The following is a 54995-nucleotide window of genomic DNA, read 5'->3' on the forward strand; positions in this document are numbered from 1 at the left end:
TGTCGGCGACCTTCTTTTTTCGCTCCTCCGGCGCGCCCAGCGTCAGGATGGTCAGAGAGCTGAACTCCATCGTCTCGGGGTCCAGCGTCTCCTTGGTCACGCGCGAGGCGATGGCGAGACGATCCTGAAGCTGCTCCTCGGCGGTCTCGATGGCGTGTTTGCGATCTTCGGTCGCGATCAGCAGCGTCCACGACGACGGGGCGCTCTTGCGGACATAGACTTCGTAATGGATCGGACCCGCCATGGGGCGATCCTGCATCCCAAGCCTTTAAGGCGAGGTTTTCGAAGGCGGAATGTTTCTGCCGCGCCGGAGGAAGGCGGTGCGCGCGTTGAAATGAGGCGGCGCCGTGACCATCTGACTGTCACCGAACCGCTTTCGGGTTGCAGGCGATTTTCATTCGGCCCGAAACGCTCTAGCCCTAATGTGACCGAGATCGAACGGTTACGCTTGCTGTGCGTTCTCGCTCGCGGGAACGTAAAGTTCAGGAGAAGACACCCTTGGCCAACATCACTCTGGTCGATGACGACGAGAACATCGTGGCGTCCGTTTCGCTGGCGCTGGAAAGCCATGGCCACAAGATCACCGCCTATCACGACGGGGCCTCGGGCCTGGCCGCGCTGGAATTCTCGCCGCCCGATCTGGCGATCCTGGACGTCAAGATGCCGCGCATGGACGGGATGGAGGTGCTGCGTCGCCTGCGCCAGACCTCCCAGATTCCGGTCATCATGTTGACGTCCAAGGACGAGGAGATCGACGAGATCCTGGGCTTCAACCTGGGCGCCGACGACTATATCCACAAACCGTTCAGCCAGCGTCTGCTGATCGAGCGGGTCAAGGCGCTGTTGCGCCGCACGGGCGCCGACGGCGGCGAGCCTGAAGCCGCCGCCGAGGTGTCGGGCCGGGCGATCAAGCGCGGCAAGCTGTCGATGGACCCGGCGCGCCACGAGTCGACCTGGGACGGCAAGCCCGTCAAGCTGACGGTGACCGAGTTCCTGCTGCTGCAGGCCCTGGCCCAGCGTCCCGGCTTCGTAAAAAGCCGCGACAACCTGATGGACGCCGCCTACGACGATCAGGTCTATGTCGACGACCGCACCATCGACAGCCACGTGAAGCGGATGCGCAAGAAGTTCCGCGCTGTGGACAATGAGTTCGACGCTATCGAGACCCTGTATGGCGTCGGCTACCGCTACCGCGAGAGCTGAGCCGGGCGGGCGCGAGCCCGACGAAGAGCCCCAGCGCCGGCCGTTGTTCCGCTTCGGCGGATCGCGGCTGGGCGGCTTCATCCTCGTGCTCAATCTGCTCAGCCTGCTGATCCTGTTCGGCGGAGCGCTGGCGATCAATGAATGGCGTCCGGGACTGATCGAGGCGCGTCAGGAATCGCTGACGGTCCAGGCCGAGTTGCTGGCCAATGTGTTGCGCGAAGAAGGCGTGACGCGGGGCGAGCCGACGCCCGAACTGGACCCCATCCGCGCGTCGATCTGGCTGACCGATCGGTTCATCCCGGCGGGCCAGCGGGTGCGGCTGTATGATGTGAACGGCCTGTTGCTGGTCGACAGCTATCAGGTGACCGAGGCCATCGGCGGGCGGCCCCTGCCCGACGCGCAACCGGCGGGGACGGCGACCGAGGACGCCGCCAAGGCCAATCTGCTGTCCGAGCGCCGGGTCGCCCGCGCCGACAGCGAACTGGCGGCCGAGGTGGCGGCGGCGCTGGACGGCTCGCCCCAATCGACCCTGCGTCGCAACGAATCCGGCGACCGCGTCGTCTCCGTCTCCATTCCGGTGCGCCATGTGCGTCAGGTGCTGGGCGTGCTGACCGTCGAATCCGGGGACGTGGACGAAATCTTGGGCGCTCAGCGGCAGGCGCTGTTCCCGTTCGCCCTTGTGGCGCTCGGGGTCAATCTGCTGGGATCGCTGCTGCTGCATCTGTTCGTGGCGCGGCCGATCATGCGGCTGTCGGCGGCGGCGGATCAGGTGAAGCTGCAACGCGCGCGGGCCATCTCCCTGCCGGATCTGGAGGATCGCAAGGACGAGATCGGCGATCTGGCGCGGTCGCTGGAATCGATGACCGACACCCTGTCGACGCGGATGGACGCCATCGAACGGTTCGCGGCCGATGTGTCGCACGAGATCAAGAACCCCCTGACCTCGATCCGTTCGGCGCTGGAGACCCTGCCGCTGGTCAAGACCGATGCGCACCGCGAGAAGCTGACGGCGCTGTTGCAGCAGGACGTGCGTCGGCTGGACCGGCTGATCACCGACATCTCCAACGCCTCGCGGCTGGATGCGGAGTTGTCGCGGGATCGACCGCGGCCAGTCGATCTGAACCGTCTGCTGGTCGATATCGTCGGCGTCTATGAGACGACGGCCAAGCCGGGCGACATTCCGGTCATGCTCACGGCGCCCGAACAGGCCCTGAGGGTCATGGGCCGCGATGGGCCGCTGGGACAAGTGTTCCGCAACCTGATCGACAACGCCCGCTCGTTCAGTCCCACAGGCGGCGTGGTGCGGGTGACGCTGGAGGACATCGGGGACGATCTGCCGATCCGGGTCCGGGTCGAGGACCAGGGGCCGGGCATTCCGGCCGAGAACCTGGAGACGGTGTTCGAGCGGTTCTACACTTCGCGGCCAAAGGGGGCGGTGTTCGGCTCCAACTCGGGCCTGGGCCTGTCCATCGTGCGTCAGATCGTCGAGGCGCACGGCGGCCGCGTCCACGCCGAAAACAAGTCCGAAGGCGGGGCGCGGTTCGAGATCGTCTTCCCGGCGGTCGGCCGCTGGTCGTGACCCCGGGCCAGCCAGTCCACGCCACCACCGTCGCCGTTCGCCGGCGCGGGGCCTGGCAGGGGGTGATGATCCTGGGACCATCGGGCGCGGGCAAGAGCGATCTGGCGCTGCGGCTGATCGCGCGCGGCTGGCGGTTGGTCAGTGACGACTACACCCAGGTCTGGGCTTCGGACGGAGCCGTTCATGCATCGGCGCCGGCCTCCATCGCGGGTCGGATCGAGGTGCGCGGCCTCGGAATCGTGGCCGCCAGAACACGGCCGGTCTGTCGCGTGGCGCTGGCCGTGGCCTGTATCGCGGAAGGTGTCGAACGGCTTCCGGAGCCGCAGACACGGGCTTTCGCGGGGGTCGATATGCCCCTACTGGCGCTCGATCCCCGACCTGCCTCGGCCGTCGATGTGGTCGCAGCGGCGTTGGAGACGCTTTGAAACCCCGAAAGACGGGTCTATGACACGCCCCTTGCGGTCCATAGAGGGCGGCGTCCGGCCTCCCTTGCCGGGCGGGGGAATGCCTGGGACGGTTCGGGGCGGGATGCGAGTGAAGTCCTCATGATCGGTCTGGTGATCGTCACCCACGGCGGGTTGGCGTCCGAGTTTCTCTCAGCCATGGAGCATGTGGTCGGCCCGCAGCGCGGCGTCGCGGCCATCTGCATCGGGCCCGACGACGACATGGAGCGTCGGCGTCGCGACATCGTGGACGCGGCCGCGGCCGTGGACGACGGCGAAGGGGTCATCCTGCTGACCGACATGTTCGGCGGCACGCCGTCGAATCTGGCGATTTCGGTGATGGAACAGACGCGCGCCGAGGTCATCGCCGGGCTGAACTTGCCCATGCTGATCAAATTGGCCAGCGTGCGTGGGCGCGAGACGCTGGAATCCTGCGTGGCCCATGCGCAGGACGCCGGGCGCAAATACATCTCCGTCGCGTCCTGGGTGCTCGCAGGCGAAAAATGACCGTCACCGCGACCTTGAACATCTGCAACACGCGCGGCCTGCACGCCCGCGCCTCGGCCAAGTTCGTCAAACTGGCCTCCAGCTTCGAAAGCGAGATCCACGTCACCCGCGACGGCGTGACGGTGGACGCCCGCTCGATCATGGGCCTGCTGATGCTGGGCGCCGGCATCGGCTGCAGCATCGACGTGTCGGCTGAGGGGCCTGACGCCGAAGAGGCAATGGAGGCCCTGACCGACCTGGTCGCGCGCAAGTTCGACGAGGATCAGTAGGGCGTCGTCAGCCCCGGACCTGGAACCGCTTCGATTTTGAAAGGTCCATCGCCGCGCGCGTGATTTGAAAACGCACCTACGAGACGGCGGGGATACGGATCTCGATACGGGATCCCAGGCGAGCGCCGGTCAAGTAACGCGCCGATCCGCCGTGGGCCTCGGCGATTGCGCGGACCGCGGCCAAGCCCAGGCCGGTCCCGCCATTCTCGCCTGAACCGTGTTTGAAGGCGGTGAAAACGGATCGGGTCATGGCGTCGGGTAGGCCTGGACCACTATCCTCCACGGCGATGACCGCGAAGCGTTCATCGGCCCTCAAGCTGACCGAGACAGGGCCGGGATCGGCGTGGCGGCGCACGTTGTCGAGCAAAGCCAGGACAGCCTGCTGAATGCGGTCGCCGTCGCAAACGATCACGGTGGCCGGCGTCGCCCAGGCGATCGGGTAGCCCTCCGCCTCGGCTTCAGCGTCGACCAGGGCGCGGACATCCTCCAATCGCTTACCCAGGTCCTGGGGCGTCAGGCGCAGTTGCAAACGGCCGCTATCGGCCAGACTGACGACGCGCAGATCCTCGATCAGGCGGCCCAGGGCGTCGACCGGCTTGAGCAAAGTCAGGATCATCTCGCGGTCCAGCGGCAGGACGCCGTCGGCGGCCGCTTGCAGACGGCCTTTGACGATCGTGACGGGCGTTCGCAGTTCGTGCGCGATCGAGGCGTTCCAAGTCGTCATGTCGGCGGCGAGCGTCTCAAGCCGCGCAGCCATCAGGTTGAAGTCGTCCACCAGGTCGGCGGTCTCGGAAAAAGACCGATCGCCAGTCATGGCGCGCGCCGACAGGTCGCCATCGGCGATCGCACGCGCGGCGCCGGACAAGGAGGTGAGAGGCATGACAAGGCGGCGGGCCAACTGCAGCCCGGCCACGGTCGCGCCGATCAGGGCCACGACGGCGGCTGACGCCAGAGCGACATAATCCACCGACTGCGGTCGCCAGGCCTGGGGCGAGGCCACCGCATCGGGATAATTTTCGAAGACCCAGCCGTACAGGGCGAATGCGCCGGCGGCGCTAAGTCCAAGCACCCCCATGATGACCAGAGCCGTACGCACGGCGATGCGACGGCCGAGCGCGCGGGCGGCGGTCACGTCAGGACCTCGAGGCGATAACCCACGCCACGAACGCCGACGAGGACGCCGTCGGCGCCTGCGTTTCGTAGCTTGAGCCGCAGCTTGCTGAGGTGGCTGTCCACCGTGCGATCGAGCACCTCATCGCCTTTCAAACAGGCGTCGGCCAATTCGGCGCGAGAAAAGACCCGCATCGGATAGCGCGCCATGTGGGCCAGCATGCGGAACTCGGTCAGGGTCAGGGGTAGGCGCTGCGGTTTGTCCAGTCCGCACCACTGGACAATGTGCGCCTCCAGATCGATCTCGAGCGGACCCAGGCGGATTACGCCGCCTTGGCCCGAGCCGCCGCTGCGTCGCAGTATGGCGTGGGCGCGCGCCACGACCTCGACCGGATTGAACGGTTTGACGACATAGTCGTCCGCGCCGATGCGCAACGCCTGAAGCTTGTCGATGTCCTGATCCAGCGCAGTGAGCATGATGACGGGCGTCTCGCCCCTACGCCTGAGTTCGCCCAGCACGCTCCAGCCATCGACACGCGGCATGCGCACGTCCAGCAGGACCAGATCGGGCCGAAGGGCGGCGTGCAGGTCCAGCGCGATCTGACCATCCATGGCGCGGACGGTGCGAAACCCCTCGCGCACGAGATAGGCGTCAAGCACGGCGGCGATCTCGGGTTCGTCTTCGGCGATGATGACCAAGGCGCTCATTGGATCTCCACGACATCGCCCAGCGATGGACGGCGATCCAGACCAGATGGGGTGCCTCCACGATTTCTCCACCAAGTCCACACCCAGGCCCCACGGCCCCGTGCGAAGCGGCCCCAAACCGAAACCGCCTCCGAGATCCAATGAAGTTCAGCGCCCACCAGATCTTCGTCGCCGCCATGACCGCCGTGAACGTCGCCGTGCTGGCCGCCTGTGGCGTGTTCATCGTGGCGATGCTGTGAAGCGCAGGGATCGGCATTGGGCGCGGGTTACGGCGGCCGCAAGCCTGATCGCGCTTATTGCGGGGTGCGCCAAGCCGGTCGAACCGCCTGCGCCGCCCCCGCCTCCGCCACCTTCGATTCAGCTGGACGACAGTGTGGCGCAGACGGCGTCGGTCTATCTGGTCTTCATGCGGGATGTCGCCACATTCGAGGGCGGCTTCGTCGATGCGGAGGCGGTGCAGGCGGCATTGCAGCGCGGAGCGACTTCCAACGCCGAGCAGTTGGCGCGGGGTCTGGTGGCCTATGGAGCGGTGCTGGCGATGCAGTCGCCGGATTTTGTTGCGGGGGTGCGAGCCTATGCGGCCGATCCAGCGCAGCGACGCGAAATCCTGGATCGTCTGACGGCCGACCCCGCCTATGCCGTGACCTTGCCTGGCGCAGACGTGGCGGCCGGGCTGATCGCCGAGGTCATGGAGGAGGGCGCCGCAGCCGTCGAGGCCGCAGCGGATCGGGTGGAGGCGGATGCCTATACGATCCAGGCGCGTAGCGATCCGCGCCGTCGATGGGCGGGCCAGCCCGTCGCGGACCGACAGGGGCGGCTGGAGCGTGCGAAGGCCGCGTCCGCCGCAATGCAGCTGGCGTCGGACGTCGAGAGCGAGACGCTGCTGAAGGTTGCCCACGCCGAACCCTCTCGGATCCCGACGTCGCCTCTGGCGGCTCGCTATAAGCCGGCGGTGGCCCGATCCTTGTCCGTCGCCGCGCGGGCGCTTCTGGGCGAAAGCGTCAAGGACGATGGAAATGACGGTGTCCTGCAGGATCCGAACGCCACCTTCTGTCTGCAGATGTCCAAGCTGAACCTGTTCCAGTGTCTGGCCGCCGCCAAGCCCAGCTATGAAGACATGTTCTGCATCGGCCGACACGTCGTCAGGGACATGGCCGACTGCACCCGCACGGCGTTGAATGCCGCAGGGTCCTGATGAAAGAGACGTGATCGAGGGCGACCGCCGCCGAGGGGCCGCTAAAGCCCCAGCGCCCGTCGAATGTCGCGCCAGTCGACGTATTTGAAGTTCTGGGTGCCGACGTCGTTGACGTCGTCCTGGATGACGACGAGGCCGTCGGGGAAGGGGCCGACCTGACCGCGGGCGGCCGCCAGGCCGTCGGTGCCGGTGACGCCGTCAACCGAGCCGTCCACGATCTTGAACCGGCCCTTGTATTCGGGCGCCGGGCCGTCGATGCGCCAGACGGGGAAGGTGGAATCGCCCTGGCTGGAGGCGATCAGGTAGCGGCCCGACGCGTCGGTGATGGTGGTCAGGCCTTCGGCGTCGGCGACCAGGATGTCCTTGGCGATGGGTTGGATCAGGGTGCGAGCCGCGCCCGAGGCCGGGTTCAGGCTATAGCGCCACAGGCCGACGTTCTCCTCGTTGATATAGAGGGCGTCGGTGGCTTCGTCGGCGGCGCAGCCTTCGGAGATGGTTCCGATCTCGGCGGTGCGGACCAGGCGCGCCGTGGGCTGGCCGGCGGCGTCCACGCCCAGGACGAACTGGCGAAGCTCGCCCTCGTGCCCGACCAGGATGGCGTGGACCTCGGCGCCGCGCCGCGCAAAGCAGAAGCCGTAGGGTTCGACCACGTCGGTGGCGACCGCGCCCCAATAGCGCACGCCATTCTGGCCGGTCCCGGCCGGGTCGAAGGTGTAGAGGGAGATACCGGTCTTGCCCGGCGTGCGGTCGCTGGCGCCCAGCACCACCTGCGGACGGCCGCCGACCGATAGGCCCTCGACCACATCGACATTGTTCAGCAGGCCCTCAGGCAGGAACTGCAGAATCTGGCCGTCGAAGCCGTAGATGTAGAGGCCGGACTTCTTGTCCGTGCCGGCGACGAAGCCGGAGGTCTGTTGACCCATGATCGTGACCGGCGACGCGCTGGCCCATACGGCGGGGTCGTCGGCGGCGTCCTGGCCCGCCGTGCCGACCGACGGGGTTTCCAGCACGGCCATAACCGGGGCGCCCGGACCGACCAGGCCCGCGCCCTCGCCCTGATAATCGACCTCCGTCGTGGCGCAGGCCGCGAGCAGAGCGAAGACGGAAGCGGCGGCGGTGAAGCGGGAGGCGCGTCGGATCGGTGAAGTCATGGCAGGTTCCCGGATACAATTTCGTCACGTGATTTCGTTGGGGCCCCAGATCAAGGCTGACCACCGACAGGTCAACGGACTTATGGTGACGGTTTGAATGCGGTTCGATGACGCATGTTCTGTATGGGGATGGGTCGTCGCGCAAATGTCCCGAAAACGCGAAGCGAGCGTCTTCAAAACGTCGCTTCCACGTCGCCAGCCGCCGCTAAGCGGGCCGCCCATCGGCAGAGGTGAAACGTCGCTTGCCGCAGGGGGATCATAGAGATGAAAATCAAACTGCTCATGGGCGCTGCCCTGGCGCCGCTGGCGTTCGCCGCGCCCGCCTTCGCGGCGGATACGCCCGCGCCGCAACAAACCGATACGGCGCCGATCACGGCGCTGGAAGAAGTTGTCGTGACCGGCGAGCCGGCCATGCGCAACCGCACCGACGACGTGGTGCCGACCCTTTCCTATGACCTAGACTATTTCCAGCGCTTCGAGCCGCTGACCGCCGGCGACGCCCTGAAGCGGGTGCCCTCGGTCACCTTCCTGTCGGACGTGCTGGAATCGGACGGCGTGCGTATGCGCGGTCTGGATTCGGCCTATACGCAGATCCTGATCAACGGCGAGCGCGTACCCGGCGCCGGCCTGGACCGCTCCTTCTTCGTCGACCGCATTCCCGCCGAACTGATCGAGCGGGTCGAAGTCGTTCGCTCTTCCTCGGCCAACCGTTCGGGCGACGCGGTCGCCGGCGCTATCAATATCGTGCTGCGCGACGCCCTGTCGCTGGACGGCGGCTATGTCCGTCTGGGAGCGCTGCACTGGGAAGATAGCGAATATGGCCAATGGGGCGGCGCCTACGGCGCGGTCTGGGGCGGTCAGGTCGGACCAGGCCGTCTGCTGATCGGGGGCAATGTCCAGGACCGCCGAAATCCGAAAGAAAAGTTCTCGGAACGTTATTCAGAGCCGGGCGGCGAACTGACGGACACTGAGGCCCAGACCGACACCCGCGACGGCACCGACTATTCGGCCAACCTGTCCTATGAGATGCCGGTCGCCGGCGGGAACCTGGAACTGAGCGGCGTCTTCGTTCGCACCGACCGCGTCCAGGACGAAAGCTCGATCGAATACGACGAAGGCGACATCGCCGACGTCGCCAAGATCAACGCCAACCCGCTGGACATCCTGACCGACAACTGGTCGGTCAGCAGCCGCTACGAGCGCGAGATGCTGGGCGGAGAGACCACCTTCAAGCTGGGCTACGCCACCATCGATGACGAACAGTTCGAGCAGGAAGAGGAGCTGGATGTCGGCGACGAGGTGATTGAGGGCGAACGCACCCGCACCAACGTCACGGACGAGGAAATTCAGGCCGCCGTCGAGCACAAAATCAAGCTGGGCGGCGAGCTGGAGATGGAGTTCGGCGTTCAGTATTCGAAGAAGGACCGCGACACCTCGGTCTTCTCGGCCGAGGCCGAGATCGAGGATGAGCCGGCCTTCCGCCCCCTGCTGGACAGCGAGTACGGCGATTTCGAACCCGTCGATGGCGGCATCAACTCGATCGAAGAGACCCGGATCGACCCCTACATCATGCTGGCGGGCGAGAACGGCCCGGCCATGTGGGAAGCCGGCCTGCGTTACGAGACCACCGATTTCTCGATCACAGACGAGACGATGGGCGCCGCCGACCGCACCAACGACAAGGATTATGGCATCTTGCTGCCGTCCGCGAGCGTGCGCTTCAAACTGTCGGACGCCGACCGGATCACCGCCTCGGTGGCCCGCACCGTGCGCCGGCCGAGCTTCGACTTCCTGTCGCCGGCCCTGCTGGACGGCGAATACGGCGACAACGATTTCATCGGCAATCCCGAACTGGAGCCGGAAACGGCCTGGGGCGCGGACTTGGGCTTCGAGCGTCGCCTGGGCCGTCGCGGCGTGATCGGCGTCAACGCCTTCTACCGCGACATCACCGACCTGATCGAACTGACCAACACCGGCGACTATTCCGAGCAGGCGCTGGACGACTATGACGACGCGATCGACGACGGCGCGACGCCGGAAGAGGCGGCCGAGGAACTGGTGTCATACGTCCTGACGGCCGAGAACGTCGGCGACGGCCAGGTCTGGGGTATCGAGTTCGACCTGTCCACGCCGCTGGACTTCATCGGCATGGAGCACACGGGCGTATTTCTGAACTACTCGTGGCTGGACAGTTCTATCGACGACTTCCTGGGCGAGCGCCGCTTCAACTCGCAGTCGGACTATGTCTTCAACGTCGGTTTCACCCAGGACATCCCGACCTGGAGCGCGGCCTTCGGCGCCACCTATCGCAAACAGGGCGACGCGAAGGGCCGGATCGTCGGCGAAGAGGTCGTCACCTCCTACGGCGGCGATCTGGAGATTTTCGTCGAGAAACAGGTCGCCTCGAACGTGGTGATCCGCTTCACCGGTTCGAACCTGCTCGATTCGTCCAAGGACGAGGTGTTCGACAAGTTCAAAACCATCGGCGACCAGATCGATCGCGACTACGACGAGTTCGAGATCGAGTCCGAGAACGCCGGCCCGGTGTTCCAGCTGGTGGCGCGGATGGCCTTCTGAGGCTTCGCCTTTTCGGACGACGAAGGGGCCGGATGGCGACGTCCGGCCCATTTGCGTGGCGGCGCCCTCCAAAGGTCGCGATCGCGCCCCCATATGCCGGCGGGGCGGTTGACCCCGGCGGGGCGTCTGCCTACAGCCCCGAGAGCCTGTATTCGCGGGGCCTCTCCTCCCGCGTGGAACGATCAGAGGACACCATGGCCGAAGCTTCCTACGACGTCGTCATCATCGGCGGAGGCCCTGGCGGCTATAACGCCGCGATCCGGGCGGGCCAGCTGGGCCTGAAGGTCGCCTGCGTGGAGATGCGTTCGACGCTGGGCGGAACCTGCCTGAACGTCGGCTGCATGCCGTCCAAGGCCCTGCTGCACGCCTCGGAACTGTGGAACGCCGCTAATACCGAGTTCGCGAAGATCGGCATCGAGGTCCAGCCCAAGCTGCACCTGGACCAGATGCACAAGGCCAAGGACGACAGCGTCACGGCTCTGACCAAGGGCATCGAGTTCCTGTTCAAGAAGAACAAGGCCGACTGGGTCAAGGGCAAGGGCAAGATCGTCGGCAAGGGCAAGGTGGAAGTCACCGCCGCCGACGGTTCGGTCCAGACGCTGGACGCCAAGAACATCGTCATCGCCACCGGCTCGGAGCCGACCCCTCTGCCCGGCGTCGCTTTCGAGGATGGCAAGGTCATCGATTCCACCGGCGCCCTGTCGCTGCCGGCCGTGCCCAAGAAGCTGATCGTGGTCGGCGCCGGCATCATCGGCCTGGAGCTGGGTTCGGTCTGGCGTCGTCTGGGCGCCGAGGTCACGGTGGTCGAGTTCCTGGACCGGATCACGCCCGGCATGGACACCGAGGTCGCCACCGCCTTCCAGCGCACCCTGACCAAACAGGGCATGAGCTTCAAACTGGGCGCCAAGGTCACCGGCGCCAAGTCGGGCAAGGACGGGGTGGAATTGACCGTCGAGCCGTCGGCCGGCGGCGCCGCCGAGACGATCAAGGGCGATGTAGTGCTGGTCGCCATCGGCCGTCGTCCGTACACGGATGGTCTGGGTCTGGAGAGCGTCGGCGTGACGCCTGACAAGCGCGGCTTCATCGACCATGACCATTTCAAGGTGGCGGATGGCGTCTGGGTGATCGGCGACGTGACCCACGGTCCGATGTTGGCGCACAAGGCGGAAGAAGACGCGGTCGCCGTGATCGACACCATCGCCGGCAAGTATGGCCACGTCGACTATGCCCTGGTGCCCAGCGTCGTCTACACCTTCCCCGAAGTGGCCTGGGTCGGTCAGACCGAGGACCAGCTCACGGCGGCCGGCGTTCAGTACAAGAAGGGCAAATTCCCCTTCACCGCCAACAGCCGCGCCAAGATCAATCACGAGACCGACGGCTTCGTGAAGGTTCTGGCCGACGCCGCGACCGACAAGGTGCTGGGCGTCCACATCATGGGTCCGCAGGCCGGCGAGATGATCCACGAGGCGGCCATCACCATGAGCTTCGGCGGCGCGTCGGAAGACATCGCCCGCACCTGCCACGCCCACCCGACCCGTTCGGAAGCCGTCCGTCAGGCGGCCATGGATGTCGAAGGCTGGATGATGCAGGCCTGATCCGAAACGGATCGAGACTCCAAGCAAGGCCCGGACGGCGACGTCCGGGCCTTTGTCACATCAGGCCAGACCCTTCAGCCGATAAAGCGCCTCCAGCGCCTCGCGCGGGGTCAGGTCGTCGGGGTCGACGTCGCGAAGCGCCAGTTCCACGGGGGAGGGGCCGCGCATCGGTTCCGGCTCGGCGACGGCGAACAGGGGCAGGTCGTCCAGTCGGGCGGCGGCGGCCTTTTCGCCCTCCAGCCGGTTGAGCACCGAGCGGGCGCGGGCGACGACGGAGGCGGGGACGCCGGCCAGTTTCGCCACCTGGACGCCGTAGGAGCGGTCGGCCGCGCCGGGCGCCGCCTCGTGCAGGAAGACCAGTTCGCCGTTCCACTCGCGCGCGACCATGGACAGGTTGCAGACGTGGTCCAGCCGCGTCTCCAGCTGGGCCAGCTCGTGATAGTGGGTGGCGAACAGGGTGCGGGCGCGATTGGTCTCGTGCAGGGCCTCGGCCGTGGCCCAGGCGATGGCCAGACCATCATAGGTGGCGGTGCCGCGCCCGATCTCATCCAGAACGACGAAGCTGTGCGGCGTGGCCTGGGTCAGGATGGCGGCGGTCTCGACCATCTCCATCATGAAGGTGGAGCGGCCGCGCGCCAGGTCATCGCCGGCGCCGACGCGGCTGAACAGCCGGTCCACCACGCCCAGCCGCATCGAGCGGGCAGGCACGAAGGCGCCGGCCTGGGCCAGGATCACCAGAAGCGCATTCTGGCGCAGGAAGGTCGATTTACCCGCCATGTTCGGGCCGGTGACGATGGCCAGGCGCGATCCGTCCTGGCCCGACCCGTCCAGCCGGGCGTTGTTGGGGGTGTAGGGATCCCCGCCCGCCTTGACCGCAGCCTCCACGACGGGGTGGCGGCCGGCCTCGACGCAGAAGGTCAGGGTGTCGTCCACGATCGGGCGGGTCGCGCCGACCTCCTGCGCCCATTCGGACAGGGCGGCGTGTGCGTCCAGTTCGGCGAGCGCCTCGGCGACGGCCTGCAGCGGCTGGGCCAGGCGGGCGGCCTCACGTCGCCAGCCCTCGAAGGTTTCGCCTTCAATGGCGAGAGCCCGGTGGCCGGCCTGGCTGATCTTGGCGTCCAGCTCCGACAGTTCGATAGTGGTGAAGCGGACTTGGTTCGCCAGGGTCTGGCGGTGGATGAAGGGACTGTCGGGCCCGGCGCGGAGCAAGGCTTCGGCGGCCTTGGCGCTGGTTTCGAGGAAATAGCCCAGCACGGCGTTGTGCTTGATCTTGAACGGCACGCCGGACTCGGCGACCGCGCGGGCCTCCAGATCGGCGACGACGCGGCGGCTGTCGTCGCGCAGGGTGCGGGCGGCGTCCAGTTCGGGGCGATAGTCGGGGCGCACATAGCCGCCGTCGCGCGCCAGGTGGGACGGCTCGTCGACCAGGCCGTCGATCAGGCCGGCCTTCAGCCGCGAGACGTCGGGCGACAGGGTCAGGCGGTCCAGCGCCGAGGCGATGCGGCGCGGCTGGCCGGTCAGGGGATCGACCTGTCCGACGAACAGACCGGCGACGCCCTCCGCGATCGACAGGCCGGTGCGCACGGCGGCCAAGTCGCGCGGACCGCCCCGACCCAGCGCCAATCGTCCGACGGCGCGGGCGATGTCGGAGGAGGCCTTCAGCGCGTCACGCAGGTCGCGGCGCAGGTCGCGGCGCTCCAAGAGCCATTCGACGGCGTCGAGCTGTTCGTTGATGGCCAAGGGATCGCGCAGGGGCCGCGCGATGCGTTCGGCCAGGGCCCGGGCGCCGCCCGAGGTGACGGTGCGGTCGATGCAGGCCAGCAGGCTGCCCTCACGCTCGCCGCGCTGGGTGCGATCGATCTCAAGGCTGGCACGGGTCGCCGGGTCGATGGCCAGAAAGCCGCTTTCGCCCAGACGGCGGGGCGGGGCCAGGGCGGGAACCTTGCCGGCCTGGGTCGTCTCCAGATAGGCGGCGATCAGACCCAGCGCCGAGACCTCGGCCTCTTCGAAGGCGCCGAAGCCGTCGAGCGCCGAGACGCCGTACAGGCGTTCGACGCGGGCGCGCGCAGCCTGGGGTTCGGCGATGGCCGACGCCAGCGCCTGGACCACGCCGCCCGAGCCGTCCAGGGCGTCGCGCGTCGTCTCGTCCGAATACATCCGGTCGGTGACCAGGACTTCGGACGGGCGGAAGGCGGCCAGGGCAGCGCCCAGGTCTTCGATAGAACAGGCGACGCTGTCGACCGCGCCGGACGACAGTTCGACCACGGCGACGGCCGCCCGACCTTTACGCACCGCGACCGCCGCCAGACGGTTGGCGCCGCGCGCGTCCAGCAGGCTGTCTTCGGTCAGGGTGCCGGGGGTGACGACCCGGACCACGCCGCGATGCACCACGGCCTTGCCGCCGCGCTTCTTGGCCTCGGCGGGGTCTTCCAGCTGTTCGCAGATGGCGACCTTGTGGCCGATGCGGATCAGGCGGGCGAGATAGCCCTCCATCGCATGGACCGGCACGCCGGCCATAGGGATGTCCTCGCCCTGATGCTTGCCGCGCTTGGTCAGGGTGATGCCGAGCGCCGCCGCCGCGACCTCGGCGTCCTTGAAGAACAGCTCGTAGAAATCGCCCATGCGGAAGAACAGGATGGCGTCCGGCTGGCCCGCCTTGGCCGTCAGATATTGCGCCATGAACGGCGTCGCGCCTTCCAGCGAGGCGGCGATTTCCGGGGGATGGGAGACGGGGGCGTTCATGTGGCCACAGGGTGACGGATCGCGCCCGGCGGCTCAAGGCCGTTGACCGGCTCTTGCACAGGCTTGTCGGCCCTGCGATAGGCCACGTCAGGCGGTTAAGGGAACACGGTGTGACGCCGTGGCTGTGCCCGCAACTGTAGGCGGCGAGAGCGTCGTCCGTCCGGGGTTTCGATCCCGGCGCCACTGGGAAACTGGGAAGGCGAGGACGGCGGTTTACGACCCGCAAGCCAGGAGACCTGGCCGCCGACGTCGCTCGCTCCTGTCCGGGACCAGACAGCAGCGCGGTTTCTCCGTGGAAGCGACCCGACCTTGCGCCGTCCAGACCCATAAGCGGTCTGGCGGGTCGGTTCGCTCATGACGGTCTCTCGCGCGCATTCGCGGGACCGAACACGGGGGTATCGCTCAATGAAGCGTTCCATTCTTCTTTCGACGGCGGCGATCACGGCCGCCTTCGCCGCGCCTGCCTTTGCCGAAGACGCGACCCAGCTGGACGAGGTCATCGTCACCGCCACCCGCATCCCGGCCATCGTCGCCGACACGCCCGGCGCCCGCGTCATCGACGGCAAGACCATCGAGCAGCGCGGCGCGATCTTCGCCGCCGACATCCTGGCCGATGTGCCGGGTCTGTCGGTGACGCGTTCGGGCGCCTTTGGCGGTGTCGCACAGGTGCGGATGCGCGGCGCGACGCCGGGTAAGACCCTGGTCCTGGTCGACGGCGCGCCGGTCAACGATGCGGCCGAGCCGAACGGAGCCTATGACTTCTCCAGCTTCGAACTGGCCGATATCGCGCGGATCGAAGTGCTCAGCGGGCCGCAGTCGTCGCTGTGGGGATCCGACGCCATCGGCGGCGTGATTTCTTTCACGACGCAAGAGATCGACGGCCTGCGCGCCGAGGCTGAGGCCGGCAGCTTCGACACCGTGCGGGGTCGGGTGTCGGCCGGGGTCGCGAACGAGACCTACGCCTTCAGCGCCTATGCCTCGCGGTTCGACACTGACGGGATTTCGGCGGCGGACGAGGCGGACGGCAACACCGAGGCCGACGGCTTCCGCAGCACGACGCTCGGCGCCAAGGGCCGCTATGTCCTGTCCGATGCGGTCAAGGTGGATGGATCGCTGCGCTGGAATAAATCCAAGGCCGATATCGACGGCTTCCCGGCGCCGAACTTTACTCTGGCCGACACCGACGACACCCAGGAAAGCGAGCAATGGTCGGGCTTTGGCCGGGTGACGGCCAAGGCGTTCGGCCTGACGCATCAGTTCAGCGTTTCAGCCTCTGATCTGGACCGCAGCTCGGTCAGCGGCGGCTTCGGCTCGACCTTCACCGGCGACCGTCAGGCCTATCGCTGGCAGGCGAACGGCCAGGCGCAGGACATCGACTATGCGTTCGGCGTGGAGCGGAACGAGGCCTCGGCGGCCCTGTCGTCGGGCCTGTCGCGCGACCTGTCGATCACTTCGGTGTTCGGCGTGGCCCAGTACGATGTCGGCGCGCTGAACCTAACTGGCGGGCTGCGGTATGACGACACCGACGATTTCGGCTCCAAGACAACGGGGCGGGTGTCGGCCGCGTACGACCTAGCCGGCGGCTTCATCCTGTCGGGCGCCTACGGCACGGGCTTCAAGTCGCCGACGGTCAGCCAGGCGGTCTGCGACTTCTGCTTTGCGCCGCGGCCCTATCCCGAGCTGAAGCCGGAAACGGCCGACAGCGTCGAGATCGCACTGGGCTGGGCGTCGGCCGACGGTCGGTTCGATGGGCGGGCGACCCTTTATCGCCTGAACGTCGAGGATCAGATCACCTATTCGGCCGGTCGCTACATCAACGTCGCCAAGACGCGTTCGGACGGGTTCGAGCTGGAAGGCCGCGCCCTGCTGGGCGGCGGGTTCGACCTGACGCTGGCCTATGCCTGGACCGACGCGACGGATCGCACGACGGGCGCGCGCCTGCTGCGCGTGCCGGAACACGCCGGTTCGGCGACCCTGGGCTGGACGGGCGACCGTCTGTCCGGCGCCCTGACGGTGCGGGCGGAAGGCGATCAGGACGATTCGGGCGGCTTCTCGACCGTGGCGCGCGACGGCTTCGTCACCGCCAATCTGAACGCGGCCTATGAACTGACTGATCAGGTCACCCTGACGGCGCGTATCGAGAACCTGGGCGATGAACACTATCAGCAGGTGTTCGGATATGGCGAGCCGGGACGGTCCGGCTATGTCGGGATCAGGCTGCGCTACTGATCCGGGCGCAGGCGTCGGCGGTGAAGGCCGCCGGCGCCTCGAGCGCCAAGGCCGCCCAGTCCAGATTGGGGCAGGGCGCGTGGGCGGCGGCCAGGATGGCGCGCAGTTCGGCGGCGGAGGCGACGCTGGCCACGACCTTGTCGACGCCAGGCAGGGCCAGGGCGTAGCCCAGAGCCGCCTGCATCGGATCGCAGCGCTGTTCCGCCAGACGCCGGCGCGTGCGCGACAGGGCCTGGGCGTGACTGGCCAGTTCGGCGGGCAGATCGTCGCCGCCCGCGAACAGCAGGCCGCCGGCGAAGACCGAAGACAGATGGACCGAGGCGCCCGTGTCGGCGATGGCCTCGAGCATGCCGTCTTGGGCCGCGCGCTGGTCCAATAGGCTGCAGGGCACCTGGACCACATCGGCTTCCAGACGGCGGGCCAGAAGCGCGGGGCCGTCCTCGATCGTGGCGCAGAAACCGATGCGGCGGAACAGGCCGCGATCCTTCAGGCTGCGGGCGCGATCCCACAGGGCGCGGCCTTCGGCGCCGGCCAGATCGGCGGCGTTGGAAATCAGCAGAACATCGCCGCGCGGCAGGCCCATCCGTTCCAGCGAACGGCGAGCGCGGGCCTCGACCCGGTCCAGACCTTCGTTGAGCGCAACGGTGCGGACCGTGACCTGGAAAGGCGAGGGGAAGGGCCAGGCCTGGCCCAACAGGCGTTCGCCGTCGCCCTCGGGCCGGGTGGCGATCAGCTTGACCCCGGCGTCGGCTCCGGTTTGCAGCAGAAAACGCATGGCTTCTTCGCGGGCGCCGGAGGGCGCGCTCATGAAGGCGCCGGGCGCGCGCTCGGGCTCGGTCACCACGGCGAGGGCCAGGCGATGGATGGGCGACGACGCCGAAGGTGTGGCGGGGGAATACGACACGCCCGACACTATGATCGCCAATGCTTAAGGGACGCTGAGCGAGACCTTAAGCGAACCCTACTTATCCACCGCTGATATGCGCACTGAGGCGAAAATCAGGCGTCGGCGTCAGGTTGCAAGTCCGGGTGGGCCGAGGCGAAGGCGGGGTGGGCCAAGGCGGTGTGTTCGACCGCCAGCAGACGCGGCCAGGGCGACAGGTCCATGTTGAAGCGCCGCGCCGAATACATCTGCGGAATCAAATAACAATCGACCAGGGTCGGGGCGTCGCCGAAGCTCCAGCCGGCGCCGTGGCGGGCGACCAAAGCCTCCAGCGCGTCGAAGCCCGGTGCGATCCACCGGGCCGCCCAAGTGTCCACGGCGGCCTGATCGGCGTTGAATTCAGACCGGATGGCTTTCAACACGCGCAGATTGTTGAGCGGATGAATGTCGCAGCCGATCAGCGCGGCCATGGCGCGCACGGTCGCCCGCTCGTTTGCCTCCTTTGGCAGCAGAGCCGGGTCGGGGTGGGTTTCCTCCAGCCATTCTAGAATGGCCGGGCTCTGGGTCAGGACCATATCGCCGTCCTGGAGGGCGGGGACCATGCCCTGCGGGTTCAGCGCCACATAGTCGGGCCTCTTCTGTTCGCCCTTGCGCAGGTCGTGCGCGGCGTTGTCGTAGGTGATCCCCTTCAGATTCAAGGCGATGCGAACCCGGTAGCTGGCGCCCGAGCGCCAGTAGCCGTGCAGGATCATGACTGCACCTCGAAGCTGAGCGTCTCCAGACCGTCGATGGTGACAACGACACGGTCGCCCGGCTTGACCGGGCCGACGCCGGACGGGGTGCCGGTGAAGATCAGGTCCCCGGGCTGCAGCGACCACAGAGCGGCGGCGGCCTCGACGATCCGGTCGGGGTTCAGGATCATGTCGTTCAGGACGCTGTCCTGTTTGGTTTCGCCATTGACGCTCAGGCGGATGGCGCCGTCAGGCGAAGGCAGGTCGCCCAAGGTGATGGGCCCGCAGGGCGCGGACTGATCGAACCCCTTGGCGGCGTCCCAGGGGCGACCGGCCTTCTTGGCCTCGGCCTGAAGATCGCGGCGGGTCAGGTCGCAGCCGACGGCCCAGCCGACGATAGCGACGCCGCCATCCTTGCCCGGCCCGATCGCGGCGACCAGCTCGGCCTCGTAGTGCAGGTTTGCGGTCGCAGACGGATAGGATGGGTTTGCGCCGTCCGAGACGATGGCGTCGCCCGGCTTGGTGAAGAAGAAAGGCGTCTGCTTGTCAGGGTCCGACCCCATTTCGCGCGCATGGGCGGCGTAGTTCTGGCCCACGCACAGAATGCGGCGAACGGGGAACCGCTGGTCCGATCCGACGATCGGCAAGGACGGGGCGGGGCGGGGCGCGAACAGCCATTGGGTCATGGCGTCCGTTCTAGTGCGGCGAAAAGCCCGTGGCGAGAGGCGCACGCTCGACCCACCTAAAGGAACCTCGTTGCACATGTGGCGTTGCAACACGGGGTTCTCTATTCTACCGCCAAGCTTTCAACGGAGCGCGCACCATGGCCACCACCAAGGCTCGAGAAGATATCAAGGCCGACCTGAAGACCCTCAAGGAGGATCTGAAGACCGGCGCCCGCGAAGAGACCCAACGCCTGCGCGACAAGGCCGCCGAGGCCGAAGCCAAGCTGCGCGCCAAGAGCGACGAAGTCCGCGAGCAGGCCCGCAGCTATTACGACGAGGCCCGCGTGAAGGGTCGCGAATATTATGACGACGCGGCCGAACGCTTCGATGAGGCGCAACGCTATGTCGTCGAGCGCGTGCAGGAGCGTCCGCTGCAATCGACCGCCGTGGCGCTCGGCGTCGGCGTCATCCTCGGCATGCTGCTGGCCGGCCGCCGTCGCTGATGTTCAAGGGCATCGTCAAAAAACTGGTGGCGACGGCTGTCGTCGCCGCCAGTGCGTTCCTGGCCGTCGTCTTCCTGGGCGTGGCCATCTTCTATGCGCTCAGCCTGACGCTGACGCCGCTCGGCGCGGCGGCCGTGACCTTTGGTCTGTTCGCCCTGGTCGCCCTGATCGTGGCGCTGGTCTTCCTGAAGGGCGACAAGCACGACGACGCCGAAGAGGAAGATGAGCCTGAGGGCCTGCTGGGCAAGGTGATCCACATCGTTCGCGAGCGGCCGATCGTCGGCGCCGTGGGCGGTCTGGGCGCCGCCTTCCTGCTGCTACGCAACCCGGCTCTGGCGGCGATCGTCGCCAGCATGGTCGCGGATCGCAAGATGGATCAGGGCGGCTATTCGCGTCGTCGCCGTCGATAGGCGATGGAACGGCCAGGCGACCCTGGCGTTGATGATGCAGACCGACGAACGGCTCCCGGGTCGCCGACGGCAACATCAACTCAGGAGAGCTAAACCCATGATGCGCTGGGCAATTATCTTCCTCGTCGTGGCCCTCGTCGCGGCCGTTCTCGGCTTCGGCGGCATTGCGAACTTCTCGTTCGAGATCGCGAAGTTCGTCGCCGTCGTGGCCATTATCCTGTTCGTCATCGCCCTGGTGGCCGGCGGACTGCGTGGACGCGGCGCGCCACGACTTTAGGCTAAATACATAAAGTCGAACGAGGGGCGGAGCCGAAGGCTTCGCCCCTTTTTTATGCGCAGCGCGGGCCGATAAGAAAGAACTTTACAACACAAAGCAAATGAGCGATGCTGTCTCAACGGTTCGAGGAGGAGAGCATCATGACCCGCGAGACCCAAGCCATTCAGGACGACATCGCCTATATGCGTAGCTTGGCGCACGAGGGGCGGCATGCCCCCCTTCTGGCCGGGCCGATACTTGTAGCCGCGGCCGTGGTTTTCGGTGGCGCTAGTCTCGGGCAGTGGGCGATTCAATCGGGCGCCGTTCAAGTGAATCCGTGGGCTCAGTTGTGGTTGTGGATCGGCGCAGGCGTCGTCTTCGCAGTCGCCCTGAGTCTCTTGATCGGGCGTATGAAGGGAAAGCCCGGCATCAACTCAGCGGGAAACAAGGCAGTGGGAGCAGCTTGGTCCGGCGTAGGCTACGGAATCTTCGTAACCTGGCTGGCGCTGGTTGCCCTGTCCGTAAAGACCGGAAACTGGTCGTGGATGGCCGTGATGTTGACGACGGTGCTGGTTGCCTATGGCTCGGCCTGGATGATTGGCGCAGCGATGACCAAAACGCGCTGGATGTCGTTCACGGCCCTTGCGGCCTATGCCGGCGCGGTTGCCGTGGCTTGGTTCATCGACAGCCCCATGATCTATCTGGTCTTCACGATTGTCCTCGTCGCCATCGCGCTGATCCCAGGGATCATCCTGATGCGTCAGGAACCGTCGGAGGTGGTCTGAGCATGGCCGACGACTTCGACATCAGCCGGATCGACGACGTCATTCACGGGCGCATCCGGCTGGGAATTATGGCCTATCTGTCCGGGGCCGGGTCGGCCGACTTCACCACTCTGAAGACCCGGTTGCAGACCACGGACGGCAATCTGTCGGTCCACTTGCGAAAGCTTGAAGAGGCGGGGTTTGTCTCCGTCTCCAAGAGTTTCAACGGTCGCAAGCCGCTGACGGAGGCCAGCCTGACCGATCAGGGACGCGACGCCTTCGTCGCCTATCTGGATGCGATGGCGGGCCTGCTGCCAGAGCGGTGAACATAGGCTAGAAGCGCGGTCATGACAGACCGCCTTCACGCCTTCGAGGCCATCGACAACTTTCGGGACTATGGCGACTACGCCACGGCGGCCGGGCGGCGCGTGAAGCCCGGCCGTCTGCTGCGTTCGGCCCACCACGCTCGCGCCAGCGAGGCGGATCTTGAGCGGCTGATGGCGCTGGACATCGGGGCCGTGGTCGATCTGCGCCGACCCGGCGAGCGCCGCGATCAGCCGTCGCGTCGGCCTGAAGGCTTCAGCGGGGAGGTCATCGAAGGCGGCGTGGACGACGGCGCGGAGGCGCCGCACATCACCTTTCTAAAGACCGCCGACCTAACGCCGGACTCCGGGCGGCGCTTCATGACGCAGACCTATCGCGCCCTGCCGTTCGACGCATCGCATCAGGACGTGTTCGGCCGCTATTTCCAGGCCCTGGCGGATCAGGACCGGACGGTGGTGATCCATTGCGCGGCGGGCAAGGACCGGACGGGTTTTCTCGCCGCCCTGACCCACCATCTGCTGGGCGTGTCGCGCGACGATATGGTCGAGGACTATCTGCTGACCAACACCGCCGTCGATCTGGCGGGCCGGGCGCCCGGCATCGCCAAACAACTGCACAAGATGACGGGTCGGGTGGCCTCGGACGACGCGATCGTGGCCTTTCTGGGGGTCGAGGCCGCCTATCTGGAAGCCGCCCTCGCCGAGGTCGAGGCGTGGCATGGATCGGTGGATGCCTATCTGAAGGAGGCGCTGGGCGTCGATGCGGCGCGCCGTGATCGGATCCTCGAGCGGCTGACCGCGTGAGCGAGGTTTTCAGCCACACCGTCATGCGCGACGCGCCTTGGGTCGATCCGGTCGCGGTGGGGGCCGGTCTCGGCGGCGGCGACGGCGCGCTGGCCCTGCTGTCGGACGGCGGGCCGGGCGGCCGCTGGTCCCACGTCGCTCAGGCGCCGGACGTCGTGCGGGTCGGCCCGGTGGATGACGCCGCGCCGTTCGAGGCGCTGCGGGATCCGCTGTTCGCCGCCGGCGCCGTCGGTCTGGCCGCCTATGACGCGGGCGCCCGGCCGGCCACCGGACGGCGCGGGACGGTCTGGCCCGACCTGATGCTGGCCCGCTATCCCGCCATGCTGAGTTTCGATCATCTTGAGCGCTCAGTGTGCGCCACGGGAAGAGGCGCGACGGCGGAGAAGGCGACGGCGGCGGCCGAGCGGGCCCTGACCTGGCTGGCGACGGCCGCGCGGGTCGTGACCCCCTCCGCGCCGGCTGACCGGTTCGAGGCCGAGGCGACGGCAAGCGCCTACCGCGACGCGGTCGCGGATGTGGTGGAACGCATCGGGGCGGGGGAGCTGTTCCAGGCCAATATCGCCCGGGCCTGGTCCGGGGAGCTGAGCCCCGGCCGCGATCCGTTCGAGGTCTTCCTGCGGCTGCAAAAGGAGCGGGCATCGCCATTTGGGGCCTATTGGCGGCTCGGGGATCGGGCGCTGGTGTCGAACTCCCCCGAACTGTTCCTCGCCTTCGATCCCGCCAGTCGCCGCATCGAGGCGCGTCCGATCAAGGGCACGCGCGCGCGGGCGGAAGATTTCGATCAGGACCAGGCCCTGGCGAGCGAGCTTCGGGCCAGCCTGAAGGATCGGGCGGAAAATCTGATGATCGTGGACCTGATGCGCAACGATCTCGCGCGCGTGTCACGGCCCGGATCGGTCCAGGTGGAGACGCTGTTCGAGGTCGAGCGCCATCCGACGGTGCATCATCTGGTCTCGACCGTGACGGGTGAGGCCCAGCCCGCAGTGGGTCCAGCCGACCTGCTGGAAGCGACCTTTCCGCCCGGCTCGATCACCGGCGCGCCTAAACATCAGGCGATGAAGGTGATCGCCGCGCACGAGCCGCCGCGCGGACCCTGGTGCGGGTCGTTGTTCCTGATCGCGGACGGCGGCGCCGTGACCGCATCGGTCTTGATCCGGACCGCCGGTTTCGAACTGAACGACGGCGTCTGGAACTATCGCACCCTCGCCGGCGCCGGCATCGTCGCGGACAGCGATCCGGCCGCCGAGGAGGCTGAGACGGACGTCAAGATGTCAGCGATGCGACAGGCGTTGGTCGGGATGTAAGGGTCAGCAACCGCTGCAGGGGATCATTTCAACGGTGCGCGGTCGCAGATAGGCCATGCGGCTGAACTTGGTCACATAGGGCGCGACCCGGTCGAATGGTGATTTGTAATCATAAAAGGCTTCAGCAACGATCACTGACTCGCCATTGGCGAGCATGTCTGAAGGGACCTTGGCCTGCGCGACCGTCAGTTTCGACGAGATGCCTTTTCCAACGCTCCAGTCCACCTTGTAGGTCGTCGCGTTTACACGCGTGACGCTGCTGACGCGTTGGGTCAGTGAGGACGAAGCAAACGGCGCCATGATCAAGTCGCCGATCGCAAACACATCTGTCAGGTCGGTTTTGCTTGTGCTGTCGCTCTGGGACACCAGGTCCGCCACCATCGCGGCGACGTGACCAGTTCGTTTCAGCGCCATATAGCCCTGACAGAACTCCACCATGCTGAAGTAGAACAAGATCAGGATTGGTGCGAGAAATGCGAATTCGACTGCGGCGATGCCGCGGGTGTCGCGCCCGTATGATCGAACGAATGGGGGCATGCGAAAGCGCGTCATTGCCACGGTTCATTGCGAAAGGCGGTCGTCGCGCTAAGTAAGACCTTGCCTGTTCCGACTCGAGATACTGCCTGACTTAGAAGAGGTGTGGCGAGAGGGTGTACATACCAAATGCGAACTAAAATAAGGTCGCCGGCCTTGCCGCCATTATAGATTGTCTTTTTGTCGTCTATAGCGCTGTCTGTGATCGGATCTTCGACGCCCGGCGTACTGAACTTGGGAATGACCCTTACGTCCACGGTCATTCGACTGTCGCAGTCGGATTTGAAAACAACCATCCTTGAGCAGACCTGAGTCTTGAATTTGGTCTTGTCGAAACCCTGCGCATGGGCCTGCCCTGTACGAATAAGACGGCCGCTATCCATGGCCGCCGTCTCAAGCACCGAGTCCAGGACGAATACGATGCCCAATTCCAGGATCGAGAAGATCATCAGGAAGAAGGGGATGGCGACCATGGCGAACTCGACCGCAGCCGACCCGTCTCGCCTCCGCCTGTCGGGGCTCGAACGCGACTTCAATGATCTCCGAGCGCGCATGGTTGAAGTCAGGGCGCTGTGGGCGCAGCAGATGCCGAGGGGGACCGGACGCTGGGTGTGCACGAGGCGCCGCAGGCCATCTCCGTCGCCTGGGCGCCCCGCCAAACCCGAACCGAACCGGTAGAGCCGCCTGTGACGACGATCTCACGCTGGAAGAGGGTGCGGCCTACACCGTCAACGGCGACGACTTCAGTGACGCCATAGCCCTTGCCGACAATAAACATGGTGTTGGCGTCGACCAGCGACACATCGGCGATTTGGGGGTTTCCGACGATGATGGAAGCGGCGGCGCCGCGAAGCTGAACGCGCGCCGAACGATCGATCTCGACGTTCAGCGCGCCGTCTTGGGCGCTGGCGACGACGGGGACGGCAAAGAGGGCGGCGGCGAGCAGGAGGGACGAGATGCGAGACATCGGCGGCTCTTGATAGTGGCGCGTGTGAACGCGGACGCGCGCATGATGCAGCCGTGATCCTCAACAAAGGCTGAAGCGCCGTTATGAGAATTTTCTTTGGTGAATCCGCGCGTAACCAAACCTTGTGACTCAGATTTAACGGGCCTCGTGCATTTTGATCCTGCGTTTGGGGGTCAAGCGGGCTACCGGCTCCCCCCGCCAAGTTGCTCGCTAGACCATTTGAAAAAGGAACTACCCATGACCAAGTTCATCTCGCGCTTCGCCAAAGACGAATCGGGCGCCACCGCCATCGAATATGGCCTGATTGCTGCTCTGATCGCCGTCGCTCTGATCACCGTGCTTGGCACAATGAGCACCAGCCTGAAGGCCACCTTCACGAAGGTTAAGACTGAGCTGGATACGGCGAACGCCGGCTAATCGCCAGACGTTCAAAGTCCTGAGATTGGGGCCGGGGCTGAAAAGCTCCGGCCCTTTTCTGTGGTCGAAACCCAACATTAAGTCCTGTCACACAACATGCCGGTCATGGATATTCTGCTGCTCACCCTGCTCGGCGTCTTTCCGGCCCTGGTCATCGTCGGCGGTCTGCACGACCTGATCACCATGAAGATCCCGAACTGGATCTCGTTGGCCCTAATCGGCGCCTTTTTCCCCATCGCCTTTCTTATCGGCGCCGCGCCGATGGATGTCGCCATCCATGTCGGCATCGGGTTCGCGGCCTTGCTGGTCGGCATGGGCATGTTCGCCGCCGGCTGGATCGGTGGCGGCGACGCCAAGCTGCTGGCCGCCAGTTGTCTGTGGATGGGGATGAGCGGCGTCGCGCCGTTCTTGATCTACACCGGCATCGCGGGCGGCGCCTTCTGCCTGCTGCTGATGACCGCGCGTCAGTATTTTCCGATGGTCGCCCCGTCGGTGTCGCAAGGCTGGGTCATCAATCTGATGCAGCCCAAGGGCGATATTCCTTACGGCGTCGCCATCGCCATCGGCGCCCTGCTGGCCCTGCCCGAGAGCGGGCTGCTGCTGACCTTCGCCTCGGGTCGCTGACACCCCGTTGACCGGCGTTCGCGGCGCTTAGGAAGCGTTAACCCGCAAGGCCCATGATCGTTAACGGTAGGCGTCGGGGGATGAATCCGAAACACAGCGCCTGCTGGAGACATCCTGGATGAAGCCCGCCCGCATCGTCGTCATCTGCATCGCCGCCGTCTCAGCCATTGGCTTGGCCCTCGTGGTCCGGGCCATGGGGTCGTCTTCGAACGAACCCACGACACCGGCGGCCGCCGCTCCCGTCGAAGTCCGCCCGATGGCCAAGGTGTTGGTCGCCGCGAAGGATCTGGAACCCGGCAAGCGTCTGGTGGAGGCCGACCTCGAATGGAAAGATTGGCCCGTCGATGAGGTCAATCCCGTCTTCATCACCGACGGCTCCACGCCGGTGCCCGCCAAGCCCGCTGCGGAAAGCGCAACGGCGAAGGCGACGGACGCCGTGAACCGCGTCGCCAAGGCGGCGACGGAGCTGGCCACGACCGGCGCCAAATCCGACTATATCGGCTCGGTGGTCCGCGAACCCATTCTGGCCGGAGAGCCCATCGTGTCGCGCAAGATCGTGCGCGCCGGCGACAGCGGCTATCTGGCCGCCTATCTGGAGCCGGGCATGCGGGCGATGGCCATCGCTGTGACGGTGGAATCCGCCGCCGGCGGGTTCATCCTGCCGGGTGACCGCGTCGATGTGGTGCTGACCGCCGAAACCAATCGCGACGGCGCCGTCGAGGGCGCGACCAAGTCCAAGTTCGCCTCGGGCGTCGTGCTGCAGAACATCAAGGTCCTGGCCATCGACCAGGCGACCCGCGTGGGCGACGACGCCCAGGCCGTCGTGGGCGCCACCGCGACCCTGGAAGTCCGACCGCAGGACTCGGTTCTGCTGGCCCAGGCCAAGTCCGAGGGCGAACTATCGCTGTCGCTGCGATCCTATGCCGACACCGCCGGGCCGTCCGGCGCCACGCGCCGCCCCGTTGCAGCCGTTTCCCAACCTCAGGCCGTGCGCATCTATCGCGGCGGCGCGCCCGAAGTGGTGGCCGTGCCATGAGAACTCAACCGATGTGCCGACCCACGATGCGCAAGGCCGCCGCTGCCGCAGCCTGCGCCCTTCTGGCCACTCTGGCCGCAGCGCCTGCCGGCGTCGCCCAGACCCGCGCCGCCGTCTCGACGGGGGCGGCGCAGCGCCTTATCAACCTGCCGCGCGGCACCTCGTTCGCGGTAGATCTGCCCGCCGACGCCCGCGACGTCATCGTCTCCAATCCGCAGGTGGCCGAGGCCATGCTGCACTCGCCGCGGCGCATCACAGTTATCGGCATCGCGCCGGGAGAAACCGACGCCGTCTTCTTGGACGCAGCCGGCCGCACCATCCTGAGTCTGCGGGTTCGGGTGGACGCCGGCACCAGCGCGCTTCAGGACACGTTGAGCCGCATCGCTCCTGGTGGGCAGATTCACGCGGAAGCCGTCAATGACAGCGTCATCCTGACGGGGGTTGCAGATAATCCCGCTCAAGCGGCTCAGGCCGCGCGCGTGGCCGCCGCCTTCGTCTCAGCGCCGGAGAAGGTGATCAACATGATCAGCGTCGCCGGTTCCGACCAGGTGACGCTGCGGGTGCGCGTGGTGGAGGTGCAACGCAACGCGCTGAAACAGCTTGGCTTCAGCTCCGACATCTTGAAGGGCGCGGGCATCCATTCGTATGGCTTCAGCCGACCCAATACCTACGGCGTCAACGGATCGGCGGCCGGCGGAACGGGTCTGTGCTACGGTCAAAATGGCGGCCGGACGACTAACGTGTCGAACTCGAACACCACCACCAGCCAGACCAGTTCCGGCGGGGCGTCGGCAAGCGGTCAACAGGCGACGAGCGGTTCCTTCCCCTCGACCGTCACCGTGACAGATGTTAATGGCAACGTGGTCCAGATTCCTGCGACGGCTATCGGTCAGTCCACTGTGTCATCTGGCTCTAGCAACACGATCACCAGCGCCATCTCCAATATTGCGTCGACCGCCTTCCAGACACTGACGGGCACGAATGCGAGCGGCTGTCTTGAGGCCTTCGAACGCGTGGGATTGGCCCGGACGCTGGCCGAACCCAACCTGACGTCTGTGAATGGCGAAGCGGCGAACTTCCTGGCCGGCGGCGAGTTTCCGCTGCCGACAGGACGTGACCGGGATGGCAACATCACCGTGATCTACAAGCCCTATGGCGTGGGTCTGGCCTTCCGGCCGGTGGTGATGTCCGGCGGTCGCATTTCCTTGCAGGTGAAGGTCGAGGTTTCAGAACTAACGGCTCAAGGCGGTTTCACCATCGGCGCCGGCACGCCCTCGTCCATCACTCTACCGGGTCTGACGGTTCGGCGCAGTGAAAACACCGTGGAACTGCCATCGGGCGGATCAATGATGATCGCGGGCCTGCTTCAGGAAACCACGCGCCAGACAGTGGACTCTCTGCCGGGGGTGACCAACCTGCCGGTCCTGGGATCGCTGTTCCGATCGCGCGATTATCTGATGGGCGAAACCGAACTGGTGGTCATCGTCGAGCCCTATATCGTCAGTCCGACCTCGCCCGATCGGATGCAGACGCCGGCCGACGGCCTGCGCGTGGCTAGCGATAGTCAGACCATTTTCTTCGGCCAGTTGAACCAGGTCTACGGGCTGCCGAATGCGCCCCCGGCCGGTTCGGTCGGCTACGTGATCGAGTGAGCAAATCCATGACTCGCACCCTGATTGCCACGCTTCTGACGACCACGACCCTGGGGCTCGGCGCCTGTGTCGGCGGCCCCGCCAGCTTGGGCGGCGAGCCGCCGCTGACGCCGACATCGCGTTATCAGCTCCAGGTTGAGCCCAATCTCGACCGGATCGCTCTGGCGGTTCACGACAGCGGCCTGTCGCCGGCGCAGAACGGCGCGCTGCAAGAGCTGGTCGGGCGCTATCGCTACGTCGACGCCGTGCCGATGGTCATCGAAGCACCCGCCGGAAACGATCCGGTGGCCCTGAAGATCGCCTATGACATCCAATCGGCCTTGGCGGCCTACGGTGTCTCGCCAGAGCGCATCACCGTGGTCAGCTACGCCGCGCCGGATCCGCGCGCGCCCGTGGTCGTCGGCTATCAGACGATCCGCGCCGCCGTGCCGCAGTGCGGAACCGCCTGGGGCAATCTGAGCCGGACCGGCGACAATCGGTCGTCATCCAACTTCGGATGCGCCGTGACGGCCAATCTGGCGGCCCAGATCGAGGATCCACGCGACATCCAGCGGCCACGCACCATGACGCCGGCGGACGCCGGGCGCCGAACTGTAGTGTTCGATGCCTATCGCGGCGGCAAGCCGACATCGGCCGAGCGCGAAGAACTGATCCGGGATACCGCCGTGTCCCGTGCGGTGAACTGATCATGAGCACAGCCCCAGCCCCTCGCGAGTTCGACAGCTTCGACGATGCGTTCGATGTCGATATGGAGTTCGCGCCTCCGGTTGACGACGTCGCCGCGCCGCGCAGCCCGCTTCAGTTCACGCCTGCGGCGTCGGCGATGCCGGCCGGTGCGGTGCCTCAGCCCCAATCGCCGCCTCAGGCCGCGCCTCTGGCGCCGGTCCCGGCCGCCCCGGCCTATGCGCCCGACGCCGCTGGCTTCAATCCGGTCGGTGACGTGGTCGCCCAGGCGCAGGCCAGTCTGATTGACACGGGCCTGGCCTTCACCGGCCTCGCTCCGGCCAGCAACATCGGCGAAGTGTCGGTGCCGCGGATCGCCATCCATGTCTTCGCCGAACGCCAGGACACCCTGGCCTCGGCCGAGCGCGCCGCTCAGGATCGCCGTCTGTCGCGCGCCACGACGCAGATTCGCGTCGGCGGCGTCGCCGCAGCCGTCGAGACCTATCAGCATGAGCCGACCCCCCCGCTGATCATCGTCGAGTGCCTGAAAGATCCCCAGACCCTGTTGTGGGAAGTCGATCAGCTGGCCGAGGTCTGCGACGCCGGCACCAAGGTCGTGGTCATCGGCGCGACGAACGACATCATCCTGTTCCGCGAGCTTATGCGGCGCGGAGTCAGCGAATATCTGGTCGCGCCCTTGCAGCCGCTGCAACTGATCGCGGCCATCGGCGGGCTTTTCAACGACCCGGCTCAGCCCTTCGTCGGCCGCACCATCGCCTTCGTCGGCGCGCGGGGCGGGGCAGGGGCTTCGGCGGTGGCGCACAACACCGCCTATGCGATCTCGGAACGGATCGGCGCCAATACCGTCATCGTCGACTATGACCTGCCGTTCGGCACGGCCGGCCTGGACTTCAACCAGGACCCGCTGAGCGGCGTCGCCGATGCCCTGGGCCAGCCCGACCGGCTGGATTCGACCCTGCTGGACCGCATGATGGTTCGCTGCACCGACAAGCTGAGCCTGTTCGCGGCGCCCGCCAGTCTGGACACGGACTGGGACATCACGACCGAGGCGTTCGAGGAGGTCACCAACCAGATCCGCGCTACGGCGCCCTTCGTCGTGCTGGACCTTCCGCACCTGTGGTCGCCGTGGATGCGCCGCACCCTGATAAGCGCCGACGAGGTGGTGGTGGTGGCCACGCCCGACCTCGCCTCGCTGCGCAACGCCAAGAACATGATCGACCTGATCCGTCAGGGCCGCCCCAATGATGCGCCGCCGCGCCTGGTGCTGAACCAGGTCGGCGTGCCGGGTCGTCCCGAGATTCCGGCCAAGGACTTCGGCGCGGCGCTCGGCGTTCACCCCAGCCTGATTATTCCGTTCGACGCCAAGACCTTCGGTGCGGCAGCCAATAACGGCCAGATGATCCTGGACGCCGGCGCTAAGACCAAGTCGGCCGAAGCCTTCCAGACCCTGGCCCAGATCGTGTCGCGCCGCGAACTGCCGATGGTGGCGGGACCCAAGGCCAAACCCGTCAAGGCGGGCAAGGCGGAGAAGACCAAGGCGGATGGGGCGTCCAAATCCCTGTTCGCCAATATGTTCAAGAAGCGCTGACGCATGTTCGGCAAACGCACAGGTCAGCCCGGCGCCGCTCCCGCGCCGCTGCGGCCGGCCCCCGCGCCGGCGTCTGCACCCGGCGGCGAACCTGTGTCCGTGTTCAGCATGCAGCCAGCCGCCGCGCCGATGGCGGCGCCGGCCAACGCATCGGCCTTTGCCTATGCCGACGAGGATCTGGAGCGGGCAGCCGACGCCTTCGATCGCGCGTCCGCGCCGACCCACCCTGCGCCGGCCGATCGTCTGGACGCCTTGGCGTCGCGTCCCAAGCCCAAGCCGACGCCTGAGGCTCCGCGTCCCACCGGCAATGTCGCCGGCACAGGCCCAAAGGCCACGGCTGGCCTTGAACAGCTGAAGAAGGCCCAGGCGGTCGCCGAGATCGTCCGGGAACAGAGCGACTACTATCACGCCACGAAGACGACGATCTTCAACGCGTTGATGAACACCATCGACCTAGCCCAGCTGGCGCATCTGGACCAGAAGGCGGCGTCGGAAGAGATCCGCGACATCGTAGCCGAACTGGTGGCGATCAAAAACGTCTCCATGTCGGTCGCCGAGCAGGAGCATCTGGTTCAGGACATCGTCAATGACGTCCTGGGCTATGGTCCGCTGGAGCCGCTGCTGAGCCGCGACGACATCGCCGACATCATGGTCAATGGCGCCGGCCGCGTCTTCATCGAGGTCGCAGGCAAGGTGCAGCTGACCAATGTCCGTTTCCGCGACAACACGCAGCTGATGAACATCTGCCAGCGGATCGTGAGCCAGGTCGGCCGTCGCGTGGACGAAAGCAGCCCCATTTGCGACGCCCGTCTGCCTGACGGTTCGCGCGTCAACGTCATCGCTCCGCCGCTTGCGATCGACGGCCCGACGCTGACGATCCGGAAGTTCAAGAAAGACAAGCTGACGATGAAGAATCTGGTGGAGTACGCCTCCATCAGTCCCGAGGGCGCGCGCGTCCTGGGCGTCATCGGCGCCTCGCGATGCAATCTGGTGATCTCGGGCGGCACTGGCTCGGGCAAGACGACCCTGCTGAACACCCTGACGGCCTTCATCGACCCGACCGAGCGAGTCATCACCTGCGAGGACGCCGCCGAACTGCAGCTGCAGCAACCTCACGTGGTCCGTCTGGAAACCCGCCCGCCCAACCTGGAAGGCCAGGGCACGATCACGATGCGGGATCTGGTCAAGAACTGCCTGCGGATGCGTCCCGAGCGGATCATCGTCGGCGAGGTGCGCGGACCCGAGGCGTTCGACCTGTTGCAGGCCATGAACACGGGCCACGACGGCTCGATGGGCACGTTGCACGCCAACAGTCCGCGCGAGGCCATCAGCCGGATGGAGTCCATGATCACCATGGGCGGCTACGGCCTGCCGTCCAAGACGATCCGCGAGATGATCGTCGGCTCGGTCGACGTCATCATCCAGGCCGCCCGCCTGCGCGACGGTTCGCGCCGCATCACCCACATCACCGAGGTCGTGGGCCTGGAAGGCGATGTGATCGTGACGCAGGACCTGTTCGTCTACGACATCACCGGCGAGGACGAGAACGGCAAGATCATCGGCCGCCATCGCTCGACCGGCATCGCCCGTCCCCGCTTCTGGGACCGGGCGCGCTATTACGGGCTGGAGCGCGAACTGGCCGACGCTCTGGACGCGGCGGAGTAGGACGATGCTTCCGATTCTCGCCGCCGTTCTGGCTTTCATCACCATCGGCGGACTGGGCTGGGTCTTCGTCGGTGGAGACGATTCCTCGGCCCAGGCCGTCAAACGCGCCCAAAGTCTGGGCGAACCCAAGAAGAGCGCCGCGATCGCCCGCAAGGCCGCCGCCGCCAATACGCCAGAGGCGCGTCGCAAGCAGATCCTGCTTCAGTTGCAGGACGCCGACCGCCGCGAGCGCAAGGCGCGCACCACTTTGGCGTCGCGCTTGAAACAGGCAGGTTTAAGCCTGAGCGTGCGGACCTTCTACATCATCTCGGCCGTGGTCGGGCTGGTGACCGGGCTGGGCGCTCTGGTGTTTGGTCTGCCGATCCTAGTGGTGTTGGGCATCGCGCTGATCTTCGGTCTCGGACTGCCACGCTGGGTCGTGGGTTTCCTGGGCAAGGCGCGGATGAAGAAGTTCTCGCTGGAGTTCCCCAACGCCGTCGATGTGATTGTTCGCGGCATCAAGTCGGGCCTGCCGGTCCACGAATGTTTCAAGATCATCGCCCGCGAGAGCCCCGCGCCGCTGGGGCCCGAGTTCCAGAAGCTGGTCGAGGGCCTAGGCGTCGGCCTGACCCTGGAGCAGGCGCTGGAGAAGATGTACGGCCGGATGCCGACGTCGGAACTGCGCTTTTTCACCATCGTCATCGCCATCCAGCAGAAGACCGGCGGCAATCTGGCAGAGGCGCTGGGTAATCTTTCGGCCGTGCTGCGCGCTCGTCGGATGATGGGCGAAAAGATCAAGGCGCTGTCGTCCGAAGCCCTGGCTTCGGCCGGCATCATCGCCTCCCTGCCGCCTGCAGTCATGACGATGGTTATGTTCACGACCCCCTCGTACATGATGCCGCTGTTCACCGATTTCCGCGGCAACTTCATGCTGTTGATGGCGGCCCTGCTGATGGCCACCGGCGTCTTCGTGATGAAGCGCATGATCTCGTTCAAGTTCTGAGGCGAGAGCATGGAAACCTTCGTCCGCTTCGTCACCGATCCACAGAATCTGCTCAGCATAGGCGTGGGTGTGCTGGTGTTCGCCACTGTCATCACCTTGCTGAACTCGATGTCAGGCGGGGTCGAACTGGACAAACGCATGAAGGCGGTCGCCGAACGGCGCGATGACCTGAAACGCCGCTCACGCGCGAACATCGCCGCCGGCCAAGGCGCGCTGCGCCACACCGATGATGGCTTCAAGAAGCGGATCGTCGACCGGTTGAACCTGACGAAGCTGCTGGAGGATCCGAAGGTCGCAGGACAAATGGCCCAGGCCGGCTATCGCGGACCGCGTCCGCTGACGACCTTCTACTTCTTCCGTTTCGCCTCCCCCTTCGTCTTCATGATCGTGGCGGCCTTCTATCTGTTTGTGATGAAGATCGTGGACTGGCCCACGATGAACAAGGTGACGGCGACCATGGCGGCTGCTGTGGCGGGCTTCTATGCGCCGAACCTCTATCTGAAAAACCGCATCACCAAGCGCCGCACGTCGATCATGCAGGCGTTTCCCGATGCGCTGGACCTGCTGCTGATCTGCGTCGAGGCGGGCATGTCCATTGAGGCGGCGATCACCAAGGTCAGCCAGGAGATGGGGCCGTCGTCGATCGATCTGGCCGAGGAGCTGTCGCTGCTGTCGGCCGAGCTTTCCTATCTGCCCGACCGTCGCATGGCCTATGAAAACTTGGGCAAGCGCACCAACCATCCGGGCGTGAAGTCCGTGGCGACGGCCATGACCCAAGCCGAAACCTATGGCACGCCGCTGGCGACGGCTCTCCGCGTAATGGCGAAGGAAAATCGTGACCTGCGCTTGTCCGCCGCAGAGAAGAAGGCCTCGGCCCTGCCGGCCAAACTGACCGTGCCGATGATCCTGTTCTTCCTGCCGGTCCTGTTCATCGTCATCCTAGGGCCGGCGATCCTGAACGTCATCGACATGATGAAGGACGGGCGTTAGGCGCGCTCCGCCGCCGCCTTCAGACCCTCGGCGGCGCTTTCCAGCGCCTTCTTCATCGCCGGGCGGTGCTTGTCGTGGAACAGCTCGCCGCGGATGCCTGAAAAGCGGATGCCGATGGCGACGATGCAGTTGCCGGGGGCCAACTCCGCGATCTGGATGTAGCGCAGGCTCTGGAACAGGAAGCCGCGCCGTTCGGCCCAGACCAGCCGCGCGCGCGGCTGCCATTCCACTACTTGGGCGGACGACTGGCGTTCGGCCATGTCGGGCCACGCCTCGGTCATGGTCAGCCGACCGCCGTAGGCGATGGCGCCCGAGACGTCCCTGTCGATCGGGTTCCAGGCGCCCCAGCCGGACAGGTCCGCGACCAGATCCCAGATACGGTCCGAGGTCGCCTGAACGCCGACGCGTTTTTCGATGCGAGTGTCATCCATGGTTTCGCTCTGACACGGCTGGCCGCCGGAAGAAAGGCGCCGAGCCTCAGTCGGCGGCGTCGATCCGCTTCAACCGTCGTCCGTCATCCAGCCCCAGCCGCGTCTTGACCTCGAACAGATCGGCGCCGGCGGGAATGATCAGCAGCTTCTTGGGCTGGGCCGTGTTGACGGCGACGACGGCGCCCTTGGGACAGATGTCGAAACAGTCGGCGCCGACGACCGTCAGCTCGCCCTTGCGACCCTGTTTGCCCTTCTTCAGGTGCAGATATTTGCGCAGCGCCTTCTTCAGCGTCAGATCGCCGCCGGGGCCGAAGCCGCCGTCCAGCTTCTTCGAACATTTGCGACAGACCAGAACGACGTCGCGCCATTCGGTCTTTGCGCTCTTGAAGGCCTTCTCACCCATGCGGACAGAAATCGGCGTTCGCGACGGCTTGCGCAAGCGGGTGCGGCGCCGTCACCTGTCGTCGGGCTGAAAATTTCACGGGACCTTCACATGCGCCGATTGCTCGCCGCCTTTCCCTTGTCGCTGCTGCTGGCGACCGGGACCGCTCAGGCTCAGGTCGATACGGCCAGCGTGGACGCCGCCGTGCAGCGCGTCATGCCAGAGGTCGTCGCGTGGCGGCGCGACTTCCACCAGCATCCCGAACTGGGCTTCGCCGAGACTCGCTCGGCCGGCGTGATCGCCGACCATCTGCGATCGCTGGGGCTGGAGGTGCGCACCGGGGTCGGCAAGACGGGGGTGATCGGCGTGCTGCGCGGCGCACGGCCGGGCCGGACGGTGGCTCTGCGCGCCGACATGGACGCCCTGCCGGTGCAGGAGGCGACGGGCCTCGACTTCGCCTCGAGCGCGACCGGGACGTACATGGGCAATACGGTGCCGGTGGCCCACGCCTGCGGCCACGACATGCATATGGCCATGCTGATGGGCGCAGCCGAGGTGCTGGCGGGGATGAAGGACCGGATCGCCGGCACGGTGGTCTTCGTCTTCCAGCCGGCCGAGGAGGGCGCGCCTCCGGGAGAGCCCAAGGGCGGGGCGGCCCTGATGATCGCCGAAGGGGCGCTGAACGATCCCAAGCCCCAGGCCATCTTCGGCCTGCACGTCGTGCCGGGCCGTCCGGGCAGCGTCTTCTATCGGCCCGAGGGGTTCATGGCGGCCTCGGACCGCGTGGATATCCGCCTGAAGGGCAAGCAGACGCACGGCGCCTGGCCCTGGCGCGGGGTCGATGTGATCGCGGTGGCGGGCCAGGTGGTCGAGACGGTCAACACCCTGACGGCGCGCACGGTCGATCCGACCACGACCCCGACCGTCTTCACCATCGCCACGATCAACGCCGGCGTCCGCTACAACATCATCCCCGACAGCGCGACGCTGTCGGGTACGCTGCGCACCTTCGATACGGCCCAGCGCGACGCTCTGGTCGCCCGCGCCGAAACCGCCATCGACCACGTCGCCGAGGCCTACGGCGCCACCGCCGAGTTCGGCGTCAAACAGAACGCGGCCCTGGTGTTCAACGACCCCGGCCTGTCCGCTTGGCTGGCCCCGGTCCTGACCGAGGCGGCGGGCGAGGGGAACGTCAACCCCGCCACGCCCCCGACCACGGTGGCCGAGGACTTCAGCTATTTCCAGCAGGCCGTCCCCGGCGTCTTCTACCACCTGGGCGCCAGTCCCGACGGCGTGGACCCCGCGACCTCCGCCCCCAACCATTCGCCGGAATTTTCACCGAACGAGAAGGTCTTGCCGCTGGGCGTCAAGACGCACGTCCTGACGGCGCTGCGGTTTCTGGAGCGGAGTTAGGGCGGGGCGAGTGCAGCGTGGGCAATGTCGCAGGCCGACCCATCGCGCACCCTCGCTCTCTGTCTAATCCACAATGATCGGCGAGGGGCGGCCGCAATTATCTGACTGGACGTAAATGTAACCACTGTTCCCTTGCAGTGCCTCGTCCCGCCTGACGGAGACAACTTTCGACTTGGCCCCGGACAGCCAGTCTTCGAAGGTTCGACCCATATACTCCGAGAATCCTACTTTACCCAACACTACGGCTGCCGGATCAGCCGCTATTAGAGCAAGAATCTCAGCGTCGCTTTTCCCGCGCGCTGCTCGGATGACGGCACTAGTTGGGCGCGGGAAGTCGGTAGCGGCGATCTGTTTCAAGGCGACCAACTTGTAGTAGTCGCGCGATTTCCAGGAGCGGTCCGCTAGGCAGAGATTTGACGCCCGATAGGCGCTGTTGCCAATGCCCAGTAAAGCGACCGCTGTAACGGTCAGGACCGCAAGCCGTGTTCGTTTTTCCAAGCGATGCCCATCCATGAGCGCATGCGTAACAGACGTGCGCGGGTGTCGGCTATGTCCGCTATCCACCCTTGTCAGACTTATTGGCAGGTCCGGTCTGAGGTCGGCCGAGTGTTTTAGTTTGAATAGCCACGGCCGCGCTTACAAGCGTTCGAACACCGTCTGGATCACCCGCTGATAGACCGCCGTCAGCGTCTCCAACTCCGCCGTCGGCACACGTTCGTCGATCTGGTGCATGGTCTGGCCGACCAAGCCCAGTTCCAGGACCGGGCACAGGGCGCGGATGAAGCGGGCGTCGGAGGTGCCGCCGGTGGTCGAGGCCTCGGGGCGACGTCCCGCCACGGCCTCGACCGCGTCCTGAACCGCCTCTACGAAGGCGCCCGGCTCGGTCAGGAAGGCCTCGCCCGAGCACAGGTGCTCCAGGGTGATCTGAAGTCCTGTCTCGGCCTGCATGGCCCCGGCCTCGCGGTTCAGCCAGTCGATCAGGGCGTCGCCGGTGTGGCTGGGGTTGAAGCGGATGTTCAGCCGCGCCGTCGCCTGGGCCGGGATGATGTTGGTGGCCGGATTGCCGATGTCGATGGTGGTGATTTCGAGGTTCGACGGGGGAAAGTTCTCGTAGCCTTCATCCAGAACGTGGTCGTTCAGGCGGGCCATCAGGCGTGCGATCACCGGGGCCGGGTTGGCGGCGCGCTCGGGATAGGCGACGTGGCCCTGTTTGCCTTGGACGGTGATCCAGGTGTTCAACGAGCCGCGCCGGCCGACCTTGATCATGTCGCCCAGCTGTTGCGACGACGAAGGTTCGCCGACGACGCAGGCGTCGATGACCTCGCCCTCGGCGGCCAGGGCCTCGACCACGCGCTTGGTGCCGTGAAGCGCCGGGCCTTCCTCGTCGCCGGTGATCAGAAAGGAGAGGGAGCCGGCGGGTTCGCCGTCTGCGATCACCTGGGACACGGCGGCGACCCAGGCGGCGATCCCGCCCTTCATGTCCACCGCGCCGCGACCGTACAGGACGCCGTCCTTGACCTCGGCGTTGAAGGGTTGCGACGACCACTGATCCGACGGGCCGGTCGGAACCACATCCGTATGTCCGGCAAAACACAGGTTGGGCGAAGCGGTCCCGCGCCGGGCGTACAGGTTCTCGATCCGCGCATGGACGCCCTCGCCCCCCGGTCCCTCGAAGGCCAGGCGGCGGCAGGTGAAGCCCAGCGCCGTCAGATGGCGCTCCAGCACATCCATCGCCCCTTCGTCGGCGGGGGTGACGGAGGGAATGCGGATCAGGTCGCGGGTCAGTTCGACAGGATCGATAACGGGAGTTGATGCGCGGCTCATGTGGCTATGCTTTAGGGATAATCCGCGTCTGCGAGAAGACGGTGCGCCCCTGCTGAAGCCGAGACCTTGACCACAGAATCCATTGACACCGGCCCCGCCGCCCCGCCCGTTCCGCCGTCTCCGCCAGAAGGCCCGTCCAGCCCGTGGGGCATTCGCGACTTCCGCCTGTTGTGGTTCGGCCGCGTGGTGGCGGTGCTGGCGATCCAGATCCAGTCGTCGGCCCTGTTGTGGCAGGTCTATGAGATCGCGCGGCGCGATCATCCGATCGAGGAGGCCAGCCTGTATCTGGGGCTGGTGGGGCTGTGTCAGTTCCTGCCGCTGCTGGCCTTCACCCTTCCCGCCGGGGCGATGGCGGATCGGCGCGACAGAAAGCGCACGGTGTGGATCTCGATCCTGGTCGAGGCGGCCTGCGCGGGATCGTTCCTGGCCATGGCCCTGCATGGGAATCCGCCGCTGTGGGGTCTGTTGGCGGTCGCGGCCCTGTTCGGCGCGGCGCGGGCGTTTCTGGCGCCGGCCAGCCAGGCGTTTCTGCCGATGGTGGTGGGTCGAAAGGCCCTGCCGCCGGCCATCGCGGCCCAGTCCATCGCGTTTCAGACCGGCGCCATCGCCGGCCCGGCCCTGGGCGGGGTGATCGTGGGGGTGAACGTGCCCTTGGCCTATGCGGCAGCGCTGGGGATGTTCCTTCTGGCCGTCGCGGCCTTCATCCTGATCCGCACCAGCGGGAGACCTGCGCCCCAGACCAATCCGCTGTCGCCGGTCGACTCGGTGAAAGAGGGGCTGGCCTATGTGTGGAAGACCAAGATCGTGCTGGGCGCCATTTCACTGGATCTGGTGGTGGTGCTGCTGGCGGGCGTGGCCCTGCTGACGCCGATCTTCGCGCGCGACATCCTGCATGTCGGACCGCAAGGGTTCGGCCTGTTGCGGGCGTCGTTCGGCGTGGGGGCCATGGTCATGGCCATCTATCTGAGCCGCTATCCGATCCGCCAGAACGGCGGGCGCTGGATGTTCGCGGCGGTGGCGGTGTTCGGCCTGTGCACCATCACCTTCGGCCTGTCGCGCATCGTCTGGCTGTCGGGACTCGCCTTGTTTATCGGCGGGGCGGCGGACATGATCAGCGTCAATGTGCGCCAGACCCTGATCCAGCTGGCCACGCCCGATCACATGCGCGGGCGGGTGTCGTCGGTGTCCATGCTGTTCATCGGCGCCTCGAACGAACTGGGCGAGGCCTATTCCGGCGTCATGGTCCGGCTGCTGGGCGCGGTCGGCGCGGCGGTGTTCGGCGGGTTCGGCGCCCTGGCCGCGACCGGGGCCTGGGCGACGATGTTCCCGGGGCTGAGGAAGGCGGACAAACTGACGTGACTCGTGATTGGTGGATCGTGAGTTCGCCAATCACGATTCACTTTTCACGGCTCACGCCAGTCACCACGCCTTGAAATGCTTCGACAGCTTCAGGCCCTGGTTCTGATAGTGGCTGCCGCTTTCGCCATACAGACGGCTGGGGCGTTCGGTCAGGGGTTCATAGACCAGGCGGGCGACGATCTGGCCGTGTTCCAGCAGGAACGGCGTGTCGTGGGTGCGGACTTCCAAGACGCCTTTCGAGCCCGCGCCATGCGCCTCGTCGGTGCCGAAGCCGGGGTCGAAGAAGCCGGCGTAGTGGACGCGGAACTCGCCGACCGACGGATCGATGGGGGTCATTTCGGCGGCCTGGTCAACCGGGATTTCGACGTCGTCGGACGAGGCCAGGATGTAGAACTCGCCCGGATCCAGCAGCAGTTCGCCACGGCGCAGGCTCAACGGCTCCCAGAAGTCGCGCGGGTCGTGGCCGTCGATGTGGTCCAGATCGACCACGCCCGCATGGCGACGCCCGCGGAAGCCGACGATGTCGCCGCCCTGCAGATCGACGCCGACCGAGCGGGTCTCCAGTTTGGGCGGATCGCCGGCCTTGAGCCGCAACTGGTTCAGGCGCGTGCCGGGACGGACCAGGATGGAGAAGGTCTGGGGCGCGACCTCCATATAGAGCGGGCCGTCATAACCTTCGGCGACGTCATCGAAGCTGGCGCCCTGATCGGTCAGCAGACGCACGAAGACATCGACGCGGCCGGTCGAGCTTTTCGGATTGGCGCGGGCGATAAGGCCCTGGGGCAGTTTCAGCCGCTCCTGAAGGCGCACGATATAGACGCAGCCCTTTTCCAGCACGACGCCCGCCTCGGTGATCTCGATGGCGTGCATGGCCACGTCGGCGATGCGGTCCTCGACCTTGCGCCGGCCGGGCAGGAAGGAGGCGCGGACGCGCCAGGCCTGATCCGACAGCCGCAGGTCCAGGCTGGCCGGCTGGACCTGGTCGTGGTCGAAGGGGGTGTCGGACGTGACGGCGCCTGTGGCGATCAATGTCTCGATGGACTGGGCGGGCAGGATGCCGGGACGGGGCGCTTGGAAGGAGCTCATGGCGTCTGTCTCACACGGTTTTCACGACTTGTCTCCAAGTCGCGCTTGCAGCCCGCGCGCGGCGGGGCGAGCATATAGCCCATGCACGATGGTCCTGCCTATACCGCCGAGACGAACGGCATCCTGATCCGGGTGCGCCCCAGCTATCTGGCGGGCCAGTCCGATCCAGACGAAGGCCGCTGGGTCTGGGCCTACCAGATCGAGATCGTGAACCTGACGGGTTCAACGGTCCAGTTGATGGCGCGTCGCTGGACCATCACCGACGGCCAAGGCCATGTCGAAGAGGTGCGCGGTCCCGGCGTCGTCGGCGAACAGCCCGTGATCGAGCCGGGCGGCAGCTACGCCTACGCCTCGGGCTGTCCGCTGGGCACCGACAGCGGCTCGATGGTGGGCGCCTATTATATGACGGATGCGGATGGGCGCAGTTTCGAGGCGCAGATTCCGGCGTTTTCGCTGGATACGCCCGATGCGCGGCGGGTGCTGAACTGATCGAAGGGCGGATGGGGCTGCGTCAACCCGGATGAACCGCAGCCCCGCCCCTGAAGTCTCGCCGGCCGCTTGCGCGAACCGGCGAGGGGGAGGTCGGCTCCCTAAGGAGCATCTTTTGGCGCTACGTCGCGACTTGAGCGCAGTCGTGCGCCCTTCGCGAAACGCCGCGCTCATGTCGCGCGAAGCGCGGTAGCGCCCTTAGATGTAACGCCGCAGGCTGCGGGCCAGGTCGGAACCGCTTTCCTTGGAGCCGCGACGGACTTGCGGCTGGTAGGCGACACGGGCGTGTTCGACGCAGTAGACGCCTTCCGACGAGCGGCGGCCGCAAAAGCTGAACTCGCGCGACGACGGGTCGCCGATCGGCCATTTGCACATGTGGGCGCCCAGCGTCATCACGGTCGCCGTGCCCGGCAGGTCCGGGATCGGGGCGGGGACGGGGGCTGCGGGTTCGACCGGCTTGGGCTGGACGGCTTCCAGACGGCGCGGGGCCGAAGGTTGCTGCGCCGGAGCGGCCGGCGCCGGACGCGGACGCGCGGTGCGGAAGGTCGCGGCGACGGTGCGCGCCGGTTGCGACGGGGCGGCCCGGCCCGACAGGCCCAGACGGTGCACCTTGCCGATCACGGCGTTGCGGGTGACCCCGCCGCCCAGTTGTTTGGCGATCTGGCTCGCGGACTGGCCCTCAAGCCAGAGCTTCTTTAGCGCGCCTACGCGGTCGTCGGTCCAGCCTGCGGTCATGCCACCCTCCAGCGAGTTTGGATTCAATATCTAGGTCCAGGCTCCCCCTCCGGGGTCTTGACCTACAACTAATCGTAAACCAGCCGTTAAGAGACGCAAGATGTGCGAATCATCCTGTCCACAGAAACCAGATATTGAATCATCGTTAAGGTTAAGGCGGCGCCGTCGTTTTCGGGACGATCTCGCCTGATCTCTTGCGAAGCGCGGCGGTCGAGCGCATCTGGCGGGCCATGACCGATACGCCCGATCTGATCTCCACCCGGCCTGCCGGCCTGCCGCAGCCGCGTCGCTATCCGGGGATCAACTGGATCGGGGTGCAGACCTTGTATCTGCGCGAGGTGCGGCGGTTCTGGAAGGTGGGCGCCCAGACAGTGGCGGCGCCGGTGGTCACGACGCTGCTTTATATGCTGGTGTTCGTGGTGGCGCTTCAGAACGCGCGGCCGCCGCTGCACGGCACGCCGTTCGCCCTGTTCGTCGCGCCCGGCCTGATCATGATGGCCATGTTGAACAATGCCTTCGCCAACGCCTCGTCCAGCCTGATCCAGGCCAAGATCATGGGTACCGCGACCGACTTCCTGACCCCGCCGCTCAGCCCGCTTGAGCTGACGCTGGGCTTTACGCTGGGCGCCGCGACGCGCGGTCTGGCGGTCGGTCTGGTGACGGCGATCTGCGTGCTGCCGTTCGCGCCGCTGGGCATCGCCAACATCTTCGCCATCGTCTGGTTCGCCCTGGCCGCCTGCTTCATCATGGGCATGACCGGGGTGCTGGCGGGGCTGTGGAGCGAGAAGTTCGACCACCTGTCGGCGGTCCAGAACTTCATTGTCATGCCGATGACCTTCCTGTCGGGGACCTTCTATCTGGTCGAGAACCTGCCCGAGCCGTTCCGGGCGCTGAGCCGCTACAACCCCTTCTTCTATCTGATCGACGGCTTCCGTTACGGCTTCATCGGCCATGCCGAGAGCAATCTGACAGTCGGCGTCATAGGGTCGGCCGTGTTGATGGCCGTCATGGGCGTTGTCTGCTGGCTGGTGTTCCGCTCGGGCTGGCGTCTTAAGAGCTAGATCGCTACCTGTTGCGGATCGCTCCCCCGAGAGGTCCGCTTCATGCTGTTTCGTTCGCTCGTCGTCGCCACGGCCCTGTTCGCCGCTGTTCCCGCCTTCGCTCAGGAAGCGACGCCCCAGGTCGGCGACCGCCCCGACATCGCCGCCGGCGCCGCCCAGTTCATCAAGCCCACCAACGCCGAGCGGACCCAGGTCCTGGTCGGTTTCCTCACGACGCTGGGCTTCACGCCCGAAATCCAGACCTTCCGAGGCGGCAACCAGGCCACCGGCCCGATGGAAGGCGCCAATGTCGTCGTCACGGTGGGCGAGGGCGACAAGGACATCGTCCTGACCGCCCACTATGACGCGGTGAAGCTGCGCGACGGAACCCTGTCGCAGGGCATCGTCGACAACGTCGGCTCGGTCATGGCGATGATGGAGGCTGCCAAGACGCTGGACATGGCGCTGGAAGGCCAGCCGGTCGCCCACCGTTTCGTCTTCGTCTTCACCGACCAGGAAGAGCTGGGCCTTCTGGGCGCCAAGGCCTTCCTTGAAAAACACGGCAAGGACCGGATCGCCGCTGTTATCAACGCCGATGTCGCCGCCTATGGCCAGACGGTCATGTATGGCGAGAACAATGGGCCGCAGTCGGCCTTCGTATTGGAGACGCTGCGCGGCCTGTGCGCCGAACGCGGCTTCGACTGCATGCCCTATCCGACCTATCCGCCCAGCGACGACCGCGCCTTCTCGGCTGCGGGCGTGCCGGTGGTGTCGATGGGCACCCAGGATGCGGTCGGCGCCCACCAGATGTGGCTGGCCTTCAACGGCGGCAAGGACAACGGCCTGAAGGAGGGCTTCGTCCCGCCCGTCTTCCAGCGCATCCATACGACTGACGACAAGCTGTCGTATCTGAAGGGCGTCGATGTCGCCCGTTTCGGCCTGTTCATCGCCGACCTGGGCCTGGCCCTGGACAAGAAGCTGGTCGAAATCCAGGCCAAGGACGCAGCGGTCGCCGCTGAGACTGCGCCTGCTGCGCCGGCCACGACGCCCGGCGGCGAGTGACGACGGTCATCGAGGTTCGCGGCGTCCAGCCGACGCTGAAGGAGGGCCGGGCGGCCGTCAAGGCGTGGCCCGTTGTCCGGCGCTGGGCGAACCTGCCCGTGCTGTTTCTCGGCGGCGCCATGCTGGCGACCATCGCTGTCTGCCTCGGCCTGCCCCTGGAGCGGACCGGCTGGATCGTCGGCCTGCAGTTGGTCGGGCTGTACGGCTTTATCGGGCTGTCGGTCCTGGCGCATTACAGGGTCATGGCGGCGGCGCGCCGGTCGCCGATCGCGCAGAGGCCAACCGACTGGCGCATCGATGACAGCGGTCTGGCGCTGTCGGGGACGGCTTTCGACACCCGCATCGGCTGGCGCAATCTGGTCGCGGTGGTGGAGGAGAAGGATCGCCTGATCTTCGCAGCCTCGCCCAACACCAACTTCATCCTGCCCTTGCGCGTGCTGGACACGGATCAACGGCAGGCGTTGCGCGTCTTGATCGCCGATGTGCGAGCGCGGGGCGTCCTTGGCGCCGGTGTTGACTAAGACCCTCGCGCGTCCGACAACGCCTGACCGTATTGATCCGGCTCCGTCGCGCTCGCGCCGGGGCCGTCTCGCTTTTGGAGGTCTTGGTCCCGTGTCCACTGAACATCTGATGGGTGTCTACAATCGCGCGCCGCTGGAAGTGGAACGCGGCCGAGGCGCGCGTCTGTGGGCGACCGACGGGACCGAATATCTCGACTGCGTCGCCGGCATTTCGACCAACGGCCTGGGCCACGCCCACCCCGAACTGGTCCAAGCGGTCAAGGACCAGGCCGAGAAGCTGTGGCACGTCTCCAACATCTTCCGCATTCCGGGTCAGGAAGCGCTGGCTGACGCCCTGTGCGAATCCAGCTTCGCCGACGTGGTGTTCTTCACCAACTCGGGCACCGAAGCCGTCGAATGCGCGCTGAAGACGGCGCGCAAATACCACTCGGCCAATGGCGCGCCTGAGCGGATCGACATCTACGGCTTCGACGGCTCGTTCCACGGTCGGACCTATGGCGCGATCAACGCCGCCGCCAACCCCAGCTATACCGAGGGCTTCGGCCCGCCGATGCAGGGCTTCCACCAGCTGAAGTGGGGCGACCACGAGGCGATCAAGGCCGCCATCGCCAACCCCACGACCGCCGCCATCATCGTCGAGCCCGTGCAGGGCGAGGGCGGCTGCCGCGCCATGCCCGAACAGTGCCTGCGGGGCCTGCGCGAACTGTGCGACGACCACGGCGTCCTGATCATCTTCGACGAGGTCCAGTGCGGTATGGGCCGGACCGGCAAGCTGTGGGCCCACGAATGGGCGGGCATGGCGCCGGACATCATGGCGGTGGCCAAGGCCCTGGGCGGGGGCTTCCCCATCGGCGCCTGCCTGGCCTCGGCCAAGGCGGCCAAGGGGATGACAGTCGGCGTTCACGGCTCGACCTTCGGCGGCAATCCTCTGGCCATGGCCGTGGGTCAGAAGGCGCTGAGCCTGATCAACAGCCCCGAGACGCTGAACAACGTCAACGAGGTCGCCGGCTATCTGAAGCAGCAGTTCGCCGGCCTTCAGGAACGCTTCCCCGATGTGATCGCCGACGTCCGCGGCAAGGGCCTTCTGATCGGCATCAAGATGGTGCCGAACAATCGCGAGTTCATGGCCCTAGCGCGCGATACGCAGCAACTGCTGATCGCCGGCGGAGGCGACAACTGCGTGCGCCTGCTGCCGCCGTTGAACCTGACGCTGGACGAGGCCCGCGAAGCCGTGGCTCGTTTCGAAGCGGCCTGCGAGGTCGCCCGCGAAAAGCTGGCGGCCTGATGGTCCGGCACTTCCTCGACATCCACCGGCTGGACGCGGCGGATCTGCGCGCCATCCTGGACGACGCCCATGCCCGCAAGGCCGCCCGCAAGGGCTGGCCCCAGGGGCGCGCCGACGCCGATGCGCCGGGCAAGGACCGCGTTCTGGCGATGATCTTCGAGAAGAACTCTACCCGCACGCGGTTCAGCTTCGACGCGGCGATCCGCCAGCTGGGCGGCTCGTCCATCATCGCTACGGCCTCGGACATGCAGCTGGGGCGCGGCGAGCCGGTGGAGGACACCGCCCGCGTTCTGTCGCGCATGGTCGATGCGGTGATGATCCGCGCCAACGATCACGAGGATGTCGAGCGGTTCGCCCGCGTCTCGACCGTGCCGGTGGTCAACGGCCTGACCGACCGTTCTCATCCGTGCCAGATCCTGGCCGACCTGCAGACGATCGAGGAGCATCGTGGGCCGATCGCCGGCAAGACGATCGCCTGGATCGGCGACGGCAACAACGTCTGCCACAGCTTCATGCACGCGGCGCCCAAGTTCGGCTTTCATCTGAATGTCGCCTGCCCGGCGGAATACCACCCGGACCTTCGCGACCTAGCCAAGGGCGGCGACGCCGTCACCCTGACCAGCGATCCGCGCGAGGCGGTCAAGGGCGCCGACGTCGTCGTCACCGACACTTGGGTCTCCATGGGGGATCAGGACTATGAGGCGCGCCTGGCGGCGTTCGAACATTACGGCGTCGACGAAGCCCTGATGGATCTCGCCGATCCCGAAGCGGTCTTCCTGCATTGCCTTCCCGCCCACCGTGGCGAGGAAGTCACCGACGCCGTCATCGACGGGCCGCGCTCTCTGGTCTGGGACGAGGCCGAAAACCGCATCCATGCCCAGAAGGCCGTTCTGGCTTGGTGCTTTGGCGGCTGAACGAAAAAAAGGGCGGACCCGCTCGGGTCCGCCCCTTCTAGTTTTTGAAGAGTCGAAGCCTAGAGTTTGACGTCCGACACGCCGCCGACATCCGGGACGCTCTTGGTCAGGTTGGCCTTGAGGACTTCGTAGCCGAAGCCCAGCGCGCCCTTGTCGGAGACCCAGACGCGACCGTCGTCGGCGTCGAAGCGGATCAGGGTCAGGTGGGGATCGTCCTTGCCGTCCGGATACCAGGCGGCGACGACGGGGTTCCAGTATTTCTCGATGCGGCTGCGGTCCTGATCGATGGCCAGGCGGCCGTGGATGCAGGCCTGAACCTTGCCGTCCTTGGCCTGGTAGCAGAACATGCCGTTCTGACCGCCGCCGGCGACGTCACGGGCGAAGTCGGTGTCGTCGCGGGTGAAGAACCAGATGGTCCCCGTCTCGTCCTCGCCGAAACCGGTCATGGGCTGGTGGTGATAGCCGGGGCGATCGATGCCCAGCATGCCGGTGTTGGACTCCTTCAGGCTTTTCCAGAATTCCTTCTCGGCCTCGGCGGGGGTCAGTTTGTCGGACACGCGGTCTCTCCTTGAGTGGTTCGCAAGGTTCAACCGACCGGCCTTGATCGGGTTCCCGTCTCTAGGCGCCGGGTATCCAGGGCGCCCGCTCGGCGCCGAACAGCGTCGCCAGGTGGATCAGCAGCAGCATGGCGATCGCCGCCGCGCCGACCATCAGAAACCGCCACGGCATCAGGCGCGGCCCCTTGAACGGATCCGGCGGCCGGGCGCCGCGCCATCCGCAAAAGACCATGGCGGCGAGGGCGACGCCCAGCAGGACGAGGGTGGTGGTCAAGCTCATGCGCCGCAGGTGGCGAAAGCCGCGCCGCTTGACAAGCGAACCCTTGCCGGGAGGTTAATCTTCATGCCGCGTTAACCGAGATGATTCACAAATCCGGCTGTCTGGCGTGATGTCCACAGGATTGGGATATCGCTGCTAGATATTGCGGTTAACCATCAGTTTACACCCTCGATATTGACGGTATAGCCTTCGTCGCATGGGCTGGGAGACGAATCAGTGAGCGCTGCAGCGCCGTGGAGCGTTAAGGGAATCGATCCCAAAGCACGCGAGGTCGCCAAGGATTTGGCGCGCCGGTCCGGCATGACGCTGGGCGAATGGCTCAACTCCATGATCATGGAAGACGAGGAGGAGGGCTACGCCACCCTGCCGCGTCGCTCCCAAGCCGCCGATTACGAACGCCGCAACCGCAGCCGCCGTCTGGACGACGCCTATGAGGTCGAAGACAGCCAGCAGCGGATCAGCGCCTCCATCGATGTGATCGCCGCGCGGCTGGAAGCCGCCGAACGCCGCTCGACCGTCGCCATTCAGGGCGTGGATCAGGCCGTTGCGGGCCTGATGCGCCGGCTGGACGGTCAGGAGGCCGAGGCCCAGGGCGCCGCACGCCGCATCGACGACATCGCCGAGGAGTTGCGCGAAGGGCATCGCCGCCTGCGCGCCTTCGAACGCGACACCGGCCCGTCGACCCAGGAAGCCTTCGGCAAGATCGAGACCTCCCTGGGCGCGCTGACCGGGCGCCTGTACGACATCGAGGAACGCCAGCGTCTGGGCGTCAGCGATCTGCGCGAGCGGATGGAGGCGGTCGAGAAGGCCGCCGGCCCCGGCGTCGGCACGGAAATGCTGGCCCAGGTCAGCGCGCGTCTGGACGAGGCCCAGAACCGTACGACCGAAGCTCTGAAGACGCTGGAACGCTCGTTCGCCGCGCTGGACCAGCGGATGCGGACGGCCGAAAGCCGCGTCGAGCCGGAAGGCGCGCGAGACCTGGCCCGTTTCGAGAAACTGGCCGAAAGCCTGTCGCGTCAGATCGACAACAATCGCGCCGAGATGATGCAGCGTCTGGACGCCGCCGAAACCGGCGCGCGCATCGACCGTATCGAACGCGCCGTCCAGGCGGTCGGCGATCAGTTGAAGGCGTCCGAAGAGAAGGGCGCCATCGGCCTTGAGGCCATGGGCCGCGAGGTCCTGCGCATCGCCCGCAACCTGAATGCGCGCGTCAAGAAGGTCGAGACGGACAACGACGGTCGCACCGACGCCGTCGCCCGCGCCGCCGCCGACGTCGTCAGCCAGACCATCGAAACCGAGGTCGCCCGCCGCGCCGCGCGTCTGGACCAGGAGTTCGCCCGCCACGTCGACCGCGTCGACCAACGTCTGACCGCCAGCGACGATCGCCACGCCATCGCCCTGGAGAAGCTGGGCGGCGAGATCACCCGCATCTCGGACCAGCTGAGCGATCGCATCGCCCAGTCCGAACGCCGCTCGCAGCAGGCGCTGGAAGACATCGGCCGACGCCTGTCGGAAAGCTCGGACAAGATCGAGCAGCGCTACGACCGCGCCTCCGGCGAACTGGCCGAGCGGATGCGTCTCAGCGAGGAGCGCACCGCCCGTCTGCTGGCCGAGGCCCGCGAAAGCATCGACGCCCGCGCGCCGACGCCGATCCGCGACAAGCCGCTGGACAATGAGCCGGCGTGGACCCCGGCGCGACAGGTGCTGGAACGCGCCGCCTCGGCGACCATACAGGCGCCGATCCAGTCCGCATCCATCGAAGGCGACTGGCGCGCCGCCGCCTTCCCCGATGAGACCTTCACCGACCAGGACGCCTGGTCCAGCGATCCGGTGACGCCCGAAGTCGCGACCGCTGCGCCCTTCCCGTCGGCGCCCGTCGTCCAGACCGAGGCCGAGCCCGCCGAGGCGCTGGCCGACGAAATGCCGATGCGCCAGGTCGATCCCGACGGCGTCGAACCCATCATTCAGCCCTTTAGCGGTTTCGGCGGCGCCGACGTCGAGGACGCGCTGGAAGCGACGTCGCCGGGCTTCTCGACCGCACCGGCCGAAAAGCGTGACGCCGCTGTCCTGGACGCGGACGACGACGATTTCGGCGGCGAGACCGAGTTCGTGGATCCGCGCCGGCTGCGCTCCAGCATGGAAGCCGCCGCTGCGGCCGGCCGCGCCGCCTCGACCCGCAGCACCATTGACGCCGCCCGCGCCGCAATCACCGCGCCGGCCGAGCCGGAACCTGCGCCCCGGTCGGGCTTCGGCCTGAAGCGCGGCGGCAAGTCCAAGCTGCAGGAACGGCTGGACCGGCAGGCGTCAAAGGAAGGATCGACGGTCAAGAAGGCCTTTCTGGCTTCGGTTACGGCGGTCGCCCTGACCGGGGGCGTCTATGGCTATCTGTCCCTGACCGACGGCGGTGCGCCGGACTTCGAGATGCCCAGCTTCGGCGGCGGCTCGACGACAAACGGCGCCGTGCCGCTGGCCGCGTCGGCGGTGACGCCGACCGGCCCGAAAGCGACCTTCGACATCGGCGGCCCCGGCGCGGCGGACTATGAGGCGGCGATCGGCAAGCTGGAGGCCGGCGACAACTCTGGCCTGGACGGCATGAAGCGCGCCGCCAACCTGGGCTACGCCCCCGCCCAGACCTATCTGGGTCAGCTGTATCTGGACGGCGCCAATGGCGTGCCCGCCGATCCGGCCCAAAGCCGTCAGTGGGGGCGTCGCGCGGCCGAGGGCGGCGATCCGCGCGGGATGCATCTGTACGGGATGCAGCTCTATGAAGGCGACGGCGGCGCGACCAATCAGGCCGAGGCCCTGACCTGGCTGCTGAACGCGGCCGAGCGCGGTCTGCCGGACAGCCAGTACAATGTCGCGCGCATCTATGAGACCGGCGCCGACGGCGTGGCCAAGAATCCGACCGAAGCGCTGAAATGGTACATGATCGCCGCGCGCGGCGGGGATGCGGAGGCCCAGGCCGCCGTGACGCGCCTGCGCCCGACGGCCAGCGCCACGGCCCAGCGCGCGGCCCGCACCGCCGCCGACGCCTTTGTGGCCCAGTCGCAGAGTCAGTCGCAGGCCCAAACCCAGGCGACAGGCTAGATTCCTAGGCGCCGGGCGGCTATCGGTCGCCCGGTCGTCCCCGACCTCGCCCGCCTGACGGCGATTCTTGTGTCCGCTCCAGCCGAAGGCGCGTCCTTTGGACATCTATCTGCCGATCGCCGAGGTTTCGGTGAACTGGCCGACCCTGGTGATCCTGGGGGCGGTGGTTGGATTCGTGTCCGGCCTGTTCGGCATCGGCGGCGGCTTCCTGATGGCGCCGATCCTGGTCTTCCTGGGCATCCCCCCGACCGTCGCCGTCGCCAGCCAGGCCAGCCACGTCGTGGCCTCCTCGACGTCGGGCGTCATCCGCTATGCCGGGGCGGGTTCGGTCGATTTCAAGATGGGATCGGTGATGGCGGCCGGCGGCGCGGCCGGCGCCCTGGCGGGGGTCGAGCTGTTTCGCTACCTGCGCCTGCTGGGCCAGGCCGATCTGGTCGTGGCCCTGTCCTATCTCGTCTTCCTGGGCGCGATCGGCATTCTGATGCTGAACGAAAGCCTGACCGAAATCCTGCGCCGCCGCCGGGGCCTGCCCGCGCCGCACAAGCAGCGTCGGCGGCCGATGTGGCTGTATGGTCTGCCGCTGAAGATGAAATTCCCCAAGTCGGGCCTCTATATCAGCGCCTTGCCGCCGTTCGGCCTAGGCGTCTTCGCAGGCGTCCTCTCGGCCATCATGGGGGTGGGCGGCGGCTTCATCCTGGTGCCGGCCATGCTCTATATCCTGCGCATGCGGGCGGGCGCGGTGGTGGGCACCAGCCTGTTCCAGATCATCATCACCACCGCCATCACCACCATTCTTCAGGCCGGGCGTAACCAGACGGTCGACATCGTCCTGTCCACCATCCTGCTGCTGGGCGGCGTGGTGGGCGCCCAGATCGGCGCGCGCTTCGCCGGGCGGTTCCGCGCCGAGGAGTTGCGCGCGGCGCTGGGCCTGATCGTTCTGCTGGTCGGGATACAGATGGGGCTGGATTTGTTCGTGCGGCCCAACGACATCTTCATGATCGCGCCGGGGATCGCCGACTGATGCAGGCGCTTCCTCCTCCTCCGCCCCCCGTCGCGGCCCCGCCGCTCGATCGGTCCGAAGCGACGACCGGCGACCTGCGCGTCGCCGCCGCCCTGACCGACGCCCAGGTCCGGGTCGATAGCAGTTTCCGGGGCGCGTCCATCGTCCTGTACGGCGCGGTGTTCAATCCGACGCCCGAACCTGCGGACGTCGTGGTCGTGGTGCGGGGGCCGGACGCGCCGATCCGCCTGGTCAAGAAGACGCGCACGTCCGGTGTCTGGCTGAACAGCCGGCCCGTGCTGTTCGAGGGTGCGCCCGGCTTCTACATGACCGCCTCAACGCGCCCGCTCAGCGACATCGCGGACTTCGGCCAGCTGCGCCGGCTGGGCGTCGGCGTCGATCACCTGCGCATCGATGCACCGGAGGAAAGCCGCACCGTCACCCGCTACGGCGTGCGCGATGTGGTCGTCAGCCGTCTGGGCGACGACTATCTGGATTGGCGCCGCGCGGTGATCCGGCTGAAGGAGGCCGCCGCCCTCTACGACACCGATTCCGAAGGGGTCGAGTTCGTTGACCGGGGTCTGTTCCGCGCTGAGGTCAAGCTGCCGACCGTCGCGCCCACCGGCAAATACTACGCCGAAGTCTGGCTGTTTCAGGACGGCGAGCCGCAGTCGGTGTCGAACCTGACGCTGACGGTCGAGAAGGTCGGGCTGGAGCGCGACATCTATGAGTTCGCGCACCGTCGGCCGTGGCTGTACGGCGTGCTGTGCGTCGTGCTGGCCGCCCTGACCGGCTATGGCGCCTCGCGCATCTTCAGCCGGCGGAGCTGAAGCCCAGCTCGGCGCGCAGGCCCTCGGCCGTCCATCCGCCGGCCCTCAGCTCGGCCAGGGTGATCGATCGATCGCGCTTGGCGTAGCGCCGCCCTTCCGGCCCTAATAGCAAGGTGTGATGACGATAGGTCGGCGCCGGCCAGCCCATCAGGGTCTGGATCAGCCGCTGCACGTGCGTGGCTTCGAACAGGTCCTGGCCCCGGATCACATGGGTGATCCCCTGCAAGGCGTCGTCATGGGTCACGGCCAGATGATAGGCGACGCCCTTATCCTTGCGCGCCAGGACCACATCGCCTGCCGTCTCGGGATCGACGGCGATGACGCCGGTTTCGCCGTTCGGACCCTGGCCATCCTCGACGAAACTCAGGCCGTTCCAGGTCGCCTCGCCCAAGGCCTCTCGCGCCCGATCCAGCGACAGCCGCCATGCGAACGGAGCGCCCGAGGCCAGCAGATGCGCCTCCTCGTCGGCTGAATGCGGACCAGGCCTCGCCGCTTCCATCGCCCCGTGCGGCGCGTCGCCGATGGCGTTCAGGATCTCCTTGCGCGTGCGAAAACACCGATAGAGCAGGCCTCGCGCCCGCAGAATCTCGATCGCGGCGGCATACTCGGCCAGATGATCGGACTGGCGCCGGACCGGCGTCTCCCAATCCAGACCCAGCCAAGCTGAGTCCTCCAGAATGCCCACCTCATATTCCGGCCGGCATCGCGTCGGATCGATATCCTCAATGCGCAACACGAACCGCCCGCCCGCCGCCTTCGCCGCCGTCCAGGCGGTCAGGGCCGAAAAAGCGTGGCCCTTGTGCAGACGGCCGGTAGGCGAGGGGGCGAAGCGGGTGGCGAACATCACGACGCTCCTTAGCGGTTTGCGGCCCTCAACGGCGCCCCCGCTCTTTCCGACAAGCGCGGCGGGCCGTAAGCATGGCGTATGCCGCTCGCACCCACGCCTGATGATATCGCTACCGCGCGCCGGGTGCTGGTCGCCGCCGATCCGGCGCTCGTGCGCGTGGATGCGCAGACGCCGCCGCTGAAATGGCGGCTGCGGGTGGGCGGGTTCGAAGGCTTGTTCCGCATGATCGTAGAGCAGCAGGTGTCGGTGGCCTCGGCCGCTTCGGTCTGGGCGCGGCTGCGCGAAGGCATGGGCGGCATCACGCCCGAGCTGTTGCTGGCGCACGATCTGGATCAGCTGCGCGGCATGGGTCTGTCGCGGCAGAAGGCGACCTACTGTCAGGGGATCGCGCGGGCGCAGATCGCGGGCGAGATCGATCTGGAGCATCTGGCCAACCTGGATGACGAGGCCGCGATCGCCTCCCTGACGGCGCTGAAGGGCGTCGGCCTGTGGACGGCCGAGGCCTATCTGATGATGTGCGAGGGGCGGCTGGATGTCTTCCCGGGCGGCGACGTGGCCTTGCAGGAGGCGATCCGTTGGGCGGACGGCGCAGAAGTGCGGCCCGATCAGAAGGGCGCCTATGCCCGCGCCGAGATCTGGCGGCCCTATCGTGCGGTCGCCACTCATCTTCTGTGGGCCTGGTATACGGGCGTGAAGCGCGGCGAGATCGCGCTGGATGCGCCGGCGTGACCCCGCTCGATCCTGCTCTGACCGAACCGCTGCG

Annotated in this window: 57 protein-coding genes and 1 riboswitch (2 of these 58 running past the window's edge); of the genes, 38 read left to right on the forward strand and 19 right to left on the reverse strand. The window is 66.7% G+C overall.

All coding sequences use genetic code 11. The annotated features are described in order from the left end of the window. On the reverse strand, nucleotides 1-244 hold the 5' end (the start) of the coding sequence (locus PFY01_RS03635; RefSeq protein ID WP_271042466.1) for a hypothetical protein. The gene continues 1475 nt to the left of window position 1, outside the view; 244 of the gene's 1719 nt are visible here — the first part of the coding sequence; the start codon lies at nucleotides 242-244; its stop codon lies off the left edge, out of view. Between the two features lie 254 nt (nucleotides 245-498). Here PFY01_RS03635 and PFY01_RS03640 point away from each other — a divergent pair, with 254 nt between their 5' ends. From PFY01_RS03640 to PFY01_RS03660, 5 genes are all read left to right on the forward strand, one after another. After that, entirely contained in the window at nucleotides 499-1203 is a 705-nt protein-coding gene (locus PFY01_RS03640) for a response regulator transcription factor (protein WP_271042467.1), read from the forward strand. After that, nucleotides 1172-2782: an ATP-binding protein gene (locus tag PFY01_RS03645; RefSeq protein WP_271042468.1), complete on the forward strand. Its 1611-nt coding sequence runs from the start codon at nucleotides 1172-1174 to the stop codon at nucleotides 2780-2782. The genes PFY01_RS03640 and PFY01_RS03645 overlap by 32 nt, the downstream gene beginning before the upstream one ends. Then, a complete protein-coding gene (locus PFY01_RS03650; protein WP_271042469.1) occupies nucleotides 2779-3207 on the forward strand; it encodes an HPr kinase/phosphorylase in 429 nt (142 codons plus the stop codon). The genes PFY01_RS03645 and PFY01_RS03650 overlap by 4 nt, the downstream gene beginning before the upstream one ends. A 120-nt stretch (nucleotides 3208-3327) precedes the next feature. Beyond that, on the forward strand, nucleotides 3328-3732 hold the full coding sequence (locus PFY01_RS03655; RefSeq protein ID WP_017506133.1) for a PTS sugar transporter subunit IIA: 405 nt from the start codon (nucleotides 3328-3330) through the stop codon (nucleotides 3730-3732). Then, nucleotides 3729-4001, forward strand: coding sequence for an HPr family phosphocarrier protein (locus tag PFY01_RS03660; protein ID WP_017506134.1), 273 nt, complete (start codon nucleotides 3729-3731; stop codon nucleotides 3999-4001). The genes PFY01_RS03655 and PFY01_RS03660 overlap by 4 nt, the downstream gene beginning before the upstream one ends. 76 nt (nucleotides 4002-4077) lie before the next feature. On the opposite strand, the gene PFY01_RS03665 is transcribed toward PFY01_RS03660, so the two are convergent. Next, nucleotides 4078-5133 carry an ATP-binding protein gene (locus PFY01_RS03665; protein WP_271042470.1) on the reverse strand — a complete coding sequence of 352 codons (1056 nt, stop codon included), beginning with the start codon at nucleotides 5131-5133 and terminating at the stop codon, nucleotides 4078-4080. Further along, nucleotides 5130-5819 (reverse strand): response regulator, encoded by a 690-nt coding sequence (locus PFY01_RS03670; protein WP_165115134.1) that lies wholly within the window; start codon nucleotides 5817-5819, stop codon nucleotides 5130-5132. Before PFY01_RS03670 ends, PFY01_RS03665 begins: the two co-directional genes overlap by 4 nt. 373 nt (nucleotides 5820-6192) lie before the next feature. Here PFY01_RS03670 and PFY01_RS03675 point away from each other — a divergent pair, with 373 nt between their 5' ends. Then, nucleotides 6193-7014, forward strand: coding sequence for a hypothetical protein (locus PFY01_RS03675; RefSeq protein ID WP_271042471.1), 822 nt, complete (start codon nucleotides 6193-6195; stop codon nucleotides 7012-7014). 41 nt (nucleotides 7015-7055) lie between these two features. On the opposite strand, the gene PFY01_RS03680 is transcribed toward PFY01_RS03675, so the two are convergent. After that, complete coding sequence (locus PFY01_RS03680) at nucleotides 7056-8165, reverse strand: phytase (RefSeq protein WP_271042472.1); 1110 nt, start codon at nucleotides 8163-8165, stop codon at nucleotides 7056-7058. Nucleotides 8166-8429: 264 nt separating this feature from the next. Between PFY01_RS03680 and PFY01_RS03685 the strand changes: the two genes are divergently transcribed. After that, nucleotides 8430-10742, forward strand: coding sequence for a TonB-dependent receptor plug domain-containing protein (locus PFY01_RS03685; protein ID WP_271042473.1), 2313 nt, complete (start codon nucleotides 8430-8432; stop codon nucleotides 10740-10742). Nucleotides 10743-10936: 194 nt separating this feature from the next. Then, nucleotides 10937-12337 (forward strand): dihydrolipoyl dehydrogenase, encoded by a 1401-nt coding sequence (gene lpdA / locus PFY01_RS03690; RefSeq protein ID WP_271042474.1) that lies wholly within the window; start codon nucleotides 10937-10939, stop codon nucleotides 12335-12337. Between the two features lie 60 nt (nucleotides 12338-12397). Here the strand turns inward: lpdA and mutS are convergent, their stop codons facing one another. Further along, nucleotides 12398-15079 carry a DNA mismatch repair protein MutS gene (mutS, locus tag PFY01_RS03695; protein WP_271042475.1) on the reverse strand — a complete coding sequence of 894 codons (2682 nt, stop codon included), beginning with the start codon at nucleotides 15077-15079 and terminating at the stop codon, nucleotides 12398-12400. A 50-nt stretch (nucleotides 15080-15129) separates the two neighbouring features. Next, nucleotides 15130-15339, forward strand: a riboswitch (cobalamin riboswitch). Nucleotides 15340-15484: 145 nt separating this feature from the next. Here mutS and PFY01_RS03700 point away from each other — a divergent pair. Continuing rightward, entirely contained in the window at nucleotides 15485-17308 is a 1824-nt protein-coding gene (locus PFY01_RS03700; protein WP_271042476.1) for a TonB-dependent receptor plug domain-containing protein, read from the forward strand. Here the strand turns inward: PFY01_RS03700 and PFY01_RS03705 are convergent. The 3 genes from PFY01_RS03705 to PFY01_RS03715 form a co-directional block, all read right to left on the reverse strand. After that, nucleotides 17292-18221 carry an aldo/keto reductase gene (locus tag PFY01_RS03705; protein WP_271042477.1) on the reverse strand — a complete coding sequence of 310 codons (930 nt, stop codon included), beginning with the start codon at nucleotides 18219-18221 and terminating at the stop codon, nucleotides 17292-17294. The genes PFY01_RS03700 and PFY01_RS03705 overlap by 17 nt on opposite strands. An 86-nt stretch (nucleotides 18222-18307) precedes the next feature. Next, nucleotides 18308-18943, reverse strand: coding sequence for a maleylacetoacetate isomerase (gene maiA / locus PFY01_RS03710; RefSeq protein ID WP_271042478.1), 636 nt, complete (start codon nucleotides 18941-18943; stop codon nucleotides 18308-18310). After that, on the reverse strand, nucleotides 18940-19608 hold the full coding sequence (locus PFY01_RS03715; RefSeq protein WP_271042479.1) for a fumarylacetoacetate hydrolase family protein: 669 nt from the start codon (nucleotides 19606-19608) through the stop codon (nucleotides 18940-18942). Before PFY01_RS03715 ends, maiA begins: the two co-directional genes overlap by 4 nt. Before the next feature lie 137 nt (nucleotides 19609-19745). Between PFY01_RS03715 and PFY01_RS03720 the strand changes: the two genes are divergently transcribed. From PFY01_RS03720 to PFY01_RS03750, 7 genes are all read left to right on the forward strand, one after another. Continuing rightward, nucleotides 19746-20090 (forward strand): DUF883 family protein, encoded by a 345-nt coding sequence (locus PFY01_RS03720; RefSeq protein ID WP_017506144.1) that lies wholly within the window; start codon nucleotides 19746-19748, stop codon nucleotides 20088-20090. Further along, entirely contained in the window at nucleotides 20090-20500 is a 411-nt protein-coding gene (locus PFY01_RS03725) for a hypothetical protein (RefSeq protein WP_091750734.1), read from the forward strand. Before PFY01_RS03720 ends, PFY01_RS03725 begins: the two co-directional genes overlap by 1 nt. A 97-nt stretch (nucleotides 20501-20597) precedes the next feature. Further along, nucleotides 20598-20777 (forward strand): DUF1328 domain-containing protein, encoded by a 180-nt coding sequence (locus PFY01_RS03730; protein ID WP_039243970.1) that lies wholly within the window; start codon nucleotides 20598-20600, stop codon nucleotides 20775-20777. Between the two features lie 140 nt (nucleotides 20778-20917). Beyond that, nucleotides 20918-21541 carry a hypothetical protein gene (locus tag PFY01_RS03735; protein WP_271042480.1) on the forward strand — a complete coding sequence of 208 codons (624 nt, stop codon included), beginning with the start codon at nucleotides 20918-20920 and terminating at the stop codon, nucleotides 21539-21541. Nucleotides 21542-21543: 2 nt separating this feature from the next. Then, nucleotides 21544-21846, forward strand: coding sequence for a winged helix-turn-helix domain-containing protein (locus PFY01_RS03740; protein ID WP_271042481.1), 303 nt, complete (start codon nucleotides 21544-21546; stop codon nucleotides 21844-21846). A gap of 21 nt (nucleotides 21847-21867) precedes the next feature. Next, nucleotides 21868-22647, forward strand: coding sequence for a tyrosine-protein phosphatase (locus PFY01_RS03745; protein ID WP_271042482.1), 780 nt, complete (start codon nucleotides 21868-21870; stop codon nucleotides 22645-22647). After that, nucleotides 22644-23951: an anthranilate synthase component I family protein gene (locus tag PFY01_RS03750; protein WP_271042483.1), complete on the forward strand. Its 1308-nt coding sequence runs from the start codon at nucleotides 22644-22646 to the stop codon at nucleotides 23949-23951. Before PFY01_RS03745 ends, PFY01_RS03750 begins: the two co-directional genes overlap by 4 nt. Nucleotides 23952-23954: 3 nt before the next feature. On the opposite strand, the gene PFY01_RS03755 is transcribed toward PFY01_RS03750, so the two are convergent. The 3 genes from PFY01_RS03755 to PFY01_RS03765 all read right to left on the reverse strand — a co-directional run bounded on the left by PFY01_RS03755 (nucleotide 23955) and on the right by PFY01_RS03765 (nucleotide 25452). Beyond that, entirely contained in the window at nucleotides 23955-24503 is a 549-nt protein-coding gene (locus PFY01_RS03755) for a TadE/TadG family type IV pilus assembly protein (RefSeq protein WP_153922869.1), read from the reverse strand. After that, nucleotides 24500-24958, reverse strand: coding sequence for a TadE/TadG family type IV pilus assembly protein (locus PFY01_RS03760; protein WP_420197044.1), 459 nt, complete (start codon nucleotides 24956-24958; stop codon nucleotides 24500-24502). Before PFY01_RS03760 ends, PFY01_RS03755 begins: the two co-directional genes overlap by 4 nt. A gap of 89 nt (nucleotides 24959-25047) precedes the next feature. Next, entirely contained in the window at nucleotides 25048-25452 is a 405-nt protein-coding gene (locus PFY01_RS03765) for a pilus assembly protein N-terminal domain-containing protein (protein WP_091750718.1), read from the reverse strand. A 237-nt stretch (nucleotides 25453-25689) separates the two neighbouring features. Here PFY01_RS03765 and PFY01_RS03770 point away from each other — a divergent pair, with 237 nt between their 5' ends. The 9 genes from PFY01_RS03770 to PFY01_RS03810 all read left to right on the forward strand — a co-directional run bounded on the left by PFY01_RS03770 (nucleotide 25690) and on the right by PFY01_RS03810 (nucleotide 35090). Continuing rightward, nucleotides 25690-25869 carry a Flp family type IVb pilin gene (locus PFY01_RS03770; protein WP_271042485.1) on the forward strand — a complete coding sequence of 60 codons (180 nt, stop codon included), beginning with the start codon at nucleotides 25690-25692 and terminating at the stop codon, nucleotides 25867-25869. A 105-nt stretch (nucleotides 25870-25974) separates the two neighbouring features. Next, nucleotides 25975-26493: an A24 family peptidase gene (locus tag PFY01_RS03775; RefSeq protein ID WP_039244111.1), complete on the forward strand. Its 519-nt coding sequence runs from the start codon at nucleotides 25975-25977 to the stop codon at nucleotides 26491-26493. Nucleotides 26494-26611: 118 nt separating this feature from the next. Further along, entirely contained in the window at nucleotides 26612-27529 is a 918-nt protein-coding gene (gene cpaB / locus PFY01_RS03780; RefSeq protein ID WP_153922872.1) for a Flp pilus assembly protein CpaB, read from the forward strand. Further along, the gene (locus PFY01_RS03785) at nucleotides 27526-29181 is read left to right on the forward strand and encodes a type II and III secretion system protein family protein (protein WP_271042486.1); all 1656 of its coding nucleotides are present in this window, start codon (nucleotides 27526-27528) and stop codon (nucleotides 29179-29181) included. The genes cpaB and PFY01_RS03785 overlap by 4 nt, the downstream gene beginning before the upstream one ends. An 8-nt stretch (nucleotides 29182-29189) precedes the next feature. Then, complete coding sequence (locus PFY01_RS03790) at nucleotides 29190-29867, forward strand: CpaD family pilus assembly protein (protein ID WP_271042487.1); 678 nt, start codon at nucleotides 29190-29192, stop codon at nucleotides 29865-29867. Nucleotides 29868-29869: 2 nt separating this feature from the next. Further along, nucleotides 29870-31453: an AAA family ATPase gene (locus tag PFY01_RS03795; RefSeq protein ID WP_271042488.1), complete on the forward strand. Its 1584-nt coding sequence runs from the start codon at nucleotides 29870-29872 to the stop codon at nucleotides 31451-31453. 3 nt (nucleotides 31454-31456) lie between these two features. Continuing rightward, the gene (locus tag PFY01_RS03800; protein WP_271042489.1) at nucleotides 31457-33118 is read left to right on the forward strand and encodes a CpaF family protein; all 1662 of its coding nucleotides are present in this window, start codon (nucleotides 31457-31459) and stop codon (nucleotides 33116-33118) included. A gap of 4 nt (nucleotides 33119-33122) precedes the next feature. Then, complete coding sequence (locus PFY01_RS03805) at nucleotides 33123-34100, forward strand: type II secretion system F family protein (protein WP_271042490.1); 978 nt, start codon at nucleotides 33123-33125, stop codon at nucleotides 34098-34100. Nucleotides 34101-34109: 9 nt separating this feature from the next. Then, the gene (locus tag PFY01_RS03810) at nucleotides 34110-35090 is read left to right on the forward strand and encodes a type II secretion system F family protein (protein WP_271042491.1); all 981 of its coding nucleotides are present in this window, start codon (nucleotides 34110-34112) and stop codon (nucleotides 35088-35090) included. Here the strand turns inward: PFY01_RS03810 and PFY01_RS03815 are convergent. Together PFY01_RS03815 and PFY01_RS03820 are read right to left on the reverse strand one after the other, a co-directional pair. Beyond that, nucleotides 35087-35521 carry an SRPBCC domain-containing protein gene (locus PFY01_RS03815; RefSeq protein ID WP_271042492.1) on the reverse strand — a complete coding sequence of 145 codons (435 nt, stop codon included), beginning with the start codon at nucleotides 35519-35521 and terminating at the stop codon, nucleotides 35087-35089. The two genes, PFY01_RS03810 and PFY01_RS03815, sit on opposite strands and share 4 nt — an antisense overlap. A 46-nt stretch (nucleotides 35522-35567) precedes the next feature. After that, nucleotides 35568-35924, reverse strand: a complete 357-nt coding sequence (locus PFY01_RS03820; protein WP_161640005.1) for a hypothetical protein — start codon at nucleotides 35922-35924, stop codon at nucleotides 35568-35570. Nucleotides 35925-36014: 90 nt separating this feature from the next. Here PFY01_RS03820 and PFY01_RS03825 point away from each other — a divergent pair, with 90 nt between their 5' ends. After that, entirely contained in the window at nucleotides 36015-37316 is a 1302-nt protein-coding gene (locus tag PFY01_RS03825; RefSeq protein WP_271042493.1) for an amidohydrolase, read from the forward strand. 636 nt (nucleotides 37317-37952) lie between these two features. Here the strand turns inward: PFY01_RS03825 and dapE are convergent. Next, entirely contained in the window at nucleotides 37953-39140 is a 1188-nt protein-coding gene (gene dapE, locus PFY01_RS03830; protein ID WP_271042494.1) for a succinyl-diaminopimelate desuccinylase, read from the reverse strand. Between the two features lie 66 nt (nucleotides 39141-39206). Between dapE and PFY01_RS03835 the strand changes: the two genes are divergently transcribed. Continuing rightward, complete coding sequence (locus PFY01_RS03835; RefSeq protein WP_271042495.1) at nucleotides 39207-40499, forward strand: MFS transporter; 1293 nt, start codon at nucleotides 39207-39209, stop codon at nucleotides 40497-40499. 60 nt (nucleotides 40500-40559) lie between these two features. Here PFY01_RS03835 and PFY01_RS03840 read toward each other — a convergent pair whose 3' ends face one another. Beyond that, nucleotides 40560-41585: a 2'-deoxycytidine 5'-triphosphate deaminase gene (locus tag PFY01_RS03840; protein WP_091750682.1), complete on the reverse strand. Its 1026-nt coding sequence runs from the start codon at nucleotides 41583-41585 to the stop codon at nucleotides 40560-40562. Nucleotides 41586-41666: 81 nt separating this feature from the next. Here PFY01_RS03840 and apaG point away from each other — a divergent pair, with 81 nt between their 5' ends. Then, entirely contained in the window at nucleotides 41667-42074 is a 408-nt protein-coding gene (gene apaG, locus PFY01_RS03845; RefSeq protein ID WP_271042496.1) for a Co2+/Mg2+ efflux protein ApaG, read from the forward strand. Between the two features lie 198 nt (nucleotides 42075-42272). Here apaG and PFY01_RS03850 read toward each other — a convergent pair whose 3' ends face one another. After that, on the reverse strand, nucleotides 42273-42809 hold the full coding sequence (locus PFY01_RS03850) for a GcrA family cell cycle regulator (protein WP_017506617.1): 537 nt from the start codon (nucleotides 42807-42809) through the stop codon (nucleotides 42273-42275). Nucleotides 42810-43039: 230 nt separating this feature from the next. Here PFY01_RS03850 and PFY01_RS03855 point away from each other — a divergent pair, with 230 nt between their 5' ends. The 5 genes from PFY01_RS03855 (at nucleotide 43040) to argF (ending at nucleotide 47631) form a co-directional block, all read left to right on the forward strand. Continuing rightward, complete coding sequence (locus PFY01_RS03855) at nucleotides 43040-43870, forward strand: ABC transporter permease (protein WP_045810698.1); 831 nt, start codon at nucleotides 43040-43042, stop codon at nucleotides 43868-43870. Nucleotides 43871-43912: 42 nt separating this feature from the next. Beyond that, the gene (locus tag PFY01_RS03860) at nucleotides 43913-44911 is read left to right on the forward strand and encodes a M28 family metallopeptidase (RefSeq protein ID WP_271042497.1); all 999 of its coding nucleotides are present in this window, start codon (nucleotides 43913-43915) and stop codon (nucleotides 44909-44911) included. After that, entirely contained in the window at nucleotides 44908-45432 is a 525-nt protein-coding gene (locus PFY01_RS03865; RefSeq protein WP_271042498.1) for a YcxB family protein, read from the forward strand. Before PFY01_RS03860 ends, PFY01_RS03865 begins: the two co-directional genes overlap by 4 nt. A 109-nt stretch (nucleotides 45433-45541) precedes the next feature. Continuing rightward, entirely contained in the window at nucleotides 45542-46717 is a 1176-nt protein-coding gene (locus PFY01_RS03870) for an aspartate aminotransferase family protein (RefSeq protein WP_205683069.1), read from the forward strand. After that, entirely contained in the window at nucleotides 46717-47631 is a 915-nt protein-coding gene (gene argF / locus PFY01_RS03875; protein ID WP_017506612.1) for an ornithine carbamoyltransferase, read from the forward strand. The genes PFY01_RS03870 and argF overlap by 1 nt, the downstream gene beginning before the upstream one ends. A gap of 59 nt (nucleotides 47632-47690) precedes the next feature. Here the strand turns inward: argF and PFY01_RS03880 are convergent, their stop codons facing one another. Then, nucleotides 47691-48188 carry a pyridoxamine 5'-phosphate oxidase family protein gene (locus tag PFY01_RS03880; RefSeq protein ID WP_055807696.1) on the reverse strand — a complete coding sequence of 166 codons (498 nt, stop codon included), beginning with the start codon at nucleotides 48186-48188 and terminating at the stop codon, nucleotides 47691-47693. Between the two features lie 61 nt (nucleotides 48189-48249). After that, a complete protein-coding gene (locus PFY01_RS03885; protein ID WP_271042500.1) occupies nucleotides 48250-48468 on the reverse strand; it encodes a hypothetical protein in 219 nt (72 codons plus the stop codon). Nucleotides 48469-48684: 216 nt separating this feature from the next. On the opposite strand from PFY01_RS03885, the gene PFY01_RS03890 reads away from it, so the two are divergent. From PFY01_RS03890 to PFY01_RS03900, 3 genes are all read left to right on the forward strand, one after another. Then, nucleotides 48685-51555, forward strand: a complete 2871-nt coding sequence (locus tag PFY01_RS03890; protein WP_271042501.1) for a hypothetical protein — start codon at nucleotides 48685-48687, stop codon at nucleotides 51553-51555. Between the two features lie 97 nt (nucleotides 51556-51652). Then, nucleotides 51653-52576 (forward strand): sulfite exporter TauE/SafE family protein, encoded by a 924-nt coding sequence (locus tag PFY01_RS03895; RefSeq protein ID WP_017506607.1) that lies wholly within the window; start codon nucleotides 51653-51655, stop codon nucleotides 52574-52576. After that, nucleotides 52576-53385 (forward strand): TIGR02186 family protein, encoded by an 810-nt coding sequence (locus PFY01_RS03900; protein ID WP_091750657.1) that lies wholly within the window; start codon nucleotides 52576-52578, stop codon nucleotides 53383-53385. Before PFY01_RS03895 ends, PFY01_RS03900 begins: the two co-directional genes overlap by 1 nt. On the opposite strand, the gene gluQRS is transcribed toward PFY01_RS03900, so the two are convergent. Further along, nucleotides 53369-54232: a tRNA glutamyl-Q(34) synthetase GluQRS gene (gluQRS, locus tag PFY01_RS03905; RefSeq protein WP_271042502.1), complete on the reverse strand. Its 864-nt coding sequence runs from the start codon at nucleotides 54230-54232 to the stop codon at nucleotides 53369-53371. The two genes, PFY01_RS03900 and gluQRS, sit on opposite strands and share 17 nt — an antisense overlap. A 78-nt stretch (nucleotides 54233-54310) precedes the next feature. Here gluQRS and PFY01_RS03910 point away from each other — a divergent pair, with 78 nt between their 5' ends. Further along, nucleotides 54311-54961 (forward strand): DNA-3-methyladenine glycosylase family protein, encoded by a 651-nt coding sequence (locus tag PFY01_RS03910; protein WP_271042503.1) that lies wholly within the window; start codon nucleotides 54311-54313, stop codon nucleotides 54959-54961. After that, nucleotides 54958-54995, forward strand: partial view of a trimeric intracellular cation channel family protein gene (locus PFY01_RS03915; RefSeq protein WP_066552818.1) — the start only. 622 nt of this gene lie beyond the right edge of the window; only the first 38 of its 660 coding nucleotides appear in the window; it begins with the start codon at nucleotides 54958-54960; the stop codon falls past the right edge of the window. Before PFY01_RS03910 ends, PFY01_RS03915 begins: the two co-directional genes overlap by 4 nt.

Origin of the sequence: Brevundimonas vesicularis (assembly GCF_027886425.1) — a bacterium.
In the GTDB taxonomy this organism is placed as follows: Bacteria; Pseudomonadota; Alphaproteobacteria; order Caulobacterales; family Caulobacteraceae; genus Brevundimonas; species Brevundimonas vesicularis_C.

Excerpts from the sequence above, each read along its gene's own strand:
- PFY01_RS03645 (WP_271042468.1), top strand. The coding sequence starts at position 1,172 with ATGGCGTCGGCTACCGCTACCGCGAGAGCTGAGCCGGGCGGGCGCGAG.
- PFY01_RS03655 (WP_017506133.1), top strand. The coding sequence starts at position 3,328 with ATGATCGGTCTGGTGATCGTCACCCACGGCGGGTTGGCGTCCGAGTTT.
- PFY01_RS03660 (WP_017506134.1), top strand. The coding sequence starts at position 3,729 with ATGACCGTCACCGCGACCTTGAACATCTGCAACACGCGCGGCCTGCAC.
- PFY01_RS03670 (WP_165115134.1), bottom strand. The coding sequence starts at position 5,819 with ATGAGCGCCTTGGTCATCATCGCCGAAGACGAACCCGAGATCGCCGCC.
- PFY01_RS03680 (WP_271042472.1), bottom strand. The coding sequence starts at position 8,165 with ATGACTTCACCGATCCGACGCGCCTCCCGCTTCACCGCCGCCGCTTCC.
- PFY01_RS03685 (WP_271042473.1), top strand. The coding sequence starts at position 8,430 with ATGAAAATCAAACTGCTCATGGGCGCTGCCCTGGCGCCGCTGGCGTTC.
- lpdA (WP_271042474.1), top strand. The coding sequence starts at position 10,937 with ATGGCCGAAGCTTCCTACGACGTCGTCATCATCGGCGGAGGCCCTGGC.
- mutS (WP_271042475.1), bottom strand. The coding sequence starts at position 15,079 with ATGAACGCCCCCGTCTCCCATCCCCCGGAAATCGCCGCCTCGCTGGAA.
- PFY01_RS03700 (WP_271042476.1), top strand. The coding sequence starts at position 15,485 with ATGAAGCGTTCCATTCTTCTTTCGACGGCGGCGATCACGGCCGCCTTC.
- maiA (WP_271042478.1), bottom strand. The coding sequence starts at position 18,943 with ATGATCCTGCACGGCTACTGGCGCTCGGGCGCCAGCTACCGGGTTCGC.
- PFY01_RS03715 (WP_271042479.1), bottom strand. The coding sequence starts at position 19,608 with ATGACCCAATGGCTGTTCGCGCCCCGCCCCGCCCCGTCCTTGCCGATC.
- PFY01_RS03720 (WP_017506144.1), top strand. The coding sequence starts at position 19,746 with ATGGCCACCACCAAGGCTCGAGAAGATATCAAGGCCGACCTGAAGACC.
- PFY01_RS03725 (WP_091750734.1), top strand. The coding sequence starts at position 20,090 with ATGTTCAAGGGCATCGTCAAAAAACTGGTGGCGACGGCTGTCGTCGCC.
- PFY01_RS03730 (WP_039243970.1), top strand. The coding sequence starts at position 20,598 with ATGATGCGCTGGGCAATTATCTTCCTCGTCGTGGCCCTCGTCGCGGCC.
- PFY01_RS03735 (WP_271042480.1), top strand. The coding sequence starts at position 20,918 with ATGACCCGCGAGACCCAAGCCATTCAGGACGACATCGCCTATATGCGT.
- PFY01_RS03740 (WP_271042481.1), top strand. The coding sequence starts at position 21,544 with ATGGCCGACGACTTCGACATCAGCCGGATCGACGACGTCATTCACGGG.
- PFY01_RS03745 (WP_271042482.1), top strand. The coding sequence starts at position 21,868 with ATGACAGACCGCCTTCACGCCTTCGAGGCCATCGACAACTTTCGGGAC.
- PFY01_RS03755 (WP_153922869.1), bottom strand. The coding sequence starts at position 24,503 with ATGACGCGCTTTCGCATGCCCCCATTCGTTCGATCATACGGGCGCGAC.
- PFY01_RS03760 (WP_420197044.1), bottom strand. The coding sequence starts at position 24,958 with ATGGTCGCCATCCCCTTCTTCCTGATGATCTTCTCGATCCTGGAATTG.
- PFY01_RS03765 (WP_091750718.1), bottom strand. The coding sequence starts at position 25,452 with ATGTCTCGCATCTCGTCCCTCCTGCTCGCCGCCGCCCTCTTTGCCGTC.
- PFY01_RS03770 (WP_271042485.1), top strand. The coding sequence starts at position 25,690 with ATGACCAAGTTCATCTCGCGCTTCGCCAAAGACGAATCGGGCGCCACC.
- PFY01_RS03775 (WP_039244111.1), top strand. The coding sequence starts at position 25,975 with ATGGATATTCTGCTGCTCACCCTGCTCGGCGTCTTTCCGGCCCTGGTC.
- cpaB (WP_153922872.1), top strand. The coding sequence starts at position 26,612 with ATGAAGCCCGCCCGCATCGTCGTCATCTGCATCGCCGCCGTCTCAGCC.
- PFY01_RS03785 (WP_271042486.1), top strand. The coding sequence starts at position 27,526 with ATGAGAACTCAACCGATGTGCCGACCCACGATGCGCAAGGCCGCCGCT.
- PFY01_RS03790 (WP_271042487.1), top strand. The coding sequence starts at position 29,190 with ATGACTCGCACCCTGATTGCCACGCTTCTGACGACCACGACCCTGGGG.
- PFY01_RS03795 (WP_271042488.1), top strand. The coding sequence starts at position 29,870 with ATGAGCACAGCCCCAGCCCCTCGCGAGTTCGACAGCTTCGACGATGCG.
- PFY01_RS03800 (WP_271042489.1), top strand. The coding sequence starts at position 31,457 with ATGTTCGGCAAACGCACAGGTCAGCCCGGCGCCGCTCCCGCGCCGCTG.
- PFY01_RS03805 (WP_271042490.1), top strand. The coding sequence starts at position 33,123 with ATGCTTCCGATTCTCGCCGCCGTTCTGGCTTTCATCACCATCGGCGGA.
- PFY01_RS03810 (WP_271042491.1), top strand. The coding sequence starts at position 34,110 with ATGGAAACCTTCGTCCGCTTCGTCACCGATCCACAGAATCTGCTCAGC.
- PFY01_RS03815 (WP_271042492.1), bottom strand. The coding sequence starts at position 35,521 with ATGGATGACACTCGCATCGAAAAACGCGTCGGCGTTCAGGCGACCTCG.
- PFY01_RS03820 (WP_161640005.1), bottom strand. The coding sequence starts at position 35,924 with ATGGGTGAGAAGGCCTTCAAGAGCGCAAAGACCGAATGGCGCGACGTC.
- PFY01_RS03825 (WP_271042493.1), top strand. The coding sequence starts at position 36,015 with ATGCGCCGATTGCTCGCCGCCTTTCCCTTGTCGCTGCTGCTGGCGACC.
- dapE (WP_271042494.1), bottom strand. The coding sequence starts at position 39,140 with ATGAGCCGCGCATCAACTCCCGTTATCGATCCTGTCGAACTGACCCGC.
- PFY01_RS03840 (WP_091750682.1), bottom strand. The coding sequence starts at position 41,585 with ATGAGCTCCTTCCAAGCGCCCCGTCCCGGCATCCTGCCCGCCCAGTCC.
- apaG (WP_271042496.1), top strand. The coding sequence starts at position 41,667 with ATGCACGATGGTCCTGCCTATACCGCCGAGACGAACGGCATCCTGATC.
- PFY01_RS03850 (WP_017506617.1), bottom strand. The coding sequence starts at position 42,809 with ATGACCGCAGGCTGGACCGACGACCGCGTAGGCGCGCTAAAGAAGCTC.
- PFY01_RS03855 (WP_045810698.1), top strand. The coding sequence starts at position 43,040 with ATGACCGATACGCCCGATCTGATCTCCACCCGGCCTGCCGGCCTGCCG.
- PFY01_RS03860 (WP_271042497.1), top strand. The coding sequence starts at position 43,913 with ATGCTGTTTCGTTCGCTCGTCGTCGCCACGGCCCTGTTCGCCGCTGTT.
- PFY01_RS03870 (WP_205683069.1), top strand. The coding sequence starts at position 45,542 with ATGGGTGTCTACAATCGCGCGCCGCTGGAAGTGGAACGCGGCCGAGGC.
- argF (WP_017506612.1), top strand. The coding sequence starts at position 46,717 with ATGGTCCGGCACTTCCTCGACATCCACCGGCTGGACGCGGCGGATCTG.
- PFY01_RS03885 (WP_271042500.1), bottom strand. The coding sequence starts at position 48,468 with ATGAGCTTGACCACCACCCTCGTCCTGCTGGGCGTCGCCCTCGCCGCC.
- PFY01_RS03900 (WP_091750657.1), top strand. The coding sequence starts at position 52,576 with ATGCAGGCGCTTCCTCCTCCTCCGCCCCCCGTCGCGGCCCCGCCGCTC.
- PFY01_RS03910 (WP_271042503.1), top strand. The coding sequence starts at position 54,311 with ATGCCGCTCGCACCCACGCCTGATGATATCGCTACCGCGCGCCGGGTG.